The organism is Candidatus Stoquefichus sp. SB1, from assembly GCF_001244545.1.
Lineage (GTDB): Bacteria > Bacillota_I > Bacilli_A > Erysipelotrichales > Coprobacillaceae > Stoquefichus.
Genome location: NZ_LN852692.1, coordinates 1 through 57,671, shown reverse-complemented (window position 1 = coordinate 57,671; position 57,671 = coordinate 1). Strand labels below are relative to the sequence as shown.

Annotated in this window: 55 protein-coding genes, 8 tRNA genes, 3 rRNA genes, 1 riboswitch and 1 other annotated feature (1 of these 68 running past the window's edge); of the genes, 23 read left to right on the top strand and 43 right to left on the bottom strand. The window is 32.5% G+C overall.

The window, feature by feature from the left end; translation table 11 throughout:
* The 4 genes from leuS to BN1865_RS00315 form a co-directional block, all read right to left on the bottom strand.
* A protein-coding gene (leuS, locus tag BN1865_RS00330; RefSeq protein WP_050635281.1) for a leucine--tRNA ligase crosses the window boundary here: on the bottom strand, positions 1 to 1,829 show its 5' portion. Its footprint begins 568 nt before the window's first position; only the first 1,829 of its 2,397 coding nucleotides appear in the window; its start codon is at positions 1,827 to 1,829; its stop codon lies off the left edge, out of view.
* Positions 1,830 to 1,864: 35 nt separating this feature from the next.
* Positions 1,865 to 2,069 (bottom strand) — a binding site (T-box leader).
* Between the two features lie 49 nt (positions 2,070 to 2,118).
* A complete protein-coding gene (locus tag BN1865_RS00325) occupies positions 2,119 to 3,177 on the bottom strand; it encodes a response regulator (protein ID WP_198527208.1) in 1,059 nt (352 codons plus the stop codon).
* A gap of 74 nt (positions 3,178 to 3,251) precedes the next feature.
* Entirely contained in the window at positions 3,252 to 5,117 is a 1,866-nt protein-coding gene (locus tag BN1865_RS00320; protein WP_050635280.1) for an ABC transporter ATP-binding protein/permease, read from the bottom strand.
* 3 nt (positions 5,118 to 5,120) lie between these two features.
* On the bottom strand, positions 5,121 to 6,899 hold the full coding sequence (locus tag BN1865_RS00315; protein ID WP_050635279.1) for an ABC transporter ATP-binding protein/permease: 1,779 nt from the start codon (positions 6,897 to 6,899) through the stop codon (positions 5,121 to 5,123).
* 40 nt (positions 6,900 to 6,939) lie between these two features.
* Between BN1865_RS00315 and BN1865_RS00310 the strand changes: the two genes are divergently transcribed.
* On the top strand, positions 6,940 to 7,872 hold the full coding sequence (locus BN1865_RS00310; RefSeq protein ID WP_050635278.1) for a tRNA modification radical SAM protein MnmL/YtqA: 933 nt from the start codon (positions 6,940 to 6,942) through the stop codon (positions 7,870 to 7,872).
* Between the two features lie 29 nt (positions 7,873 to 7,901).
* On the opposite strand, the gene hpf is transcribed toward BN1865_RS00310, so the two are convergent.
* The 5 genes from hpf to BN1865_RS00290 all read right to left on the bottom strand — a co-directional run bounded on the left by hpf (position 7,902) and on the right by BN1865_RS00290 (position 10,746).
* Positions 7,902 to 8,432: a ribosome hibernation-promoting factor, HPF/YfiA family gene (hpf, locus tag BN1865_RS00305; RefSeq protein ID WP_050635277.1), complete on the bottom strand. Its 531-nt coding sequence runs from the start codon at positions 8,430 to 8,432 to the stop codon at positions 7,902 to 7,904.
* A 92-nt stretch (positions 8,433 to 8,524) separates the two neighbouring features.
* Positions 8,525 to 9,667 (bottom strand): methionine adenosyltransferase, encoded by a 1,143-nt coding sequence (gene metK / locus BN1865_RS00300; protein ID WP_050635276.1) that lies wholly within the window; start codon positions 9,665 to 9,667, stop codon positions 8,525 to 8,527.
* Positions 9,668 to 9,722: 55 nt separating this feature from the next.
* Positions 9,723 to 9,819, bottom strand: a riboswitch (SAM riboswitch).
* Between the two features lie 6 nt (positions 9,820 to 9,825).
* Complete coding sequence (locus BN1865_RS18655) at positions 9,826 to 9,951, bottom strand: flagellar transcriptional regulator FlhC (protein WP_232780283.1); 126 nt, start codon at positions 9,949 to 9,951, stop codon at positions 9,826 to 9,828.
* Between the two features lie 154 nt (positions 9,952 to 10,105).
* Entirely contained in the window at positions 10,106 to 10,522 is a 417-nt protein-coding gene (mscL, locus tag BN1865_RS00295) for a large-conductance mechanosensitive channel protein MscL (protein ID WP_050635275.1), read from the bottom strand.
* A complete protein-coding gene (locus BN1865_RS00290) occupies positions 10,522 to 10,746 on the bottom strand; it encodes a NifU family protein (protein WP_050635274.1) in 225 nt (74 codons plus the stop codon). Before BN1865_RS00290 ends, mscL begins: the two co-directional genes overlap by 1 nt.
* A gap of 125 nt (positions 10,747 to 10,871) precedes the next feature.
* Here BN1865_RS00290 and BN1865_RS00285 point away from each other — a divergent pair, with 125 nt between their 5' ends.
* The gene (locus BN1865_RS00285) at positions 10,872 to 11,246 is read left to right on the top strand and encodes a CvfD/Ygs/GSP13 family RNA-binding post-transcriptional regulator (protein ID WP_050635273.1); all 375 of its coding nucleotides are present in this window, start codon (positions 10,872 to 10,874) and stop codon (positions 11,244 to 11,246) included.
* On the top strand, positions 11,246 to 12,529 hold the full coding sequence (locus BN1865_RS00280) for a glucose-6-phosphate isomerase (RefSeq protein WP_050635272.1): 1,284 nt from the start codon (positions 11,246 to 11,248) through the stop codon (positions 12,527 to 12,529). Before BN1865_RS00285 ends, BN1865_RS00280 begins: the two co-directional genes overlap by 1 nt.
* Before the next feature lie 11 nt (positions 12,530 to 12,540).
* Here the strand turns inward: BN1865_RS00280 and BN1865_RS00275 are convergent, their stop codons facing one another.
* On the bottom strand, positions 12,541 to 12,813 hold the full coding sequence (locus BN1865_RS00275; protein ID WP_050635271.1) for a hypothetical protein: 273 nt from the start codon (positions 12,811 to 12,813) through the stop codon (positions 12,541 to 12,543).
* A gap of 313 nt (positions 12,814 to 13,126) precedes the next feature.
* Between BN1865_RS00275 and BN1865_RS00270 the strand changes: the two genes are divergently transcribed.
* The 8 genes from BN1865_RS00270 (at position 13,127) to BN1865_RS00235 (ending at position 16,532) form a co-directional block, all read left to right on the top strand.
* Positions 13,127 to 14,653 carry a sensor domain-containing diguanylate cyclase gene (locus tag BN1865_RS00270; protein WP_050635270.1) on the top strand — a complete coding sequence of 509 codons (1,527 nt, stop codon included), beginning with the start codon at positions 13,127 to 13,129 and terminating at the stop codon, positions 14,651 to 14,653.
* A gap of 11 nt (positions 14,654 to 14,664) precedes the next feature.
* Positions 14,665 to 15,951, top strand: a complete 1,287-nt coding sequence (locus BN1865_RS00265; protein WP_050635269.1) for a hypothetical protein — start codon at positions 14,665 to 14,667, stop codon at positions 15,949 to 15,951.
* An 85-nt stretch (positions 15,952 to 16,036) separates the two neighbouring features.
* Positions 16,037 to 16,112 (top strand) — tRNA-Val (locus BN1865_RS00260).
* A 2-nt stretch (positions 16,113 to 16,114) separates the two neighbouring features.
* Positions 16,115 to 16,190, top strand: a tRNA-Thr gene (locus BN1865_RS00255).
* Positions 16,191 to 16,196: 6 nt separating this feature from the next.
* Positions 16,197 to 16,280 (top strand) — tRNA-Tyr (locus tag BN1865_RS00250).
* Between the two features lie 9 nt (positions 16,281 to 16,289).
* A tRNA-Gln gene (locus BN1865_RS00245) sits at positions 16,290 to 16,365 on the top strand.
* 10 nt (positions 16,366 to 16,375) lie between these two features.
* Positions 16,376 to 16,451 (top strand) — tRNA-Lys (locus BN1865_RS00240).
* Positions 16,452 to 16,458: 7 nt separating this feature from the next.
* A tRNA-Gly gene (locus tag BN1865_RS00235) sits at positions 16,459 to 16,532 on the top strand.
* A 98-nt stretch (positions 16,533 to 16,630) separates the two neighbouring features.
* Here BN1865_RS00235 and BN1865_RS00230 read toward each other — a convergent pair.
* The 3 genes from BN1865_RS00230 to BN1865_RS00220 are packed head-to-tail and all read right to left on the bottom strand — an operon-like array spanning position 16,631 to position 19,273.
* Complete coding sequence (locus tag BN1865_RS00230) at positions 16,631 to 17,575, bottom strand: ABC transporter permease (protein ID WP_050635268.1); 945 nt, start codon at positions 17,573 to 17,575, stop codon at positions 16,631 to 16,633.
* A gap of 13 nt (positions 17,576 to 17,588) precedes the next feature.
* Positions 17,589 to 18,332: an ABC transporter permease gene (locus BN1865_RS00225; RefSeq protein WP_050635267.1), complete on the bottom strand. Its 744-nt coding sequence runs from the start codon at positions 18,330 to 18,332 to the stop codon at positions 17,589 to 17,591.
* Positions 18,333 to 18,334: 2 nt separating this feature from the next.
* The gene (locus tag BN1865_RS00220; protein WP_050635266.1) at positions 18,335 to 19,273 is read right to left on the bottom strand and encodes an ABC transporter ATP-binding protein; all 939 of its coding nucleotides are present in this window, start codon (positions 19,271 to 19,273) and stop codon (positions 18,335 to 18,337) included.
* A gap of 183 nt (positions 19,274 to 19,456) precedes the next feature.
* Here BN1865_RS00220 and BN1865_RS00215 point away from each other — a divergent pair.
* The 6 genes from BN1865_RS00215 to BN1865_RS00190 all read left to right on the top strand — a co-directional run bounded on the left by BN1865_RS00215 (position 19,457) and on the right by BN1865_RS00190 (position 23,345).
* Positions 19,457 to 19,530, top strand: a tRNA-Gly gene (locus tag BN1865_RS00215).
* Positions 19,531 to 19,641: 111 nt separating this feature from the next.
* A complete protein-coding gene (locus BN1865_RS00210) occupies positions 19,642 to 20,301 on the top strand; it encodes a response regulator transcription factor (RefSeq protein WP_050635265.1) in 660 nt (219 codons plus the stop codon).
* Entirely contained in the window at positions 20,298 to 21,728 is a 1,431-nt protein-coding gene (locus BN1865_RS00205) for a sensor histidine kinase (protein WP_050635264.1), read from the top strand. Before BN1865_RS00210 ends, BN1865_RS00205 begins: the two co-directional genes overlap by 4 nt.
* On the top strand, positions 21,715 to 22,383 hold the full coding sequence (locus BN1865_RS00200) for a hypothetical protein (protein ID WP_050635263.1): 669 nt from the start codon (positions 21,715 to 21,717) through the stop codon (positions 22,381 to 22,383). Before BN1865_RS00205 ends, BN1865_RS00200 begins: the two co-directional genes overlap by 14 nt.
* An 88-nt stretch (positions 22,384 to 22,471) precedes the next feature.
* On the top strand, positions 22,472 to 23,194 hold the full coding sequence (locus tag BN1865_RS00195; RefSeq protein WP_050635262.1) for a M15 family metallopeptidase: 723 nt from the start codon (positions 22,472 to 22,474) through the stop codon (positions 23,192 to 23,194).
* 77 nt (positions 23,195 to 23,271) lie between these two features.
* Positions 23,272 to 23,345, top strand: a tRNA-Gly gene (locus tag BN1865_RS00190).
* Between the two features lie 32 nt (positions 23,346 to 23,377).
* On the opposite strand, the gene BN1865_RS00185 is transcribed toward BN1865_RS00190, so the two are convergent.
* The 5 genes from BN1865_RS00185 to BN1865_RS00165 all read right to left on the bottom strand — a co-directional run bounded on the left by BN1865_RS00185 (position 23,378) and on the right by BN1865_RS00165 (position 27,774).
* Positions 23,378 to 24,325: a reverse transcriptase family protein gene (locus tag BN1865_RS00185; protein ID WP_050635261.1), complete on the bottom strand. Its 948-nt coding sequence runs from the start codon at positions 24,323 to 24,325 to the stop codon at positions 23,378 to 23,380.
* Positions 24,326 to 24,544: 219 nt separating this feature from the next.
* Positions 24,545 to 25,708: a PucR family transcriptional regulator gene (locus BN1865_RS00180; protein WP_050635260.1), complete on the bottom strand. Its 1,164-nt coding sequence runs from the start codon at positions 25,706 to 25,708 to the stop codon at positions 24,545 to 24,547.
* 319 nt (positions 25,709 to 26,027) lie between these two features.
* Positions 26,028 to 26,774, bottom strand: a complete 747-nt coding sequence (locus BN1865_RS18240; protein WP_050635259.1) for a DUF3784 domain-containing protein — start codon at positions 26,772 to 26,774, stop codon at positions 26,028 to 26,030.
* Between the two features lie 24 nt (positions 26,775 to 26,798).
* Positions 26,799 to 27,434, bottom strand: coding sequence for a DUF3887 domain-containing protein (locus tag BN1865_RS00170; RefSeq protein WP_050635258.1), 636 nt, complete (start codon positions 27,432 to 27,434; stop codon positions 26,799 to 26,801).
* Complete coding sequence (locus BN1865_RS00165; protein ID WP_050635257.1) at positions 27,427 to 27,774, bottom strand: PadR family transcriptional regulator; 348 nt, start codon at positions 27,772 to 27,774, stop codon at positions 27,427 to 27,429. The genes BN1865_RS00170 and BN1865_RS00165 overlap by 8 nt, the downstream gene beginning before the upstream one ends.
* Before the next feature lie 135 nt (positions 27,775 to 27,909).
* Here BN1865_RS00165 and BN1865_RS00160 point away from each other — a divergent pair, with 135 nt between their 5' ends.
* Both BN1865_RS00160 and BN1865_RS00155 read left to right on the top strand, forming a co-directional pair.
* Positions 27,910 to 28,527, top strand: coding sequence for a sigma factor regulator N-terminal domain-containing protein (locus BN1865_RS00160; RefSeq protein WP_050635256.1), 618 nt, complete (start codon positions 27,910 to 27,912; stop codon positions 28,525 to 28,527).
* A 172-nt stretch (positions 28,528 to 28,699) separates the two neighbouring features.
* Positions 28,700 to 29,248, top strand: a complete 549-nt coding sequence (locus BN1865_RS00155; protein ID WP_050635255.1) for an MntP/YtaF family protein — start codon at positions 28,700 to 28,702, stop codon at positions 29,246 to 29,248.
* On the opposite strand, the gene BN1865_RS00150 is transcribed toward BN1865_RS00155, so the two are convergent.
* The 19 genes from BN1865_RS00150 to BN1865_RS19040 form a co-directional block, all read right to left on the bottom strand.
* Entirely contained in the window at positions 29,238 to 30,335 is a 1,098-nt protein-coding gene (locus BN1865_RS00150) for a metallophosphoesterase (protein ID WP_050635254.1), read from the bottom strand. The genes BN1865_RS00155 and BN1865_RS00150 overlap by 11 nt on opposite strands.
* 23 nt (positions 30,336 to 30,358) lie before the next feature.
* Positions 30,359 to 31,705: an MATE family efflux transporter gene (locus BN1865_RS00145; protein ID WP_050635253.1), complete on the bottom strand. Its 1,347-nt coding sequence runs from the start codon at positions 31,703 to 31,705 to the stop codon at positions 30,359 to 30,361.
* 11 nt (positions 31,706 to 31,716) lie between these two features.
* Complete coding sequence (locus tag BN1865_RS00140) at positions 31,717 to 32,139, bottom strand: DUF1893 domain-containing protein (protein ID WP_050635252.1); 423 nt, start codon at positions 32,137 to 32,139, stop codon at positions 31,717 to 31,719.
* Positions 32,108 to 32,662, bottom strand: coding sequence for an ECF transporter S component (locus tag BN1865_RS00135; RefSeq protein WP_050635251.1), 555 nt, complete (start codon positions 32,660 to 32,662; stop codon positions 32,108 to 32,110). Before BN1865_RS00135 ends, BN1865_RS00140 begins: the two co-directional genes overlap by 32 nt.
* 9 nt (positions 32,663 to 32,671) lie before the next feature.
* Positions 32,672 to 33,034 carry a MerR family transcriptional regulator gene (locus tag BN1865_RS00130; RefSeq protein WP_050635250.1) on the bottom strand — a complete coding sequence of 121 codons (363 nt, stop codon included), beginning with the start codon at positions 33,032 to 33,034 and terminating at the stop codon, positions 32,672 to 32,674.
* Positions 33,035 to 33,133: 99 nt separating this feature from the next.
* A complete protein-coding gene (locus BN1865_RS00125) occupies positions 33,134 to 34,282 on the bottom strand; it encodes an aldo/keto reductase (RefSeq protein WP_050635249.1) in 1,149 nt (382 codons plus the stop codon).
* A gap of 9 nt (positions 34,283 to 34,291) precedes the next feature.
* Positions 34,292 to 35,302 carry an aldo/keto reductase gene (locus BN1865_RS00120; RefSeq protein ID WP_050635248.1) on the bottom strand — a complete coding sequence of 337 codons (1,011 nt, stop codon included), beginning with the start codon at positions 35,300 to 35,302 and terminating at the stop codon, positions 34,292 to 34,294.
* 137 nt (positions 35,303 to 35,439) lie between these two features.
* The gene (locus BN1865_RS00115) at positions 35,440 to 35,805 is read right to left on the bottom strand and encodes a MerR family transcriptional regulator (RefSeq protein WP_050635247.1); all 366 of its coding nucleotides are present in this window, start codon (positions 35,803 to 35,805) and stop codon (positions 35,440 to 35,442) included.
* Complete coding sequence (locus BN1865_RS00110; protein ID WP_050635246.1) at positions 35,783 to 36,160, bottom strand: GIY-YIG nuclease family protein; 378 nt, start codon at positions 36,158 to 36,160, stop codon at positions 35,783 to 35,785. The genes BN1865_RS00115 and BN1865_RS00110 overlap by 23 nt, the downstream gene beginning before the upstream one ends.
* Positions 36,161 to 36,188: 28 nt before the next feature.
* Entirely contained in the window at positions 36,189 to 37,640 is a 1,452-nt protein-coding gene (locus BN1865_RS00105; RefSeq protein WP_050635245.1) for a methyltransferase domain-containing protein, read from the bottom strand.
* 31 nt (positions 37,641 to 37,671) lie between these two features.
* The gene (locus tag BN1865_RS00100) at positions 37,672 to 38,544 is read right to left on the bottom strand and encodes a hypothetical protein (protein ID WP_232780281.1); all 873 of its coding nucleotides are present in this window, start codon (positions 38,542 to 38,544) and stop codon (positions 37,672 to 37,674) included.
* A gap of 14 nt (positions 38,545 to 38,558) precedes the next feature.
* A complete protein-coding gene (locus BN1865_RS00095) occupies positions 38,559 to 39,215 on the bottom strand; it encodes a sporulation protein YunB (protein ID WP_050635243.1) in 657 nt (218 codons plus the stop codon).
* Positions 39,216 to 39,270: 55 nt separating this feature from the next.
* A complete protein-coding gene (locus tag BN1865_RS00090; protein WP_255351741.1) occupies positions 39,271 to 39,828 on the bottom strand; it encodes a 5-formyltetrahydrofolate cyclo-ligase in 558 nt (185 codons plus the stop codon).
* Complete coding sequence (sufB, locus tag BN1865_RS00085; RefSeq protein WP_050635241.1) at positions 39,809 to 41,215, bottom strand: Fe-S cluster assembly protein SufB; 1,407 nt, start codon at positions 41,213 to 41,215, stop codon at positions 39,809 to 39,811. Before sufB ends, BN1865_RS00090 begins: the two co-directional genes overlap by 20 nt.
* A 4-nt stretch (positions 41,216 to 41,219) precedes the next feature.
* Positions 41,220 to 41,657 carry a Fe-S cluster assembly sulfur transfer protein SufU gene (gene sufU, locus BN1865_RS00080; protein WP_050635240.1) on the bottom strand — a complete coding sequence of 146 codons (438 nt, stop codon included), beginning with the start codon at positions 41,655 to 41,657 and terminating at the stop codon, positions 41,220 to 41,222.
* Positions 41,641 to 42,870: an aminotransferase class V-fold PLP-dependent enzyme gene (locus tag BN1865_RS00075; protein WP_050635239.1), complete on the bottom strand. Its 1,230-nt coding sequence runs from the start codon at positions 42,868 to 42,870 to the stop codon at positions 41,641 to 41,643. The genes sufU and BN1865_RS00075 overlap by 17 nt, the downstream gene beginning before the upstream one ends.
* A 1-nt stretch (position 42,871) precedes the next feature.
* Positions 42,872 to 43,768 (bottom strand): SufB/SufD family protein, encoded by an 897-nt coding sequence (locus tag BN1865_RS00070; protein WP_050635238.1) that lies wholly within the window; start codon positions 43,766 to 43,768, stop codon positions 42,872 to 42,874.
* Positions 43,758 to 44,579, bottom strand: coding sequence for a Fe-S cluster assembly ATPase SufC (sufC, locus tag BN1865_RS00065; RefSeq protein WP_050635237.1), 822 nt, complete (start codon positions 44,577 to 44,579; stop codon positions 43,758 to 43,760). Before sufC ends, BN1865_RS00070 begins: the two co-directional genes overlap by 11 nt.
* A 171-nt stretch (positions 44,580 to 44,750) precedes the next feature.
* A complete protein-coding gene (locus BN1865_RS19040) occupies positions 44,751 to 44,828 on the bottom strand; it encodes a YjcZ family sporulation protein (protein WP_081652836.1) in 78 nt (25 codons plus the stop codon).
* Between the two features lie 235 nt (positions 44,829 to 45,063).
* Here BN1865_RS19040 and BN1865_RS00060 point away from each other — a divergent pair, with 235 nt between their 5' ends.
* The 4 genes from BN1865_RS00060 to BN1865_RS00045 all read left to right on the top strand — a co-directional run bounded on the left by BN1865_RS00060 (position 45,064) and on the right by BN1865_RS00045 (position 48,458).
* Positions 45,064 to 46,035, top strand: coding sequence for a peptidylprolyl isomerase (locus BN1865_RS00060; protein WP_050635236.1), 972 nt, complete (start codon positions 45,064 to 45,066; stop codon positions 46,033 to 46,035).
* Complete coding sequence (locus BN1865_RS00055; protein ID WP_050635235.1) at positions 46,035 to 46,889, top strand: peptidylprolyl isomerase; 855 nt, start codon at positions 46,035 to 46,037, stop codon at positions 46,887 to 46,889. Before BN1865_RS00060 ends, BN1865_RS00055 begins: the two co-directional genes overlap by 1 nt.
* Before the next feature lie 54 nt (positions 46,890 to 46,943).
* Positions 46,944 to 47,366 carry an HIT family protein gene (locus tag BN1865_RS00050; protein WP_050635234.1) on the top strand — a complete coding sequence of 141 codons (423 nt, stop codon included), beginning with the start codon at positions 46,944 to 46,946 and terminating at the stop codon, positions 47,364 to 47,366.
* A 69-nt stretch (positions 47,367 to 47,435) separates the two neighbouring features.
* Entirely contained in the window at positions 47,436 to 48,458 is a 1,023-nt protein-coding gene (locus BN1865_RS00045) for a glycosyltransferase family 4 protein (protein WP_050635233.1), read from the top strand.
* Between the two features lie 43 nt (positions 48,459 to 48,501).
* Here the strand turns inward: BN1865_RS00045 and BN1865_RS00040 are convergent, their stop codons facing one another.
* From BN1865_RS00040 to BN1865_RS00015, 6 genes are all read right to left on the bottom strand, one after another.
* Positions 48,502 to 49,449 carry an HD domain-containing protein gene (locus BN1865_RS00040; RefSeq protein WP_050635232.1) on the bottom strand — a complete coding sequence of 316 codons (948 nt, stop codon included), beginning with the start codon at positions 49,447 to 49,449 and terminating at the stop codon, positions 48,502 to 48,504.
* The gene (locus tag BN1865_RS00035; RefSeq protein ID WP_050635231.1) at positions 49,436 to 51,427 is read right to left on the bottom strand and encodes a glycosyltransferase; all 1,992 of its coding nucleotides are present in this window, start codon (positions 51,425 to 51,427) and stop codon (positions 49,436 to 49,438) included. The genes BN1865_RS00040 and BN1865_RS00035 overlap by 14 nt, the downstream gene beginning before the upstream one ends.
* Before the next feature lie 5 nt (positions 51,428 to 51,432).
* Positions 51,433 to 52,455: a lysylphosphatidylglycerol synthase transmembrane domain-containing protein gene (locus BN1865_RS00030; RefSeq protein ID WP_050635230.1), complete on the bottom strand. Its 1,023-nt coding sequence runs from the start codon at positions 52,453 to 52,455 to the stop codon at positions 51,433 to 51,435.
* A gap of 319 nt (positions 52,456 to 52,774) precedes the next feature.
* A 5S ribosomal RNA gene (gene rrf / locus BN1865_RS00025) occupies positions 52,775 to 52,883 on the bottom strand.
* Between the two features lie 77 nt (positions 52,884 to 52,960).
* Positions 52,961 to 55,872, bottom strand: a 23S ribosomal RNA gene (locus BN1865_RS00020).
* Between the two features lie 231 nt (positions 55,873 to 56,103).
* Positions 56,104 to 57,627: ribosomal RNA gene (locus BN1865_RS00015) — 16S ribosomal RNA — on the bottom strand.
* Together the 16S, 23S and 5S rRNA genes form the textbook arrangement of a ribosomal RNA operon.
* Positions 57,628 to 57,671 lie beyond the last annotated feature (44 nt).

Below are 57,671 nucleotides of genomic sequence, written 5' to 3'. Positions count from 1 at the left end.
GCTTCTAAAGGTCCCATAAACATTTCATAAACACGTAATGTATCTGCTCCATAAGCTTCAATAATATCATCAGGATTAATAACATTTCCTTTAGACTTACTCATTTTTTCACCATTACCACCTAAAATCATACCTTGATGATATAATTTTTGGAAAGGCTCAGGATGTGATAAATATCCTTTATCATATAAATAACGATTCCACATACGTGAATATAATAAATGTCCAACTGCATGTTCTGGTCCACCGACATATAAATCAACTGGTAACCAGTGATCTAACAATTTTTTATCAGCAATTTCTTTATCATTATGTGGATCTAAATATCGCATATAATACCAACTACTTCCAGCACTTCCAGGCATTGTACTTGTTTCACGCTTACCTGGTTGTCCATTGACTGCAACATTCACCCAGTCAGTTGCTTTATCTAATGGTGAAGCACCTGTTTTAGAAGGCGAATAATCTTCTAAAGGTGGTAAAATAAGTGGTAATTGATCATCACTTAAAGCAACAGATGATCCATCTTCAAAATTGATGATTGGAATAGGTTCACCCCAATATCTTTGACGTGCAAAAATCCATTCTCTTAAACGATAATTGATTTTTTGTTGACCACAATGATGTTCTTCTAACCATTTTGTCATTGTTGCAATGGCATCTTCTTTATTCATACCATCTAAAAAATCAGAATTGATATGAACACCATCTTGTGTCCATGCTTCTTTTGTAACATCGCCACCTTCAAGTACAGGAATAATATCAATATCAAATTTCTTTGCAAATTCATAATCTCTTTCATCATGAGCTGGAACTGCCATAATCGCACCTGTTCCATATCCAGCTAAAACATAATCTGAAATCCAAATTGGAATCTCTTTTTGATTCACTGGATTTATTGCATAGGCTCCTGTAAATACACCTGTTTTTTCTTTATTTAATTCTGTACGTTCTAATTCAGATTTTGTAGCACATGCTTTTACATAAGCATCTACAGCATCTTTTTGTGGAGCTGTTGTTATTTTAGCAACCAATTCATGTTCTGGTGCTAAAACACAGTAAGTTGCACCAAACAATGTATCACAACGTGTTGTAAAAACAGTAAACTTATCATCATGTCCTGAAACTTGAAAATCAACATGTGCCCCTATTGATTTCCCAATCCAGTTTCTTTGAATTTCTTTTGTTGATTCTGGCCAATCAATATCTTCTAATCCTGCTAATAACTTTTCAGCATATGAAGGAATATCAATCACCCATTGTTTCATATTTTTTCTAACAACTGGATATCCTCCACGTTCACTCTTACCATCAATAATTTCATCATTAGCTAAAACAGTTCCAAGTTCTTCACACCAGTTAACCGGAATATCTACATTCTTTGCTAATCCATCATTATATAATTGTTTAAAAATCCACTGTGTCCATTTATAATAATCAGGATCACATGTTGAAATACATTTATCCCAATCAAATGAAAAACCTAACATTTTTAATTGTTTTGTAAAAGTCGCAATATTCTCTAAAGTAAAACCTTCAGGATGATTTCCTGTCTTAATCGCATATTGCTCAGCAGGCAATCCAAATGCATCAAATCCCATTGGATGTAATACATTAAACCCTTGCATTCTTTTCATTCTTGACATAATATCTGTTGCAGTATATCCTTCTGGATGTCCAACATGCAAACCTTGACCTGATGGATATGGGAACATATCCAAAGCATAATATTTTGGTTTTGAAAAATCCCATACATCAGTATAGAAAACTTTATTTTCATCCCAATATTGCTGCCACTTCTTTTCAATTTGTTTGTGATCAAACGGCATAATTCATTCCTCCTTAAAATATAAAAAGTCGTCCATCTAAGGACGACTTTAATCGCGTTACCACCTTAGTTCATATCCTTTAGATATGCCCTCAACACTTTAACGCAGTGATACGGTCAAAACTACTCATTTCATTTTGACATCTCCAAGGCGAGTTCATTGCATCCTCTACTTGTTTTCACCAACCACAAGTTCTCTACAAGATTACTGACAATTACTATTCCTTTTCATTGATTTTCACATATTCAACATTATATCATATGTTTTTTGAATTTCAACCGATTTCTTGTTAATCTTTATATAAAGTTTCATAAATTTTAAGACTAATTGCATTAAAATCCAATAATAATCGAGGCTGAAAAACGCCACATTCACCATTATTAATCATCATCATAGCTTCTTGATAACTATATGCCTTTTTATACACACGTTCACTTACCAACGCATCAAAAACATCCGCTAACGAAACCACTTGTGCCCATAAAGAAATATCATTTCCTTTCAGTCCATCTGGATACCCATGACCATCCCAGCGTTCATGATGATGACGACAAATATCATAACAATAATTATATAATTCACTCTTTTTTAATTGTTCTATATTTTCTAATAATTCACAGCCTTTAATCGTATGCATTTTCATGATTTCATATTCTTCAGCCGTTAATTTCCCAGGTTTATTTAAAATACTATCAGGAATCGAAATTTTTCCTACATCATGCATAACAGCAGCGTCACCAATCAACTCTATTTCAATATCAGATAATTCACAATAATGATTTTTTCGCAATTCATATAATAACATTCTTGTCATACTTCTTATTCTAGAAACATGAGCACCTGATTCACAATCACGAAATTCAATCGCCGTACTCAATGTATCAATAACTGATCGATTAGCTTCACGCAACTGCTTTTCCTGAATTCTTAATGTTTTCATTTGTTCATCTACAATTTGCTGTAAATGTAAACGATGCGAATATAACTCTATAATATTTTCTATTCGTCTACGAATAAAAGAAGGATTAAATGGTTTTGTAATAACGTCTACAGCACCTAATTGATATCCTTTTTCTAAGTATTGGTTTGTTGTTTCAGCCGTAATCAAAAAGACTGGAATCTTATCAATCATATTATTTTTTTTCATTTCTGCTAAGACTTGGAAACCATCCATAATTGGCATCACAATATCTAATAAAACAACATCAATACTTTGATTCATAAGGATTTCTAAAGCAACTGCGCCATTTTCTGCCTCCATCACAATATAACGATCATGAAAAGCATCACTTAAGATCATTCTATTTATATCCACATCATCAACAATCAGGACTTTCTTCTTGTTCACTCAACTCACCACTCTTATCATAGTCTACCTTTATTCTATCATCTTCAATTTCAAAAGTCGAATATATTTCATTGCTATGATGAATCTTTTAAATGTTTGACAGTATTCATTTTAAAAACATAAACAAGTGGTGGTAATTGACTAATGATAACGAGTCCATAAGATATTCCAAAAACAAGTAATAACAATTGATAATCAAAAGCAAAAAAGAAGGTATTATTCAATAACATATTTTGAATAAACTGATTAACAAAATTTAATAATTGCCAATATAAGAATACACATATCAATTGAGCTATCAGGACAATTTCAATTGATTCATAAAAAACAATTCTTAATAAATCAAATGAACTTGCTCCAAAACATTTCATAATAGCTAAATCTTTCTTTTTTTGAACAACATTTAAAAACATGACTTCCCCAATAAGAAATAATGAAGAAATAATGGCAAGCACAGAAAAAATAGATAAAACAATTCTTACCTGTGACATGGTCTGTGTTACATTTTTAGAAGTTGTTGCCCCGACTTCTAAAAACTGATATTCAGGATAATCTTTTTTTAACTGTGCAATAATTTGACTTCTTTGATATTGAGGATTCACATAAATTAATCCTAATGTTTTTTTAACAGATAATTCATCATCATAGTAGACCCCTTTTAATAAATGAATATAGGCATTTTCTTTTTGATAAAGAGTATCTAATGTTGTTGACTGATCTGTGATTCCAACAATCCGATATGAAATAGCCTTAACCTGATTTTGATATTGATACCAGGCATAAATTTTTTGATTGATTAAAGAAGATAAATCATCTTGTTCTTTTAATAAATGTTTTGCTGTTGAAAGTGATAACAAAATATCTTGATCTTCTTTTGGATAATGACCTAATTTTAATTGGAGATGCAAATAAGGTGATGCATCATCACCAATAAAAAGCGTCTGTGATTCCTGATATCGTTCTGAATGAAAACCAATGCCTAGACATTCATAATCATCTAAAAAAAGTTGAACCCTTGTGATGGCATCATGTGAGGAAAGTTGTTGAACAAATGATTGATCAATTGATAAATGCTGTTGATTTTGAAAACTAATGCTGGAAGCAGGAACAAGTGAATAAATGTAATCCTGGATTTGTTTTTCCAGACCATGACTCATTGTTAAAGTTAAAACAATACACAAAAAAGATAAAGTTAATCCAAAAATCAATTGAAGTGAACGTGACTTATGTGATAAAAATGACATTAGTGAAAGACGCATTTTGCTAAAATATTGTCTATATAATGGATGAATAGCTAAACTTTTCTTAGCAACAATTCGCTTTATTCGATGACTTTGAATATGTCCGTCATTCATTTCATAAATCTCATCACAATATTTTTCTACCAATGGCATATTATGAGATACCAAAATGACCAGACGCTCCTGAGATTCTTCTTTTAAACATTCCATCACATGCTTGGCATGTGTAGGATCTAATGACCCTGTTGGCTCATCACATAATAAAATATCCGCCTTTTGATAGTGTGCTCTTAAATAAGCAATGCGTTGTTTTTGACCTTGTGAAAGAGATGGTATTTTTAAATCCTCAAAAGTTTTGATATCGAGATTCTGTTGACTTTTGGCTTGTGGATAGAAAAAATGAGAAAGCTTTATATTTTGATGAACAGAAAGCCATTTTATCAAATAAAAATCTTGAAAAATAAAACTCATATGTTGACGACGATATCGTGATAAATGATGTTTGACTGCTTTTCCATTATATTCTAAACACCCCTGAAAATCTTTATCAATTCCTCCCATAATATGTAGCAATGTACTTTTTCCACAACCAGAAGGCCCAACAATAGCAACTAAGCCACAATCTGGCAATTCCATGCAAATATCATCTAACACTTTTTGATAATGATAGCGTTTTGTGATATGTATTAACTTTAACATCTACTATTCCTCCCTTAAAACATCTATCACTGAAGTCTGCATCATTTTCTTCATAGGAATCAAACTTCCTAACATTGTCATCAACATATAACTCAAAATAATAATGCCATATAAATCATAAACATGAAACACCACTTTTTTTAAAACCAAATGCATATGAAAATATTGTGATATCTGATAAACATCATTGAGATAATAATAAGTGAATATAGATAACAGACAGCCACCAACGCCCATTATCATCCCCATAAATAATGCTTCCATAAAAGAAAGTGAAAACAATCGCTTTTGACTCATACCTAGTGATAATAAGTAAGCAACATCATGTTGACGTTCTAAATAAATAATGGATTCAACAATAGCAATTAAAAGCAATGAAATAAAAAAACTCACCCCTATAAAAAGAGAAGCAATCCATTGGGCTAAAGAAAGTAAAGACTGATAATTATCGACTCTTTCAATCACATCACTATAAACATGATAATCCTTAACAAGCTTTTGATAAAGTTCTCTTGCATGTGTTGATTTCGCTTCAATTGATAAAGAAGCCTTGTTGGTAAGTTCCCATTCTTCCCCTAAAGATGACGCACAATAAATTTCTTCAACCGCAAAAAAATCATTTCTTAAAACACCTACAACTTTCATATCCATCATTTGTTGCTGATAAGTCAACTGTAAAGATTTATTCTGATGAATAGTCTGATATAAGGGATAAGAGATAATAATTTCATCTTTTGATTGTGGCAAGCGTCCTTCTTGTAATTGAATATGCTGAGTCTGTAATGGTAAATAATGAACAAGACATGATAATGATTGTTGCTTAAAATAAACAGATACTTGTTCTAAACGTGATTCATAATCTGCATGATAAATCAAAGGATCATTTAGCAGTTCATCAAAGAATTGACCATCACGTTTTTCCACACTCATCATATTGACTCCAACAGACTGCCATTCGCTTTCACTAATTGCATCAAATACACCATTCATTGCGGTCACAATAAGAAAAAAAGCCACAATAACAATCCATTGAAATAAAAAAAGAAACACTAATTTGTTTCTTTGGTGAAGCAGTTGTTGAATTGGATAATATAGGAGGGAATAGTAACGAGTTTGAATAGGCTGAAAGGCTAATGGAGGCATTTTGACAATACGCCCTTTTAGTTTTCCGTCTTTTAAAGTCAATATTGAATCACAATAAGTTTTTAACAATTGGGGATCATGGGAAACCACAATAACGAGTGAAGAGTGTGATAATTTCTGTAATTGGTGCATGACTTCATGCGATTGCTGTAAGTGCAGTGAACCTGTTGGTTCGTCTGCTAATACCAGTGATGATTGCTTTAATAAAGCTTTCGCAATAGAGGCACGTTTTAATTGTCCACCTGATAGCTGTGATGGATATCTTGATAATAAAGTATCAATTTCTAATTGTTTTGTTATTTTCTCAAAACGACTGGCATCATATCCTTTATAACTCACTTGACAGGGCAAAAGAATATTTTCTTTTAATGTTAAAGATTCTATCATATCATTATTTTGCATCATATAAGAAACATGATGACGAATAAAATCATCATAGTGAGTTATAATCTCCCCATTAAAAAAGATCTCTCCTTCATAATCTCTATCTAGCATTCCTAAAATGTAAAGCAACGTACTTTTCCCACAGCCACTTTCTCCAACAATCCCAATCATTCCTGTATCTGGTAAAATTATTGAAAGATCATCTAAAATCACACGATCTTCAAATTTTTTGAAAATATGCTTTAATTCTAACATTGTTTTCTCCTTTATGTTATAATCACTCATGGTGATAAAAATGAATCAATTTCCATATTCTTTTGATAACAAGCGTTATCATACTTATAACTACTTTTTAAAAAATAAATATCAGCAAAAAATTGCCAAAGTTTCCCTCAATGCTGGCTTTACTTGTCCCAATCGTGATGGAACAAGTGGCAAAGGTGGATGTATTTTTTGTTCTGATAAAGGTTCTGGTGATTTTGCTGGAAACATTTATGATTCCCTGCAAAAACAATTTTTAGATGTTTCATCAATCATGCGACAAAAATGGCCGCAATGCCAATTTATTGCCTATTTTCAAGCCAATACCAATACCTATGCTGATATTGAACGTTTAAGAAAAACTTTTGAACCTTTTATTAACTATCCTGAGGTTGTAGGGATTGCTATTGCAACCCGTCCTGACTGTTTAAGTGAAGAGGTTTGTGATTACCTTTATGAACTCTCTTTAAAATGTGATCTTTATATAGAACTAGGACTTCAAACAATCCATGATACGACTGCTCAATTGATTAATCGTGGTCACAATTATCAAACATTTCTTGACGGATTATCACGCTTAAGAAAACGTAATATAGATGTCTGTGTTCATATTATTAATGGTTTACCCTACGAAACTTATGATATGATGTTAGAGACAGCAAAAGCTGTTGGACAATTAGATATACAAGGTCTAAAGATACATAATCTCTTTATGTTAAAGAATACAGCTCTTCATCAGATGTATCTTCAAAAACCTTTTCCTTTGATGAGTAGAGAAACTTATATTTCTTTGGTTGTGGAACAATTATCCTATATTCCATCTCATGTTGTCATTGAACGCTTAACTGGTGATGCTCCTATCAATGATTTAGTTGAACCACTCTGGTCTATAAAAAAGGTAACAATATTAAATGATATTGATAAATTAATGAAAGAAAAAGACATCTATCAAGGATGTCTTTTATAAGAAAAAAGGCTCCATTTGGAGTCTTTTCACTATTCAGTTTCAATTAAACCATAATCTCCAGCATGTCTCTTATAGACAACACTAATAAGATTTGTTTCTGTATCCTTATAAACAAAGAATGAATGTCCAATTAATTCCATTTGCATGATAGCTTCTTCCATATCCATAGGTTTTGGACTAATTGTCTTTGTTTTCACGATAACATCTTCTTCTTCATTTTCTAATGGTTCAATAGAAGATACGTTCAATGCGAGTTTATTATCTTTAGATTTTCTACTTAATCTCGTCTTATACTTTCTAATTTGTCCTTCTAATTTGTCAATGACTAGGTCAATTGCATTATAAAGATCTTCATCAATAACTTCTGCTCTTAATAATACATATTCTGTTGGAATAGTCACTTCGATTTTTTGACCAACTGGATAAGTTCTGATTAAAACTTTGGCTTCAACATTATCACTCATGATAAAATACTTATCTAACATATTTAACTTTTTGTTGACTTTTGTTTCAATCCCTTCAGTTAGTTCAATATTTTTTCCTCTAATAATGACTTTCATAAATATTCCTCCTTTGATAATTATATTATACATTAAATTTGTGTAAATTACACTCATTTGATGTAAAAAAGTCAAAAAGCTCCGATGGGAGCTTATAAATATTTTTTTAAATTTTCTACTTTATCTAATTTCTCCCAAGGAAGATCTAAATCCCCTCTTCCAAAATGTCCATAGACAGCTGTTTTAGAATAGATTGGTCTTAACAATTGAAGAGTATCAATGATACCTTGTGGTGTTAAATTAAACTCAGCTTGAATAGCCTGTAAAATCATATCTTTAGAAATTTTTTCAGTTCCATATGTTTCAATATAGATACTTGTTGGTTCTTTAACTCCAATTGCATAAGACAATTGAATTTCAATACGCTCACAAAGCCCAGCAGCAACAATATTCTTAGCCATATATCTTGCCATATAAGCAGCACTTCTATCAACCTTTGATGGATCTTTACCAGAAAAGGCACCTCCACCATGTCGTGCTGTACCACCATATGTATCAACAATAATCTTACGTCCAGTTAATCCAGTATCTCCATGAGGTCCACCAATAACAAAGCGTCCTGTAGGATTAATATAAACTTTATAATCAGTATTCATATTATACTTTTTCACAACATCTTTCATAATCACGTTTTGAATGTAATCTTTAAATTGCAATTCATCAAAATCATCATCATGTTGGATTGACATAAGAATTGTTTCTATCTTTGGATTTTGTAAATCACTATAATCCACAGTTACTTGTGATTTCATATCAGGACGTGCCCATTTGAACTCACCAGCATGTCTTTTTTCTGTTGCATAACGAACAAGATGATGAGCAATCGAAACTGGTAAAGGCATATATCCTTCTGTTTCGTTACAAGCATAACCAAACATAATGCCCTGATCACCTGCGCCACCAACTTCCACATTCGTTCCTAAAGCAATATCAGCTGATTGTGTATCCATGACAACTTCAACACGGCAATTTTTGGCATCAATACCTACATCATTACTTGTATAACCGATGTTTTTTAAAACATCTCTTGCTATTTTTTCATAATCAACTTTTGCATGTGTTGTAATTTCCCCACCAATGACTAACAAATTGGTTGTTGTAAAACATTCACAGGCAACTCTTGAATAAGGGTCCTGAGCTAAACATGCATCCAAAATAGCATCACTAATTTGATCACAGACTTTGTCTGGATGTCCTTCTGAAACAGATTCAGATGTAAATAAAATCTTTTCCATTTTTCTTTCCTCCCGCATTCAATAAAAAAAGCTTTCAAGAGGAAAGCTTTCTTTCCTCTTATTGTTCAAGTAAACTTGCTAGGTAAGGGCACCTTCTTTGAAAAGGGTTGCCACCACATCATCGATCCTCATCTCGTGGTTCTGAATAAGAGCTTCTATTATTGATATAATTTTGTAAGTTCTTCATGACTCAATGAAGTCATTGCTTCAATAAGTTCCATTTCTAAACCTAAGTCATAAAGAATGGCAGCAATTTTAAACTGCTCCTGCTTTCTTGTATTCATAATATCACCTTTATTAGTTTAACCTAATTAAGAAGACATTATTCTACAAATAAAGACTTTTCATATTATATGTGAAACACACCTATAAATCAAGGGATATTTTCACATATAAATATTATAGCACATATTTCTTAATATTTTTCTCAAATTTGTCTCAATTTTTATTTTCTTTTAATAAATCCCTAATTTCTACGAGAAGTTCCTCAGTTGTTGGACCTTTTTCTTCCATCTTTTCTTCTTCCTGTTTTTGACGTAAAGAAGAAAGTTTTAACATCAACTTCAACATCATAAAAATAACAAAAGCAATAATGAAAAAATCAATGACATTTTGTAAAAATTGCCCATACATTAAAGAAATTCCTTCACTTCCATTCACAGGTTCTTTTAATACAAGTGATAGATTTTTAAAATCTGTAGCTCCAACTAATAATGTAATCACTGGCATAATAATATCATTAACTAAAGAAGTAACAATTTTTCCAAAAGCACCACCGATAATGACACCTACAGCCATATCTAAAACATTTCCCTTAATAGCAAATTCTTTAAATTCAGCAATAAACTTCTTCATTAGATAGCCTGTACCTCTAAAACCCCTGGAACTTCTTCAATTAAAATCTGTTCTACACCATCTTTAAGCGTTGCATCTAACATCGTACACCCTGCACAGGCACCATGCATTTGAACATAAACAATTCCATCTTCAAATTTAATAAATTCAATATCGCCACCATCTCTTTGTAAATATGGTCTTAATTTATGGATAACCTTTTTGATTTCTTCTTCTAAATTCATCCTTCATTCCTCCTTGCATTTTTCATATTATACCATATTTTTTAAAATATAAAAGTATCGTGACCTTTTTTCGCTTTATTGTGAATTCATAATGTGATATAATCTCATTGATTGGAGGGCTGTTAATGGAATATCGCGTCAAAACCGGTGATATAATTGATGTGACCATTACTGGAATTCAACCTTATGGTGCATTTGCATCTTTACCTGATCATTCTTCTGGATTGATACATATTTCAGAAATTTCTGATAAGTTTGTCAGAAGTGTTGAAAGTTTTGTCCATGTGGGCGAAGTCATCCGAGTGAAGGTCATTGATATAGATGAAAAAAGTCATCAAGCTAAACTTTCTTTAAAAGCTGTACATAGTGCTAAAAGAAAGTATAAAAGAGCTTATAAAAATCAAAGGGAAAAGATACAGGAAACACCTTTAGGATTTAATCCGTTAAAAGAAAAATTGCCTGAGTGGATTGCTCAAGGCATTACAGAGGAGGAAGAATGATGATTAAAGTTGATTTATCACAAGCAAAATTAACTGAAAGTATGGATTCATACAAGGAACAAGTAGCAACTATTCATGATATGATCCATAACAAAACTGGTAAAGGAAATGATTTTTTAGGATGGGTAGATCTCCCTGTTGCATATGACAAAGATGAAGTCAAAGCAATTTTAAAAAAAGCTGAAGAACTTAAAGATGAAATTGACGTTTTATTAGTTTGTGGTATTGGTGGTTCTTATTTAGGTGCAAGAGCTGCAATTGAAGCATTAAATGGTTTATTCCCTACAAATAGTGTTCAAATTATTTATGTTGGAAATACATTCTCATCTCATTATTTATCTCAAGTGAAAGAGTATGTGAAAGATAAAGAATTTGCTATTAATGTCATTTCTAAATCTGGAACAACAACTGAAACATCAATTGCATTTAGAATCTTTAAAGATTTACTTGAAACAACAAAAGGAAAAGAAGTTGCTAGAAAAAGAATTGTTGCAACAACTGATAAAGCAAAAGGTGCTTTAAAAACATTAGCAACAAATGAAGGATATACAACATTTGTTGTTCCTGATGATGTTGGAGGACGTTATTCAGTTTTAACAGCAGTTGGTTTATTCCCAATTGCAATGGCTGGAATTGATATTGAAGCTATGTTAAAAGGAGCAGCTGATGCAAGAGATGCTTATAACAATCCTAACTTAGATGAAAATGCTGCTTATCAATATGGTGTTGCAAGACAAATGTTATCAAAACAAGGATATCCTGCTGAAATGTTTGTCACTTATGAATTACAACTTGCAATGACTGCTGAATGGTGGAAACAATTATTTGGTGAATCTGAAGGAAAAGAAGGAAAAGGTATTTTACCAACAAGTGCAACTTTCTCAACTGATTTACATTCATTAGGACAATTTATCCAAGAAGGAACAAAAGTCTTATATGAAACAGTTTTAAAAATCCAAAAACCAATGTCTGATCTAGAAATTCCTAGTGATAAAGATAATTTAGATAATTTAAATTATTTAGCTGGAAAAACTGTTGATTATGTTAATAAAAAAGCATGTGAAGGAACAATTGATGCACATGTCAATACAGGTGGAGTTCCAAATATTCAAATTACATTAGATGAATTAACTCCATATTCATTTGGTTATATGGTTTATTTCTTTGAAAAAGCTTGTGCAATGTCAGTATACTTATTGGATGTCAATCCATTTAATCAACCAGGTGTTGAAGTTTATAAAAAGAATATGTTTAAATTATTAGGAAAACCTGGGGTTGAATAAATAAAAAAGCATTATCTTGAAAAAGATGATGCTTTTTGATTGAGCTTTTCTAATATATCCTGCTTAATATCTTGTGCAGTTTTTAAACTGCATTTTTTCTTTAATAAATAATTATACAATTCATTCCATTGTTCAAAAGAATAGGCTTCGACTGATAATCCATGAACAACTTTGATAATTTCATCGATGTATTGTTGAGATTCAACCATATGACGCAAATCAGAAATATATTGGCATTCATTTAATTGATGAATTATATCTTCAAACATATCATTATTTAACATTTTTCTGACTCTCCTTTGCTACTAATATGTACGCTAAAGTAAACGTTAAAAAACTTGTGTTTATATGGGAAAAAGTGTAAAATATTATATATAAATATACCTAAAAAGAGTTAACATAAGAGGTTTTAAATTGTTTACTTTAACAGACTTTCTATCATATCAAAGACTCCTATAAATTCGTATAATGATATCATTTCAAGAGTCATCATCATTTTTTTACATTATAAACAAAATTTCGTCATTATCCTTTTCGCATTGACGAAGTATTAAATAAATAATAAAATAATAGTAATAGATATAGGAGATAAAGAAAATGAAAAATCAACTCAATCCATTGTTCAAAATAAAATTGTATTACCGTATTTTCCTTGTCATTACCCTACTTACCTGTTTATTTGGAAATATGTATCATTCATTAGATAGTGTCTATGTAGATTCAGTTTCGCAATTGCATGATATTACAAATCATATAGAAAATAGAATTCAGTCAACCATTCATTTGTTAGAATCTATCCGTGATGATGAGATCATTGGCAATACAAATCTTTCTTTAAAAGAACGCGCTGAGAAATTAAAATTATATAGTGATAATTTTGATTATAAGATTATGGGAGTAACGGATGAAGATATTAATGTTTATTCATCTAACGGCAAAGCAGGTAATCTTGCAAGAAGAACTTTCATGCAAGATTTATATTCATCTGGTAAGGTTCAAATTACTGATATTTATAGTGCTGGAGAAAATGGTTCGTTACTCATATATACAGTTGCTGTACCTATTTTTAAAGATGATAAAGTGGTTGGAAGTGTTTGGGCTTCGCTTGCTCAAGATGAATTAGAACAAACAATTGAAGAATATGTAGGTGAACATGCACTTAAAGATTTTGTTATTTTTGGTAGTCAAAATACAGTTTTGGCTTCATCAGAAGAAGGAACATATGATATTGGACTTGATGAATTAAATCAAGGTTCTACTTTATTTGGTGAAAATATTAAGGTTGTTGGTCAAAATTTAAAAAACGGGACTGCCGGTCACTATTATGGATTGAAAAGTGGTACACTTTGGTATGTAAATTATAAACCAATTGCTAATACATCATGGTCTATTATGTATCGTGGTAATATTTTTGCACAAATGATGACACATTTTAGTAGTTTAATTGTTCAGTTATTTATTCTTGGTATTGGTGGTGTCATTGTTGATATATTAATAAAGAAAATTTTACAAAAAAATCTTTCTTCATGGGAAAATACAATTGCTTCTATTCAGGCAATGAATTCTAAAATTCATGGTGATGAAACTGAAATAGATACTCAAAATATTTTGGATATTACTAGTCAGGGATTAATTGATTCATTAACTGGTACAGCAACGAGAACGGTATTTGCAAATTCAATTGCAGGAAAAATTTCAGCAATTGATTCAAACAAATATTCTATCTTATGTTTTATTGATTTAGATAATTTAAAATATTTAAATGATACTTTTGGACATGAATATGGGGATACTGCTCTATCAAATATTGGTTTTTGTTTACGTAAATTTGAAAAAATATATGATGGTATTGCAACACGTTATGGTGGTGATGAATTCTTATTATTTATTCCAAACTTAAAAACAAGAGAAGAAATAGAGAAAATTCTACAAGCACTTATTTCTCAATTAAATACAGAATTAACTATCGACAATCAGCCATATCAAGTTCATTGTAGTATTGGTGCTTCTCTTTGTGTAAAAGAAGTAGATACTGTTAAAGACTTAATTGCTAAAGCTGATAAAGCTTTATATAAAGCAAAACATCGTGGAAAAAATACTTATTGTATTTTTGATGAAATGTAGAGGTACAAGAGATGATAAACAGATTAGAAAAATACTTTTTTGTTGGATTGATTATTGTTTGTTTTCTTTTGTCTTTGCTAGTTGGTTTTCAATTAGATAGTCATTACACAAAAGTACAAAAAAATAATGCGAAAGCCTTATTAACAAGTTATTGTGAACTTATTGAAGATAAGTTAAAGAGTGTCTATAATTATACAGATCAATTTAGTGGTTATATTCAATCAAACCCTCAAGCTGATATCAAATCAACACCAATATATAAAGAAATTATGGCAAAAGAGGAAGTGATGGATATCATTATCAAAACAAAAGAACAAGTCAAACTGTCTGGTTCTTCTGCTAAGGCTGGAAATTTAGATAAAGATTATCCCTATCGATTAGCTGTTTTAAGAAAAGAACTTATTACTTATGGTCCTATTAAACATGATAGCTATGATAAAGATATTTTAATTTCTATTTTACCTATTTATCATAATAATGAATTAATCTGTTGTGTCGCTATTATATTAGATGCACAGCAAATTATTGATCAACTAGATATTGATATCCTATCTCAAAATTTAGATTATGATTATCAGTTATGGACTGTGTCAGCAGAAACAGGACATAAATTAGTTTTAGCAACATCAAATGAAAAAGCAGATTATTTAAATGTTGTTGAGGAAAGTTTTGAAATGCCTGCAAAATGGTCATTGCTTGTAAAACCTAAAACAAATTGGGGAATTTCTATTTGGCCTATTGTTTTTGTTGGTACACTTATGGGAATCTTTATAGCAAGACTTCTCTATCTGCATTTAATAAGCAAAAAGGAAAAGGAAGAACTTGCGTATTTTGAAAGAATTGATAGAGAGACACAGTTTTTGAATTTATATGGTCTTTTAGAACATCTTCAAAAAAATCTTTCTCAAAATACTGAGATGACAATATTTATAGTTGAAACAATTCATGCACATAAAATATACAATATGTTAGATGTTAATTTACGTGATGAATGGACAAACAATTTTATATTAACTTTGAAAAAATATGCTAAAAATAAAACTGTTGTAGCAAGAATTCAAGAGTCTATGTTTGCTATTGTCTATGAGGAATATTTTGATGAAAAACAAATTCTTGATATCCAAAGAGAATTAGAAATCGATATTATACAGTCTGTCATCATTGATGATACAAGAATGACATTACAGCCAGTTATCAAATATTTTCATTGCACTCAAGTAACAAATATTGAGAAAAAATTGCTGAGATACAAAAAGAGATTTGGCAACAATTATAAACAAGTCTATTTAAACATTTAAAGAAGCATTTTTGCTTCTTTTTTTGTCATTTTTTTCTTGACTGAAAATATGTCCTATGGTATTATAAGTAAGCACTAAGAAAAATGGAGGTTTAGCTCAGTTGGGAGAGCATCTGCCTTACAAGCAGAGGGTCAGCGGTTCGAGCCCGTTAACCTCCACCATTGCCGGCTTAGCTCAATTGGTAGAGCAACTGACTTGTAATCAGTAGGTTGAGGGTTCAAGTCCTTTAGCCGGCACCATGTTTTGGGGAGGTAGCGAAGTGGCTAAACGCGGCTGACTGTAACTCAGTTCCTTTCGGTTCGGTGGTTCGAATCCGCCCCTCCCCACCATTTTTTTATTGGGATATAGCCAAGCGGTAAGGCAACAGACTTTGACTCTGTCATCTCCCTGGTTCGAATCCAGGTATCCCAGCCAATTTATATTTGACCCGCTAGCTCAGTCGGTAGAGCATCTGACTTTTAATCAGAGGGTCAGGCGTTCGAGTCGCCTGCGGGTCACCATTCATATGCGGGTGTAGTTCAATGGTAGAACTTCAGCCTTCCAAGCTGACTACGTGGGTTCGATTCCCATCACCCGCTCCAATATGAGACAAACTTCCTCAAAACGAGGAAGTTTTTTTACATATAAAAGTATTTTATTTTTGAAATAAAATACTGATGTTATACAACGAATATTATCTTTATGACATTCTTCTTTTTTCAACAACTACCCCTATCCATATCATAATAAGTGATAAGACAATCACATAGACAATTCCTAATATTGGTATAGCTGTTCCATTTTCTAAAGCATTCAATAACAACATCATTTGTCTTTGAGGTAATATTTGAATAATATGATTAAATATTTCATTATGAGTCACTTCAACAAATCCACCAGATACCACAGTCGCCACTATAGCAAACATATTTCCAAACATCATGCTTTCTTCTAAAGTCTGTGATAAAGCATTAATCCACAATCCAAACGAAGCAGCAAAGAAACATAACAGAAAAAGAATCAATGAAAATTCCCATAATGCTATTGAAAGTGTGATATGCAATAAGATCATAGCGCCCAAAAGAATTATAAATGCTGGTAAAAATAGAAAACATAAAACCACAATAAGATGACTTAGCATATATTGATGATAGCGAATTGATGTCGCAAGTATTCGTTTATCAATGCTATTTCTTTCATCAAAATAGTAAACATAAATTTGAACCCCCAATAGTGAAACAACCATCATTAAAAAGCCAATAATTTGTGTTGCATTTCCTCGTTCGTCAGTTTTTAAAGAAGTGGATGTGGCTTCACCATTGATTATTGATGAAACCATTTGATTAAACTCTTCTCCTTTGGTAGATATAACTTTTATATCTTGATTTTCCCAAACTACAATAGCATCATATTGATTAAGAACCATTTGAGATGTTTTTGGTATTTCATCTAAATACGTATATTGAATATATTCATTTTCTATCATATGCATATTTCCAACAATACCAATACGCATATTCTCAGAAACATGATTTGTAAAATATATAGCCATTCCCATAACAAGGGGTATTAAAATAAGGTAAACTGTTAAATTTGCTTTATTATGAATAATTCGATATAAAACAAAACGAGTATGTTTAAACATGTTTCTTTCCCTCCTAAATATAATTTTCTGGTTGATAATTCTTATGAACAATCCCAAGTAAAAGTAATGATAGAATCAATAAACCAGCCATAATCCACCAATAATAGGCACTACCACCGTCATATATCAATTGAAATAAACAATCAATAGTCCATTTAATTGGTGAAAATTCTGCAATTCTTTCAAAGAAAACACCTAAACTTGCAATGGGAAAGAATATTCCTGATAGTAAACCTAATACAGACATAGAATTTGATAAAATAATATTTGTTATTTCTTCACTACGAATACTGACACAAATAGCACTACTCAATAAAACCAAAAACAAAATAAAAATAATCATTAATAAAATAACATAACCTATATTTTCTCCACCAAAATTCACAAAAGAAGTCATTTCAAACACAATAATATTCAAAGAAAAACAAACACTCATCACAAAAAAACAAACAATAATTTTAGAACCATAAATAGCCTCGCGTGAAACAGGACTATAAAAAATTCTTGTATTCCCACTTTTAATTTTCTTTTCTAAAAAAACATTTGCTGGAACAGTGGAAGACATCATTGCAATATAAAATAACATTGTTACACCATAAAAATCATATGAACTCAGCAATGATGTATGATAAAGATCTTCAAATAAAAAACCCATTAAGGAAATAAGAACAAAGGGAAAAATCAAGAAAATAGATAACGTACTTGGACTCGCAATTAAGCGAAAAAACTCATGTTTTAATAAAATCCAAATTTTCATAATCAATCCCTTAACTTCTTTCCAGTTAATGTTAAAAAGACCATTTCTAAATTTCCCTCTTCTGTTTCCATTTTCTGAATATGATATCCCTCTTCTACAAAAAATAAAATAATTTTATCTAAAACATCCCATTTTTTTGATACAGTTATTTTTAATGAATTTTTCTGTATTTCGACTTGTTGCACTCCTTTTATAGATAAAAGTTTTTCAACAATATCTTCCTGTGTCTTTTCAACAAAGAAAGTATATATCAAAGTATCTTTATAGATATCCAACAATTCTTTCAATGTCCCTTCTGCAATCTTTACCCCCTTATCCATAATCACAATCCGATCGGCAATTTCTTCAACCTCTTCCATATAATGAGTTGTATAAATAATAGTCGTTCCTTGATCTCTCAATATCTTTAATGAAGATAGAATATGATTTCTTGATTGTGGATCAATGCCTACTGTAGGTTCATCCAAAATCAGCAATTGAGGTTGATGAGCGATAGCACAAGCAATATTCAATCTCCTTTTCATACCTCCACTAAAGGTTTTTGGTAACTCATCCTTTTTATCTAACAAACCAACAAATGATAATGCTTTTAAAACCTGTTCTTTTAATTCTTTCTTTTTCACACCATATAATGATGCAAAGAAGGCAACATTTCGATAAGCTGATACATCTTCATATATAGCTATCTCTTGGGGTACAATACCAAGTTGACTTTTAATTTGTTGAATATTTGATGCTAGCGATAAACCAAACATATCAATATTTCCTCCATCACTCTTTAAAAGTGTTGATAAGATACCAATCATCGTACTTTTCCCAGCACCATTTGGACCTAATAAACCAAGAATTTCTCCTTCATAAACACAAAAAGATAAATCATCAATTGCCTTATTGTCATGGTAACTTTTTTCTATATGACGTACTTCTAATATTTTTTTCATTTTCTTTTCCTCCTCACCCATACTATAAAGAAATCATCAATGATTGACTACAAACTCTACTTTCCTTTTTAGAAACTATCGGTTGCAAAGGTCAGTTGCGTTTCAATAATTTGATATTTATTTGTAAAAAAAGTATTGAAATTTATTTAAAAAAATGATAGACTAATGAAGTCTAATTGAGTTGCGGGTGTAGTTCAATGGTAGAACTTCAGCCTTCCAAGCTGACTACGTGGGTTCGATTCCCATCACCCGCTCCAATGATTACTAACACATTTACTTCATGTAAGTGTGTTTTTTGTTTATGCTTTCAAATAAGATGCAGTTATGATGCAACTTTGATATATAATAGAAACAAAGGAGAATTCTTTATGAATAAAATATTAGTTGTTGAAGATGAAAAAACAATTTCTGAACTTATAAGAATTAATTTAGTTGATAGTGGTTATGCATGTCAATGTGTATATGATGGCAAACAAGCAGCAGATTTGATAGAAAACGAAAGCTTTGATTTAATTCTGCTTGATATTATGTTACCAGTTATAGATGGCTATGAACTCATTGAATATATCAAACCTTTTGAAATTCCTGTCATTTTCTTAACAGCCAAATCAGATGTTAAAGATCGTGTTAAAGGATTGAAATTGGGTGCTGAGGACTATATTATTAAACCTTTTGAAATCATTGAACTTTTAGCTCGAGTTGAAGCGGTCCTAAGAAGATTTCATAAAACTTCTCAATTTTTAAGTGTGTATGATGTTACAATTGATACATTATCAAGAATCGTGAAAAAGAATAACCAAGTGATTAATCTCACTGTTAAAGAATATGATCTTCTTATTCTTTTTGTCCAGAATAAAAATATTGCGCTTTTTAGAGATCGTATCTATGAAAGTGTTTGGAATGAAAGTTATATGGGGGATAGTCGCACAGTTGATTTACATGTTCAAAGAATGCGAAAAAAATTAGGTCTTGAAGATAAAATCGTTCCTGTTTATAAAATCGGTTATCGTCTGGAGGAAGAATCATGAAATTCTTTTGGAAACTCTATCTCAGTATTATGTTGATAACTGTTAGTGTTTTTAGCATTGGCAGTTATTTTCTTATCCAATCAAGTTTTCATACTTCATTAGAACGAGAAATTGAAAGTGTTTATAAAGAAAATGATATTTATATTTCTTCTTTACAAAGAGAGTTTGATATTCCAATGACAGATACTCTTGATCCTTCACTTGCAATTAAAGTTATTCAAAATTCTATTGGAACAATAACTATTCAAACTTTAAGTGGTAATCTTTCATTTTGTTTAAGAGACACACAAGGTCAAATTATTTATCAAAATGGAGGTTTTAGTGATAAAAATAATTTTATAGATAAAATCAATGATCATCAAAGGGCATATAAAATTTTCAAAGAGAAAGATCAATATTCTCTCCATGCATTAAGTTCTCTTCACTTTGGTAACACGAATATATACATTCAAAATTCACATAATATCTCCTCAATTTTTCAAGCGCGTAATGACCAATATCAAACATTCCTTACTTATACCATTCTCTTATCCTGTATAAGTGCTATCGTTATTTTTTGGATTGCTAGATGGCTGACAAATCCTCTCCATAAACTTTCAATCGCAACCAAAGAAATTGCTAATGGTGATTTTATCGAAGATATTCCCATATCTAGTGAAGATGAAATAGGTCAATTTACAAAAGACTTTAATACAATGTCTAAGCGTTTAAAAGCCTCTATTGCCTCTTTACAAGATTCAGTAGAGCGCCAAGAAATCTTTGTCAGTAATTTTGCTCACGAACTCAAAACACCCTTAACATCTATGATTGGATATGGTGATATGATTCGTTCCAAAGAACTCACTCATGAACAAGTTATTACCTACGCACACGCTATTGTCCAAGAAGGAAAACGATTAGAATCTATGTCAATGAAATTAATGGATTTAATTATTTTAAAGAAAAAAGACTTTACAATGCATTCCATTTCTTCCCAAGTTTTTTTTGAAACAATAAAAGACACATTTATACCTATTACAAATCAAAAAAATATTCAGCTGATTATGAACATTGAAGAATGTAACTTATGGATTGAACCTGATTTAATGCAAACAGTTTTTTTAAATCTTTTAGATAATGCCCGTAAAGCTGTTACAGAAAATGGGCAGATTTCTATTGTTGGAAGAAAGACACCTCAGGACTATGAAATTAAAATCATTGATAATGGGTGTGGGATTGATGCAACACATCTTGATAAAGTGAGAGAAGCTTTTTATATGGTGGATAAATCTCGTTCTCGTAATGCAGGAAGTGCTGGTCTAGGATTAGCTATTACTGATCAAATCATTCAAATTCATCATGCAACAATGACAATTGATAGTGTTCTTCATCAAGGAACAATCATAACTATTCATTTAAAGAAAGGTGAAAATAATGAAAACATATAAACATATCTTTTATTTTTTCATTCCAATCTGTTTACTTATTCTCATTCCACTCACCCCTTTCGCACTTTCAAAATGGGATGATGAAAAAATACTATCATCAATTGGTATAGAAGATATAAATGAAACTTCAACGCAAACTTATCAAACAAGCCGATTAAACACTTCCCAAAAAATCAAATTATTATCCTCTTTTTATGGAGAAAATGAAGACAATATTATTCTTGTGAGTCAAAAAGAAACAAAACTTAATGCTCATATGCAAAATATCACATCACATGTTCAAGCTGAGATTAGCAAACTACAAAAACTCAATATCATTCCAAACATTGATTTTCAAAACGACTTTAATTCTTATAGTTATATAACAAGAGTTTTCAGTCATCCAACTGATCCAAAGAAATCTGTTACCATTGATATTATCACTTATTCTAGCAAAACAAGTTTTATTGACATTTGGATAGATGCACAAACACAAACTATCTATCAATATTTATTTTATACAGATGAATCTTTTATTGTTCCAAGTCAAGAAAGTGATTTCCTATTTGGACTTGAATACTTGCATATCTCTAAAGAAGATATTCAAAAATATTATTACACAATTTCAAATGAAAACAATTTTCATATAGGTATTAAAAGTTTAAAAAACAATTAATGATGCAAAGATGATGCGAAAACTTTGTAACTCTGATGTCTCCTTTTTATAAGATATTATAAAGAAAAAAGACAAAGGAGAGACAAAGATGAAATACAAACTCAAAAAATGGTGTGTTTTATTATTAACAAGTATCGGAATACTTATTTTCTGTTTTATAATTTTCCTATATATGACAAACCAAAACAAATCAACTGTACCTGCCAACAATCAAACAACTCAGCAAACGCAACTGCCTAAGCCCAAAAAAGATGAATTGTTAACACTCGTCAATTATCAGAATCAAATTCCAGATAACTGGCAAGTGGATTTAGTTCAACTCAACAATGGACAATCTATAGATAAACGTGCATATCCAGATCTTCAACAAATGATGGATGATGCAAGAGCACAGGGTCTCAGTCCTTTCATCTGTTCATCATATCGTACTCAAGCTAAACAACAAAAACTTTTTAATAATGAAGTTATGAGCTATCAGAAACAATCTTCTAGTCAGGAAGAAGCAGAAGAAAAAGCCTCTTTTTGGGTGGCAAGACCTGGTACTAGTGAACATCAAATGGGATTAGCAGTTGATATTGTCGCAACAAGTCATCAACTATTAGATGAAAGCCAAGAAAAAACTGCTGAGCAGCAATGGCTTATTGAAAATTGTTATAAATATGGTTTTATCTTACGATATCCTAATGATAAAAATCAAATCACTAAGGTTGGATATGAACCTTGGCATTATCGTTATGTTGGTAAAGAACATGCTAAAACAATAATGCAGGAAGGGATTTGTTTAGAAGAATATTTAGATAAATATTTTTAAAAAATATGTAAAAACTCTTGCATAATTTTGTTTATAATGGTATTATATACAAGCAGTAGTTGAGATGCTCTGTATATGCGGGTGTAGTTCAATGGTAGAACTTCAGCCTTCCAAGCTGACTACGTGGGTTCGATTCCCATCACCCGCTCCAATAAACAAATAACTCACACAATGTGTGAGTTTTTATTTTATCTTTTTTAAGTATTCTTGATAGGATTGAAATTCTTGATCAAGTGGATTGATTTGTAGAATATATTGGACTTGTCCATAAAGATGATGTAAATAATTTTGTGGTGATTGCTGATATTGAATAGCGGATAAATGTGATTCCAGTCCATATTTTTTCATATAATAAATCGCTTGTCTTACTTTTTTTCGATAACGACTTGATGTTTGAACTTTTTGATTCACAACTAGCCCTGTCACATTTTGTTGCTGTCCATTCCCAATAACATGAATCTTCTGATTGTTTATTTCAAGTCCTAGAGGGTAAAGAGCTTTTCTAACTCTTTGAATCACTTCACGGGGATTGAAATCACCTGAGAATGTCATATCATCAGAATATCTTGTATAACAAATATGCTTGTTTTCACACCATTCACCTATCTGTTCATCAAATTCTTTCATTACCAAATTAGATATATAAGCAGATGTAGGTGCCCCTTGTGGCAAATATCCATGATAAGTACACAGTTGTGTTAATAAATGACCAATAGATTGAGGAAAGTATGCTAATGAAAAACATGCATTATAAACATCTATAAATTGAATATGTTCAAAAAAATCTTTAATATCTAATTTAAGGATTCTTTTTTGATGAACATGTGGATATGCATTATCTTTTAATCCAATATTTTTATGATATGCTTTTGCATAAGTAGAAACACTTCTATTATTAAGAATAGTTTTTAAAATCTGTCTTTGAATTAATTTCAAATTCGTATGTGGTTGATAAATAGTTCTTAATGATCCATTTCTCTTTTTTATTTTAATTATATTATAATTTTCTTCTATTGAATTACTGATGGAATAAAGCATTTTTACTTTCTCTTTATCGGATAATTGATTATGCAGCAAATGAAGGGATAATAAAAATTCTTGAGATTGATTCTGATCCATATATTTCCACATTTTTATTTCCCTCCATTTATAAGAACAATACTTACGATATTGTTATATGGAAATGGGCCGAAGCGTTAGCGTCTACATGTTAGTGTAGTTAAGTCCATTGAAATATAACAATTCCATATCATAATTCTTCTTGACCTTTAACGACTCGCTAAAGGAGGTATATTCCTTTCACTATTGTTCTTATATATATCATATCACTTTTTGTATGTGTTATGAATATTATTTCATCATTCCCATTTTCTTAATATAAAAAGCCATCATGTATGGAAATAAATCTTCATAAGAAGATAATTGATTATGCAAAAGTTCTTTAATTTTATTCAAACGATAATTAATAGTATTACGGTGTGTATAAAGATGTTTAGCCATTGCCTGTGGACTTCCATTATACTCCAAATAATAATAAAGTGTTTTCTCTAATTCTCCATGATGTTTTTGATCATATTGAATCAAAGGATCAAGGAGACGATGATACATATCATATAAAATCTCTTGGTCTTCAATGGAACAGATGATTTGATAGATACCCATATCACGGAAATATAAAATTGGTTGATGAAACTGAGTTGCCAAACGAACAGCACTTAAAGCGCGTTTATAAGCCAATATGACATTTCTAAAATCTTTAAGTGGTGTTCCAACTCCAACATGAATAAAATATTTATTCATTCTTTTTTGAGCACGCTCATACATATTTCTTATCGTTTTATCAAATTCATTTTCATCCAGATTATTGACAATCAATACAAAATAACCATCATACCAAAAGAAGCTATAAGCACAGTCTATTTTTTCAAAATAGAGTTCTATCTGAAATAACATTCTTCTTCTCTCAATTGTATCCCATTGATCTGAATTTTCAATATGAACAAGTAATACCTGAAATGTTCCATCAACATCAAAAGCAGTTGTTAAACCTGCTCTTGAATCTTCAATCAATAGCGGATTCATGAAAACATTTTTAAAATACTTTGATATCTGTCTATCTTCTTTCTCTGAATATAGACATCTCATACTAAAATCCTTAATTAAATCAGCCAAATGAACTTTCCATGGTGTTGTTAATAATGGAAAATCATGTTCATTACAATAATCAATAACATCAGTTGGAATATCAAAAATATATTTCCCAACATTAATAATTAATCCTACACTATGATATTGAATTAATTTTTGTACCAAATTAAGCAATGCCCCATCATCTTGAAAACCCAAACCTGTTGTCACTGCTAATTCTTTTCCCCACAATTGTCTTATAATGGTCGTATCTTCAATCAAATGAACCCAGCTAATGGCATTAGCACAACCTAATTGTCCTGCCAATAGTTTTAAATGATACTGGTTTTCAGTTTGAGCTAAAGCATCTTCAATTGTAAATCCCACGTTTTATCATCCTCTCTTTTCTTTATTATAACACTTTTTGTGCATTGAGCACAAAAAAAGCTTTTATCTTTATATTGATAGACCATTTTATTCTGAAATATATGTTATATAATGGAATTGTATTAAAAAGGGAACAATCAAACAAAGGGAGGTCATATTATGAATGGAACTTATCATTACTATTGTTTAACTCACAACTATAACACTTATCCATCTTGGATACAGAGTGAACGTTATTTTAATTGTGATAGTTTTTCAAAACTTTTCTCTTTCCTATGGAATAAATAATATAATCTATTCAAAAAAAGCAATGTAACTATTAAGAAGTTATATTGCTTTTTTCTATATATGAGTGAATTTGATCATAAATCTTTTTTGTTTCATTTACTGTTTTTTGATTAACAACAACAATCGTTTCATTCACATGGATAACTACATATGTGTGACATTGTTTATATGCATAAAGACGATATGAACCAAATTGACTATTTTTAAACTTACCTGCTTCAATAACAGCATTGCCAATTCCAAATGTTCTTTGACCCGTATCTAGTTTATCAACATATTCAACTGATTTGATATCTTGATATTCAATATCCATTGATTTTGTCATTGTCGCTCCTATTTGAATCATTTGTTCTTGATAATCAATATGAATATCTCCAACAAACATAAGTATGCCAACAACAATAACAACGACAATTCCTATCATTGAACCCCATGTTTCTTTTCTTTTATACCAAGCATGATGAGATTGCTGACTCATTTCAACGATATAATCTTCACTATAGCAAAAGTTCGTCGCAAATGTCATAATAAGAATCCCACTAAGCAGCCCTATCATCATAAACAAAATTCCCTTATCTTCATTCAAAGCAACAGCAAGCATTCCTAATGCAATAAACCCCATTCCTATGCCCATTACACGACATAATTTCTTTTCATTATATTTTGCTTTTTCACTCGCACTCGCGCTATTATATCCAGCAATTAAAAAGCTTCCTTTTCCTAACAAAAAGAGAATTGACATAACAGCAAATAAACCACATAATCCCCATACTAACATATTGATTTTCCTTTCATTCAATCATTATTTCATATAAACACCTGCTATATGACCCGTTTTATCAAAAGTCAATGTATACGTTACACTTCTCTTATCATATAACGCAACAACTTCACCAACAGCCAGGATTTCTTTGTTTTGTGAAACTTCTGCATAATATTGGCTAGTTATTATTTTAAAAGAGCCTAATTCACCTAATTGATTTAATGCATCTTGCCATTTTTCTTTGGTTAATGCTTTTTTCATTTGAGGAACAGACATATCATAGATGTATTGATAGTCATCCATCTTTTGAATTGTTTGAATACTCCACTCTTCTAATTGACTTTCTTGAAATATTCCAGATGTCCCAATTGGATTGGTCTTAGGAATTTGTGAACGTATATAGAAAAAGCCAGCAATCAATACACATACTACACCTATGAATACACTTAAAATAAGTTTTTTATGTGATTTCTTTTTAGTCACACCAAGATTATCATTGAATTCCCAAGCAAGTTCCTGAGGTTCACCCATTCTATGCATAATATCCTCTAAAGATTCTCCCATCTTAAGAGCTGTTTCAAAATCACTTTCTAAATCAGCTTTAATTTTCAGTTTCTGCTGTTTTGAGCATCCTAAATTTTTCATGACTATCTTTATATACTTCTCTTTATTCATAACAATCATCCCCTAACATATCATTTACTGTTTTTGAAAAATTTCCCCACAATAATTTCAATTCTTTTAACACTTCATTTCCCTGCTTTGTAATAACATAGTATTTTCTAGAGACTTCCTTATCTTTAGGTTCACTCCATTCACTTTTTACAAGTTCATCATCTTCTAAACGATAAAGAATAGGATAAAGTGTTCCTTCTTTCATTTCAAACAAACCTTGACTCTTTTCTTTCATCTCTACAATCAGCTGATATCCATACATTCTTTTTTGAGATAGCAGCTGCAATACCAAAATCTCTAAAACCCCTTTTTTCAATTGCCGTTCATATTTCACATTCATTTTTTCACTTCATTTCTATTTAGTATTACTAAGTATATTCTAATACTAATATAACAAATAATCAATAGTCATATGAAAATAATTATTTCATACTCAAGACACAAAAACGTGGAATAATAAAAAAGGGTGATATATATGAGTCAAAAAAGATTTACATTTGATGATGACAATGAAGAAACCATTCAAAGAGATTATACTCAATCTCAAATAGAACAGTATGAATCTATTAAAAATGCAAAAGAAGAAACTATTAAACAACAAAAATCAAAAATGATGAATAAACAAAATTTATCTAAAAAGAATTTAGAACCTTCAACTGATCAACCAGAAACAATTTCAAGTCCATCTCCACAAAAACAACGTCAAAAAACAAAGACGAAAACAAAAATTAAGAAAAAAGTCAAAAAGAAAGTCAAAACAAAACGTCCTCAAAAAATAGTGAAAGAAAAGAAAAAACGTTCTTGGTTTTCAACTCTTCTTTTATTGATAATCAGTCTTTTTATAATGATTGGAATCTGTGTAGGTGGATACATTGCATATGATTATTATACAAAACAACAAAATGAAATTAATGATCTTAAACAACAAATTCAAGAAAACCAATCAGAAACACAAACGCCTCAATCAAGCACTCCAGCGCAATCTGAAAGTGATTCTCCTAAGACTGAGCAACCTGAAAATGACAATACCAATCAGGATGAATCTCCATCCAATACAACCCCTCCTGTACAGGAAAATAATCCTGATCAATAAACAATACCATTATTATAACTCATAATGAGTTTATATAGACAAAAAACAAAGATACATATCACATGCATCTTTATTTTTTTAGTAATAAGATATTTATCCTGATGCTATTAAAATATAAGAGCAATTGATAGCACAATTTATTTTTTGTCATATCATAAAGAGAGGTGACTTTATGCATTTTTTCTCTGTTATTTTTTTAACCTTTTCTGCTAATATTGATTGCTTATTACTAGGTTTATCTTATAGTATGAAAAATATTCGTATATCTTTTTATCAAAATCTATTCATTGCATTGTTAACAACCCTAGGAACATTTTTATCTATGAAATTAGGACATTATATTCTCTCTTTTATTTCTGTAGATACAGCTAATCATATCGGTGCTCTGTTTATGATCCTGATAGGAATGATTATGTTATTTCAAAAACCAAATAGTTCTGAATCATTATTCATAATCAAAACTCATAATCTATCTTGGAAAGAAACTGGTTTATTAGGTATGACTCTTTCTATTAATAACATTGGTTTAAGTCTAGGCGCAAGTATAACAGGCCTTCCTTATGCATCAACATGTTTACTTACCTTTTTTATTTCATTATTTTTTATCGCAATATCTCAAGCCTTAAGACAATCATTGTTATTAAATAAAATTCAATCATTTGCTCCATTATTATCAAGTCTTATGATTCTTTTGTTAGGACTCTATGAATTTATTGTTTAACCACATCAACAATCACATATTCAGAATGTGACCCTGTTCGTAATGGATAACCCCATCCAGCAATACCAGATGAAACAATGACTTGCATATAATCCATTTGACGATAACCATAGTTCATTTCACCAAATCCTAAAATATCACTTATCAATCCAACTGGAAACATTTGACCACCATGAGTATGTCCAGATAACTGAAGAGCACATTTCAATTGATCATTAATTTTTAAATCAACTGGCTGATGATCAAGCATCACTACAAAATCATCATGATGAACATCACTTAAAAGTATTTGAGAACTCTGTCTTTGTCCTAATCCACGATCATTTCTTCCAACAATTGTCAAATCATCTTGAATTCGCAACGATGTATCTAAAAGAATTTGAATATCATTATCTTCAATTGCCTGTTGAAGTTGTTCTAAAGAAAAAGGTGGTTGGTCTAAATATCGTGCCTGATCATGATTACCATAAACATAATAGATGCCAAATTGATTATCGATCTGACTAAGACAAGAAAAAGCATCTAACATTTCCTGATAAGTTGAGCGCTCATCAACAATATCACCACCCAATAAAACAATATCAGGTTTTAAATCAGATATTTTTTGACAATACTCCTGAAGTTCTTTTTTATTCATAGTATTACCAAAATGAAGATCAGTGATGAGTGCCAAACGATAATCTTGTTTTATGTTTTTATGTGTTGTCACAGTATAATCAACCTGATGAACATTCTTCATATTCCAATAACCGTATCCTAAAACAATAAATAAACATAATAAAGGAATCAATCCTAACTGATAAATAGCCATTAAGATCTTTTGATGAACAATATATTTTCCACATGCCCATACAACAAAATCAGTCATGAGTCCAAATGCAAAGAGATGTAAAACAATCACCGCCCAAAATCCAAAAATATGGGTTGCTGGAGTGACAAATAAAATAGTAACAATCACAAGTATAACTTTTATCCATAGTGATAAATCAGTTATAAAGAAAAGTAATATATGTTTAAAGAAAAAATAGAAATAAAAACCTAATGGAAATATAAGGAACAGGGGTAAAACAAAAAATAATCGATTCATTTTTTTCCTCCTTGTCTTATTATTTATTGAGGATCATCAGATTTTATATAAGGATTATGATAAAATGACCATGCCAATTGTAAAGTCATGCAACACCAAATCACTGGCTCACATATAATAACACCCAAATATCCTAATATCGGAATAAATAAAATGACAAATATAATCTTTCCAAAACATTCAATAACACTCGATACCAAAGGAATAATCTTCATTCCTAATCCTTGAAGTGAATTTCTTAAATTCAGTAAAATACCTAAAACTGCATAGAACGGCGCATTGATTCTCAAATACAATGTTCCATTATCAATAACGGTTGGTTCACTAGAACCAGATAATAACTTCACTAAGAATGGGGCTGCAAACCACAAAATCACAGTAATAATGACACCCCATCCAATCGCAATCAAATGTCCATATTTAACACCTTCACGTATACGTGAAATCTGATTTGCACCTTTATTTTGTGATACAAATGTTGCTAATGCTAAACCAATTGTTCCAGAAGGCATCATACAAAAAGAATTTAATTTACGGGCAGTTGTATGTCCAGCAATAACCAAATAGCCTAATTTATTAATTGAACTTTGGAGTATAACTGTTCCAGCAGAAACAATACACATCATAAAGCCCATTGAAAAACCTTGACCTGCCAATTCTTTATAGAGTGCTATATCAATTTGGAAATGCTGACGTTTAGGAATCAAAATTGGACATTTTTTATAAATATAAAAGATACATAATAATGATGAAATTCCTTGTGCAATAACAGTTGCAACTGCTGCACCTTGAATTCCCATTTGATAACGAGTAATAAATAATAAATCTAATATAATATTAATGAGAGATGATATAATTAAAAAAACTAATGGCATAACACTATTACCAATTGCTCTTAATAATCCTGCACAAAGATTATAAGCAAACATAACCCCAACAAACATTGTAATAATGATAATATAAGAATAAGATTCATCTATAATTTCAACTGGTGTCTTTAACAGTTCTAATAACGGATATAAAAACACAAATGATATCAACATAATCATCAGTGTTAATATCACTCCAATAACCAGTGAACCTGCGACAGATTTTTTTAATAAATCTTCATCATGTGCACCATAACTTCTGGCAGTGACAATAGATAAACCATTCCCAACACCTAATGCAAAACCTATAAGCAGCTCATACACAGCAGCGCAGGCTCCAATTGCTGCTAAAGATGTATCACCTAACACATTACCAACAATCATTGTATCCATTGTATTATAAAGTTGTTGAAAAATATTTGAAATTAATATTGGTATAGCAAAAATAAGTAATGACTTTAAGATATGATCTTTCAATAAATCTGTTTTGAAATGAAACATAGACTTCTCCTTTACTGATTGAATAAAGCTTGTTGTTTAGCAACTAAAGCAATAAAGGCCTCATGAAGATCTGATAACTGGGCAACAGTCATTTCCATTGGACACATTCCTGTATGGTCTCTATTTTCAATATAATCAACTATTTTTTCATAATCATAATCAATATGATATTGATCTAAAATATCTTTTGCTTTTTGACTTAATATATACGCATAAATATATCTCACTTCTGATAAAACTAATAACATGGCTGTTGCTTTTCCGATTACTTTATCAACCACTATTGCATCTTTAAAGAAATTCTGCTGTTCTTTCATTGGATTAAGTATTGGCGCAATCCCACGCTGATAAGAAACATAAAGTTCCCCATTCCTATCTGCAATTAATGTGTAATCTTCTGATTTAAGCTTTTTTTGCAATTCTTTCAGGTTCATGAAAATATCCTCCTTTATCAATCATTGTCACAATCAATGGTACAAAAATAAATTGGAGAATCATTCCAGGAACACCTGTCATTGTAGCCATTATAACAGCCTCAATTCCGCCAAGTGGCATTTGAAATAAATAAGTTGCTATTGCAATAACAATACCATAGACAACTCTTCCAGCTAACATCGCTATTAATAAAGCTAACAGTGACCCCCATCTTTTTTTAGAAAAATGAAATTGATGGAATAATAAACCACTTATCATTCCATATGTTGCCAATTCACACATCATAAAAAGAACTCTTTGTGCTGTTGGCATACCTGTTACTACAAAACTTGTTAAAGGTGCGAAGATACCTAAAAATAACCCATAAATAGGTCCTAACAACATTCCTCCAATAAAAATAGGAATATGCATTGGTAAAAATATTGAGCCTGCCTGCTGCATACCAATCAGGTGAAAAACTTGTGGTAAAAGCAATGATATAGCTAGGCACATTGCACCAAATGTTATCTTTCTTGTTTTCATATAGCCTCCTTAAATATGTTTATTTAATAATTCTTCATCATTTTCAATTTTATGATTTAATTGTTCAATAGACTTTTGTATACATGCTTTTTTCTCAATAAAATGATCTCTTTGTGAAATTAAAAGATTTCTTCTTTCTTCTCTTGTTTTATCACCTTGATTATATAAGGCAATATATTCTTGTAAAACATGAATACTTAATCCTGCCTCACGCATGCATTTGAGAAACTTCAAGCGTTGAATGTCCTTATCCCGATAATCTCGATTGCCACATTTATCTTTAAGTATGGGACCCAATAATCCGATTTTTTCATAATAGCGTAAGGTATCTTGGCTAATCTTGAACTGCAAACTCACTTCATTAATTTTCATTCCATTCACCTTCTCTGATTGTTTCTTATCTATCAGCATCATTTTGAATTATAACCATCAAAAGCAAGAATATTATCTTGCTTTTGTCAATATTCTATCTTATTTTCCAAATATTTCAACTGCTTTTTTAAGTTTAGAAATAATCTCTACCTGAAAAGGACAATTACGCATACACATACCACATTCAATACACTCACTGGCATGATGTGATAATGCCTCATAATGTTCTCTCACTGTTTCTGGGACGCTCTTTTGAGCAATACATAAATCAGTAAATTTATTAACACTTGCAACATCAATACCTTTTACACAAGGTGCACAATGTCCACAATAGACACAATTACCAATAAAGCTATGTTTTGGTATACAAGATAAAACAGGAGCATAATCCCTTTCTTGAGGAGACGCTGTACAATAACTCACAGAAGCCTTTAATTCGGCAATATTATGTGCTCCAGCCATAACTGAAACAACTCCTGGACGCGTTAAACAATAATGAATACACTGTTGTGGCGTCATCGCAACCCCAAATGGTGAAAGATTAGCATCCAACAAATCACCACCACCAAATGCTTTCATAACAGTAATAGCAATATTATCTTTTTCACAGAGTTCATAAAGGGCCTGACGATCTGGATCAATATTGGTTAATGGTTTTTCATAATTTTCATCAGCCCATAAATCATCTACATTTTCACTTGCTGGCTGCATGTCATAACAAGGATTAATAGAAAACAACAAAACATCAATCAAACCTGTTTGAATAGCTTTCATCGCAATCACTGGATTATGTGAACTGAGTCCAATGAAATGAATTTTTCCCTGTTTTTTTAATTCTTGTGCATAGGCTATCACTTCACCTTGAAAAACCTCTTGAAAATCTTTTTCACCATCAACATAATGAATCATCCCTATATCAATATAATCAGTTTGTAAACGTGTCAATAAATCCTCAAATCCAGCCTTGACTTCACTCATTTTACGAGTACGTAAATACTGATCATTTTTCCATACTGAACATAAATGTCCTTCAATAATCCAATCCTTACGTTGTCCTTTGATTGCTTTTCCAAAAGCACTTCTTGCAGTGGGATTAGAAGAATAAAAATCAATAAAATTGACTCCTAGCTGATGAGCCTCATCAACAAAACGTTTAACCTCTTCATCACTTTTTTCCATCAATCCTTCACAACCAATAGAAACTTCACTCACTTCTATGTTGCTTCGACCTAATTTTCTATATTTCATTTTTTTCTCCTATTTTAAAAATGTTTGATAATCTTCATAATTTTTTTGTAATAATTCTGGTGTATTCAATTCATATGGACAATGTCGCATACATTGACCACAATGTATACAATTTTCTATCTTTTTCATTTCAGCCTGCCATTTTTCAGATAACCATCCGGCTGCTGGTGCTCTTCTTAACATTAAAGACATACGTGCACATTGATTAATAATAATCCCTTGAGGACAAGGCATACAATAACCACAGCCACGACAGAAATGACCTGCCAACTCTTTTTGGTCATGTGCAATAATAGCCTTGATTTCATCATTCATTACAGGTGGTTGATCCTGATAGCTAATAAATTCATCCAATTCACTTTCTTTTTGAATTCCCCAAATAGGCAATGCATTCGCATATTCATTGATATATGCATAAGCTGCATCACTACGTGAAATCAATCCTCCTGATAAAGCTTTCATACAAATAAAACCAATATCCTTTTCCTCGCATAAGCGAACCAATGCTTCTTCCTTTTCACTTGCCAAGTAACTAAATGGGAACTGCAAAGTATCATAGAGTCCTGACTCTAATGCTTCTTTTGCAACATTGATTCCATGATTGGTAATCCCAATAAAATGAATCTTCCCTTGTTGTTTAGCATCTAACATGGCTTCATACAAACCTGTTCCATCATTAGGTTTTGGACAAAAAGAGGGATTATGGAACTGATAAATATCAATATAATCCGTTTTCAGCATTTTTAAACTCATATCAAGATCTTTCCAAAAATCTTCAACAGTCGTTGCCATTGTCTTTGTTGAAATATAAATATTCTCCCTAACATCACTCAATGCATGACCAATCTTTTCTTCACTATCGCTATATGCTCTTGCAGAATCAAAAAAGCGAATACCATGTGCATAGGCTTTTTTTAAAATAATATCTGCTTCTTCCATTGAAACACGCTGGACTGGTAAAGCCCCAAAACCATTCTTATTCACAACAATACCAGTTCTTCCTAACCTGACTTCATTCATATCTATTCATCTCCTATATGTCATTATCATAGCACTTAGAGTTAACTCCATGTCAAGAACTATCTTTTTTCATATTATTTTAAAGTATCTATTTAAGCAGAAACAAAAACTCTTATCTATTGATAAGAGCCCCCTATTTATGATATCTTTTTTCCAATTTTTTCATCATATGTATCAATTTTATGATTTAAATGATCAAGTGTATCTTGCAGTTCCTGCATCTTTGCTAAAATTTCAGCACGCTGCTGAAGTAGAATTTCTTTACGTTGTCCTATCGTTTCATCCCCCTGATCAGATAATTCTAAATATTTTGTTAACATACCAATACTTAGCCCAGACAATCGCATACAACGTAAAAATTCAATTCTTTTCAAATCTGCTTCCTGATAATCCCTGACTCCACTCGCATTCCGTTTGACTGGATCTATTAAGCCAATTTTTTCATAGTAACGGAGTGTATCTGCTGTCATATGAAATTTTTCACTTACTTCTTTTATCGTCATCTTTCTCATCTCCTATTCTCATATTATCATAATCATTATCAAATGCATATATATCTCGACAATAATCTTCAATTCTCAATTGTTTATTCAAATATTTTTTTAGGTTAATATTGTTTTCAATAATCATTTCTTTTTGTTTTTTAGACAACTTTTTTAGCCAGTATTCTAATTGTGAAGCTTGTTTACGATTGTTGCATACCCAAAATGCTTCTAGTTGCTTAATCGGATGACTTCTTGTATATTTTGCAGCTTTTGGACTTTGATTAAGATGTTCTTGTAATCTTCTTTTTAAATTGGTTGTTATTCCTGTATACAAACTTTCATCTGAACATCTTATCATATAAACATAGTACATTGAGCTAAAAATAACCTACATGTGTAGGTTATTTGACTTTCATAATAAAGAAATAAAACATATTTTTACCTCTTGGTATTTCATAATGTTCTATTAGATTAAGATAACCTTCTTGTAATCTTAAATTCTTTCTCACTAAAGAAATTTCACTTGTATACAAGAAAACATATCCACCAGGCTTGACAAGACGTTTAATTCTGTCAAAAAAACGATCATAGACATCTCGCAATTGAATTTCATCATTCATTTGTGCAAAAGTAGGCATATCTGTAATAATTTCATCAAACATTTCATTATTGACAAAACGCAATGCATCTTTATGCACATAATAAATAGTTTGTCCTGCTAATTTGGTATTTTTTCTCGCTGCTTCAATACCATCACCATAAATATCAATCCCCATTGAGAATTTAGATGGCTTCACAAAGTTTTTTTCAATCAATAAAGTTCCTGTTCCTACAAAAGGATCCAAAACTTTTCCATCATCTTTCATATAAGGTTTTGCTAATTGAACAAGTGTAGCAGCTACATATGGCTGCATAGATGTGGCAATGACTTCTCTTCGATAATGAAAACGTGGACTTTGTAAATGAGTCAGTTTTAAATACGCATTGACTTGATCTTTACGCACTTCTTTTAAAACAATCTCAATATCATAATTTTCTGTAGTATTTAATAATTTATGTGGATACATCTGGAAAATCTGTTCTGATACCTTTTTAATTAAACCAGGATCCTTATGCCTTAATGAATCAACAACTCGGAAATAAAACAATGACTGATCATCATAAAGAATATCAAGAATTTCACAGATATTACAATTTTTTAATCCCTCACTCATACTCTCTAATGAAATACTCATTTTGGTTGCCCTACGTAATGGAATAAGTATTTCCTTATAAGTTCTGATATTTAATAAATCATAAATAGAATCTGTTCGAACAAGCACACCTTGTGTAACAGGTTTATATTTCAAATGCAAAACAGATTCAAATAAAACAAACTGATAATAAGGAAGAGAGGTAAGAATAACATCAACTGGTTCATGTTTTAATTTAATGATTTTCTTCTTATGCACTTGATTTTTCAAAATTAAAGGATTCAGTATTTTTAATTGTGCCTGAATATGTTTGACTTCTGTATCCTCAAAATTCAATAATTGTTTTTGAATATCCTTTAAATCATCAAGATAATGATGACAATCCTGCATACTTATCCCTTTTAAATAAGCATCTTTGACATATTCTGTTTTTTCCTGTTGATAAGCATTTAATAAAATATCTATAGTATTATCATAATGACCCAATAAAATAGCACTGTTTTTACGTACTTTTGGATCCTCATGATTCAATAAAGCAATTAATTTTTCTTTGAGTTCGTGATCACTTTTCAAAAGCAACTCTTCATCAGATAAAGTTTTCAATCCAATTAAAGATTCTCTAATTCTTTCATTATTTTTAATATTACTTACAAAATCCATACATACTTCCCTTTCAACTAATTACTTATCATTATACCATATTTTCGTCATTTATCCAACTTATTTTGGGAAGTGTCACATAAAACGATAAAATTCTTAACATTTCCTGATACATGAGTCTTTCTTCATGAAGATGAAAATAAAAATTTTGAATCATTTCTGGAGTCACTTTATCATTTAATATCAGATCAAAGAAATGAGACGGATATAAAATTCTTGCATATAAATAAATAATTTCATAAACATCATAATACTGACTCTCTAACAGTTCTGAAATATTTTCATATGTCAACAATTGGCTCCTGAGTAGACAGACAATCTGACGTGCTCTGGTTGAAACTGTATAATAACAGGGATTAACAATTTCATGAACATAGTTTTGAATAGGGTGTGATAAAGAAAGTGACATAGAGAGTGCTGCATTTTGGTCAATTCTTAAAATTTCATTTAAGACATTAATACTATTTTCTCCAATACCACAATAATAGTAAATCAAAGAAATTGTATCTTGATCATGTTTAAAACTATATGCATAATCTTTCACTTTCTCTCTTACACAATCAATCTTATGAATCCATTGTTCTTTAATATCAATGACTTTCATCTTAGGGATAGGAAATGGCTGTAAGCAGTTTTGTAGATAATTAGAAAAATCAAAAGGACTTGTATGATATATCAAAAGAATATAATTTTGTGAAACAATATCCTGATTATGATTCTTCACCAATGTAAAACCTTGAGTGCCACATTGATGCATCATATAACGATAATAACGATAGACAGTCATAAAGCTTGCGATATCATAAATATAACAAAAATAATACAATTCACCTTGATAACGAAAATAACCTGTCTCTTCAATAGAGACATTAATGCCATAATACATCTTTAAAATATGAGACATAAACATTCTTCTTTCTAATGTGAATAAACGAGAGGAACTTGTCCTTGGAATATTTCTAATAAAACAGGAATTTTTATGGAATGCGTATGATATTGTAAAAAGAATGGGTATATCATCGTTAAATCCATTTTAACTTCAATAGATAATTCAACCATGACATGATTAACCCCATAATTTTCAATATTTTTGATAATGGAACTTCCAACACTGGATAAATGCTTATAGCGCACAGGGATAGATGGTGAAAGAAATGAAAAGGCTGGTAGATTTAATAATGTTGCTATTGGGATCTGTGAAATAATACCACTACGACTAACAGCTTGAAGCCTTCTTTGATAATAGCTATCATCACTTGCCAGATATGTGCCTTCTTCTAAAGCTGCATATGTTTGTTCAATATCCATCACTATAGCTGTTGCTAATTCATTAACTTTAACCATATCAAAATCAAGCAGTTCTATTTCATTATCTTCGCCTCGCTCTATAATGACCAAATTCTTATACTGAGAATCACTTGTAAAATAACAATGCGAGATAATCAATTGATTAAATCTTTCTACTTCCATTTTTCCATATTCTTTTAAAGTTGGAATCAACTTTAGATAAACCCCTGTCATAGAAGCCATGATAATGATTAAAAGTACTAATGTTGTTATAATCCATTTTTTCATCCTATTTCACCAAAACATTATATGTCTCGACAAAAGAAAAAATGCCTCTTGGCATTTATTTCAATATATCTCTTTCAGTTATAATTTCATCTAAAGCATAATCATATTCATCAACAGCAATCTCATTGACATATTGCATGGCATAAGCGAGGCCCAATTTATAGCCCTGATATCCGCTCGCAAAATATTTATCATAATACCCTTTGCCATACCCGACTCGATATTTACGCCCGTCAAAAGCCATCATTGGGACCAGCATGATATCAATATCTTGTGATAGCACCTTGCGACTGGTCGTAGGCTCTAAAACATGAAAATGTCCAACTTGCAATTCATCTAAAGAATCAATTTGATAAAAATGCATGATTGTTCCTTCAACCCGTGGAACACATACAGATTTTGTTTTTAAAAAAGTTTCAATTAAAGCTAATGTATCGACTTCATTTGGTAAAGAAACATAGCAGGCAATCATTTTGGAATTTTGAACATAAGGATGCTGCAAAACCAAATTGTATATATTTTGATCATATAAAGAAAACGTCTTACGATCCATTTGAAGACGTTTTTCTTTCATCATTTGTCTAATGAGATGTTTATCCAATACTCTCTTCACCCATATCTAATTTAATCAATTGATTTAATTCAACTGCATATTCCATTGGCAATTCTCTAGAGAATGGTTCAATAAATCCCATAACAATCATTTCAGTTGCCTGTTGTTTCGTGAGTCCTCGACTCATTAAATAAAACAATTGATCTTCAGAAACTTTAGATACTGTTGCCTCATGTTCAATAATTGAATCATTATTCATCATGATATTGGTAGGAACAGTATCACTTGTTGATTTTTCATCTAAAATAAGTGTATCACATTCAACCTTGCTTTTGGCATTAAAAGCATTCTTTGAATGACGCACCAATCCACGATAATTGACCTTTCCTCCTGTTCGAGAAATAGATTTAGAAATAATCTGACTTGATGTATTTGGCGCAAGATGAATCATTTTAGAACCTGAATCTAAAATTTGGCAATCTTCGGCTACCGCAATTGTTATGCATGTTCCTTTTGCTCCTTCTTGAGCCAGAATACAAGTTGGATATTTCATCGTGACTAAAGAACCAATATTTCCATCAACCCATTCCATTGAACCATTTTTATAAACTTTTGCTCGTTGAGTTACTAAGTTATAAATATTTTTAGACCAGTTTTGAATTGTTGTATAACGACATTTGGCATCTTCTAAAACAACAATTTCAACAACTCCAGCATGTAATGAATCTTTAGAATAAGAAGGTGCTGTACAGCCTTCCACATAATGAATATCAGATCCTTTATCAACAATAATTAAAGTTCTTTCAAATTGGGCCATTCTTTCACTATTAATTCTAAAATAAGATTGTAATGGTTTATCTAATTTCACTCCTGGTGGTACATAAATAAATGATCCACCAGACCAAACAGCACCATTTAAAGCAGAAAACTTATTATCATTATAAGGAATGACCGTATCAAAATACTTTTTAAAGATTTCTGGATATTCTCTTAGTCCACTATCAATATCTAGGAAAATAACTCCTTTTTCTTTAACTTCTTCTAACATATTATGATAAACAACTTCTGATTCATATTGAGCCGTTGCTCCAGCAAGAAAATGCTGTTCAGCTTCAGGAATTCCTAATTTATTAAAAGTGTTTTTAATTGTTTCAGGAACTTCTTCCCATTTATCAGTTAAGTTATCACTTGGACGATTATAATATGTATATTCATCAAAATCCATTTGACTTAAATCGACGCCCCAAGTTGGCATTGGCTTTTCTAAAAAACATTTTAATGCTTTTAAACGATATTCTAACATCCATTCAGGTTCTTTTTTGATTGCTGAAATTTCTCTGACAATCTCTTCATTTAACCCCTTAGGTGTTTTAAAAACAGATACATCTTCATCAATAAAATCGTATTCTGAATGATTTGTAGGAATATCAAGATTATCAATAGCCACTATTCTATTCCTCACTTTCTTCAATTAATTTAATCAAACCATTCCAGCCTAATGTTGCACATTTAATACGATTAGCCTGTTTGTGTGTATTTTTAAAAGCAATTGCTTCATCAAGTAATTCTTCATCATAATCTTTTTCATAAATCATATTCATATAATTTTCAATGATTTTCTTTGCTTCAGCTTTGCTTTTTCCTTTCACTAATTGACTCATAATAGATGTTGAAGATGTACAAATGGCACATGCTTCACCATCATATCTCACATCGACAATTTGATCTCCATCAAATTTCACCTGAATATCTAAATCATCAATACAAGTATCAGAATTCATATTGACTTTTTTGTATTCATCATCATCAACCAATCCACGATTACGTGGATGTTCATAATGATCCATAATAATTTCTCTCAATAATTGAGGATCATCCAAAGAACGCATCTAAAAAGTCATCTCCTTTCTTACATACTTCAATAAACTGATCAATTTCTTCTTTTGTGTTATAAAAGTAAAAAGAGGCACGTAATGTTGTTGATACATTTAAAAACTCATCAAGAATCTTAGCACAATGCTGACCCGCCCTTACAGCGATGCCATATGTATTAAAAAGACTTGCAGCATCTTGTGAAAAGACCCCTTTAATATTAAAAGCAATAGCACCATGTGATTGTGCATTATAAATCTCTACATTATCCAATTGCTGCATTTTTTTAAGACAGTAATCACGCAATTCTTTTTCATAAGCATGAATATTTTCCATCCCAATAGCCTTGAGATACTCTACTGCTTTACCAAGTCCAATAGCCCCTTCAATATTTGGTGTTCCAGCTTCAAATTTATAAGGTGGATTTTTTAAAGTCACAACGCCACAACTATTATAGCGTGAATTCGATCCCCCACCTAAACGGGTTGGTTTGGTTTCGCATAATAAATCATACTTTCCATACATCACACCAATCCCTGTTGGTCCACACATTTTATGACCTGAAAAAGCTAAAAAATCAATATCACTTTCTTGTACATCAGTAACCTGATGAGGAACACTTTGAGCCCCATCAACAACGACAATAATGCCACGTTCATGAACATATTGACAAATATCTTTCATAGGCGCATGAAAGCCTAAAACATTTGTCACCTCAGCTACAGCAATAACTTTTGTTTGATCAGTTATTGCTTTTTGAACATTTTCTAAAGTCAAACGTCCCATAGCATCTAACTCGATATAATTGACAACTGCCCCAACTTCTTGTGCCACATCAAACCATGGCAACGTATTAGAAGCATGTTCAGCAACCGTCAATAAAATTTCATCGCCTTCTTTTAAATGCGTTCTACCATAACCATATGCAATCATATTAAGCGAATCTGTTGATCCCGATGTAAAAACAATTTCTTCAGGACGTTTAGCATGAATAAATTCAGCAATGGTTTTTCGTGCCGCCTCAAACTGTTCATCGACCTCATGTGATAAATCATAATCACCACGATGAGCATTACCAGAATAACTGCTTAAATAACGACATACTGCATCTATAACAGATTGCGGTTTTAAAGTTGTTGCGCCATTATCAAGATATATCAAAGGATGCTCATGCATCATTCTTCCATTTAACATTGGAAAATCTTTTCTTATTTGTTCAACATCGAACATTTTAAGCACCTACCTTTGATAAAGCTTTTTCAAAACGTTCCTTTAACATTTCATTATCAACAACTTCAATAACTGGTTTTAAATATCCATATGTTATTAAATGCATTGCCTGTTTCTTAGAAAGACCACGACTTTGTAAATAATAAAGATGTTCTTCATCCATCTTTCCGACTCCAGCTGCATGTGATGCTTTTACATCAAAATCATCAATATATAAATATGGATTTGCTCCAGCAATACAATTGGAATCAAAAACCATTATTTTATTTGTCTGGTGACTAGCTGAACCATGTTGACCTTTTGTAATAGAACCAATACCATCAATAATTAATTTTCCAGCATCTTTAACCACACCATAATTATCCATCTGACCAAATGTATGAGGTTGATTATGTTTAATCAAAACTTCATAATATTTATTTTCTTTAGCTTTTGCAAGAATTGCCATACGAACTTTGGCATCAGCTCCAACGCCATCTAAATAGTAATGATAATAACCACTAAAATCACCATCAGATAATTCAGCAAAACCATACTGACAAATCGCATTTTCCTGTAAATAAACATTTTCATAACTTTTTGCAGACCCTGAATTATTTTCACTAAAAATATGCAGATGAGCATCTTGAGCCAAATACATATTCTTATTCAAAGTTGCACCATTTGCTAAAAACTTACTTTCAATCATATTAATTTCACAACGTTCTAAAACACGAATATCAATATCGAAAGTCTGTTTTTCATCTAAAATATAGACAATTTGAATTTCTACAGGATTAACATTCATAAAATTCAAAAGTCCCGCTTGATAAGAGACATGATCAGGGAGATGAGATTGAAAACAATCACCATTTTTAATAACAAGATAAAATTCACTACTTAAAATATCATTTATCATGTTTCAACTGTTCCTTTTTCCCACAAGATTCCAAAAGAATTGGTTGTTTTTCTTCCTCTTGCTGAATCTCAATACCTAATTCTCTTACCCATTCATATCCTTCATGATCAATTTTTTCAATCACTTCATAACCACCACTCATCACAATTTGTCCTTGTACAAGAACATGAACATGAGTAGGTTTAACCAATTCAAATAATCTTTCATAATGTGAAACCATAACACATCCAAAATGATCACTACGCATAGAATTAATCGCTTCACTGACAACTCTTAATGCATCAACATCCAAACCAGAATCAATCTCATCTAATAAAGCAAAACGTGGCTGTAATAATTTCATCTGTAATATTTCATTACGTTTCTTTTCACCACCTGAAAAACCTTCATTTAAATAACGATGAGCTAAATTTTCATCCATATCCAACTCTTCAATATTTTTATCAAGTGTACGAATAAATTTAAATAAAGAAATAGGTTCTTCTCTTCTTGCATTGATTGCTGCTTTCAAGAAATCTGAGTTTGTCACTCCTGGTATTTCCTGAGGATACTGCATTCCTAAAAACAAACCTGCACGTGCACGTTCATCGACTTCCATACTTAAAACATCCTGATCATCAAGTGTAATTGACCCTTGTGTCACTGTATATTTAGGATGACCCATAATTGCTGACAGTAACGTTGATTTTCCGTTACCATTAGGCCCCATAATAGCGTGTACTTCTCCTGTTTTAACTTCTAAATGAATACCTCTTAAAATTTCTTTTTCTCCGACTTTAACATGTAAATTTTCAATCTTTAAAGTTGACATAAAATACGCCCCTTTCGAACATATATTTTACGTAAAATTGCTGTTTCATTCAAGCAATACGATAATAAATTTATTATACCCAAGATATGTATTCATTTACATCTATAAACACCTCATATTCGAGGACAAAAAGCAAAAAAACTCTATAGATGGAATCTATAGAGTCAAATCTTAACAAATACCACAAATAATAACTAACAAGATAAACAAAACAAGAATTAAAGTAAATGATCCTTGATGTGCTAACATAGAAATCCCTCCCTTATTTTAAATCATAAAACAACATAATAAAATCAATAATATAAACAAAACAATTGTGATTTCCTGACCTTTTTCATGGCTTCTTTTTTCCAACTGACGTCCCTCCTCCTATGCACAATATATAATATGGTAAAATGTCAGGAAATTTTGTGTTATAGCCTACAAAAGTTGAAAAAATATTGATATCGTGTATAATGGAAGTGTTTAAGTCAAGGAGGTTTATATGAAACAAAAACGACTTGTAGGGCTAGCATTAGCCAGTATGATAGTCTTGAGCGGATGTTCAGGAACAGTGAAAGATAATGGGAAAGATGTTGTAGCCTCTATCGATGGAAAGAATATTCTGGCTGATGACATTTATACAAATCTTTCTACCAGTGCGTCTGGAAAACAAGCTTTATTTACCTATGTATTAGATCAGTTAATAAGGGAAAATTTTCCAGTTACTGATGATATGAAAGAAAATGCTTCTGAAATTGTCACAAATATTGAAACGAATTATAAAAATCAATATGGTGATGAAGCTGATACACAATTAGAAAGTGCTCTTGCTTCTAGTGGGTATGAAGATATGAGTGCTTATAAAGATTCTTTAATTCAATCTTTACAATATTCAGAGTTCCTAAAAAAATATGTGAAGGCTAACTTTGATGAGGTTTTTGAAGATTATTACAAACAAGAATCACCTCGTTTTATGAGTTTAATTAAGATTTCAATGACTGATCCAGACAGTCCTACAGATGATGAAAAAGAAAAATTAGAAGAAGTGAAATCATTATTAAAAACAAATAAAAGTTTTGCAGATATTGCCTCAGAATATTCTGATGATGATTCAAAGAGTGCCAAAGGAAATATTGGTGTCATTGATTCAACTTCTGGACTAAAGAATCTTTATGGAAGTGATGTTGAAAAAACGGCTTTATCTTTATCACAAGGAAAAGTGAGTGAAGCGATTAAGGGAAGTGATGGATACTATTTCTTATATTGTACAAGTACAGATAAAGAAAAAGTGAAAAGTGAATTAAAAACTGTTGATGTTGATTCTCCATTACTTGTTTATGATGATTATATGGTCTATTTAGCATTTAAGACTTATGAATTAAAATATAGTGATGAAGAAATTCAAAATACAATTCAAAAAATTGTTAAAGAATCCTTAGAGGCTCGAGATGATCTTAGAAAGGAGAAAGCATAATGAAAAAACTATTAATGTTATTGTTATGTGGTGGTTTATTAGTTGGCTGTTCTTCTCAATATTCAGTAAAAGTCAGTGACGCTGATAAAGAACTTGTCAGTGGAAGTCAATTAAAAATTACAAAACAAGATTTCTTTGAATATCTTTTAGATAATGGTGGCACTACAGAAATCGTAAAAGAAGTATTAACAACTATCGCTGATAAAGAAGTCACAGATCAATCAGAACTTGATGCATTAGTGAAACAGCGTGAAGAAGATTATGCCAAATACGCTGATGGTAATCTTGAAAAATACGCAAAAAAACTAGGCTATGATTCAAAAGATGCTTATATTAAAACTGTATTAATACCTGATGCAAAGCAAGAACTATTAAGAAAGAAATATATTTCTGAAAACTTAGAAACGCTTATTAAAAATTATCAAGTCAGCAGTTTTAAGAAAATTATTGTTGATAAAGAATCAACTGCCTTATCACTGATTGAACAAGCAAAAGATGAAGCAGCATTTGATAAACTTATGAAAGATAATGGTAGTAAAGCAGAAGATCATGGTATTGTTACTAAAAATTCTTCTTTAGATGATAATCTTAAGAAAATACTTGATAAACTTTCTGCCGTTACAAAAGATGGTGTTTATAATGAAGCTATTAAATTGAGTGATAATACTTATGCAGTTCTTTATTTATATAATACCGATCATAAAAACACTGATGCATTAGTAACTGCACTTTCTAATGATGATGATGTGAAAGAAGAAATTGAAGGAACTTATTTGAAAAAATATAATTTTACTGTCAATGATGATAAAATTAAAGAAGCAATTAAGAAGATTTCTAGCAATTATATAGAATAAGGGTTTCCCTTATTCTATTTTTGATGTAAAATGAAAGTAATGGAGGTTGTTATTATGGAAAGTTGTATTTTTTGTGAAATTGGAAAACATAATATTCCTGGAAAGATTATTTATGAAGATGATGTATGTATGGCATTTTTAGATTTGAGTCAAACAACTAATGGACATACATTAGTGATTCCTAAACAGCATTTTGATAATGTTTTGGATGTTGATGAACAAACATTAGCACATATGATGAAAATTGTACAAATAGTCGCAAAAAAATTGATGAAAACGCTAGATGCACAAGGATTTAATATTATAACAAATATGAATGAGGTCGCTGGTCAATCTGTTCATCATTTTCATATTCATATTATTCCTCGTTATACTCAACAAGATAGTTTCCAGGTTATTTATACTGATCACAGTGAAGATGTTCATTTAAATGACATTTATGATAGAATTATGGATGAAACATCAGAAGAGTTCTGATGAACTCTTTTTTTATGCTTTTTTCAATTATTTGGACATATGATATAATAAGAGAAGAAGGAGAAAAATATGGCTAAAATAAGAATAAATATGTTATCTAATGCTGATAAAGTTGATGGTCAGGGGGTTGGTAGTGCTTATCTTGAACAAGTTTCTTTAATCAAGGATGAATTAAGTGATGAATTTGAAGTGGTTATCAATGACTCAAAACCTGCTGATATTATTCATTGTCACACGATACTTCCTGAATATCTCATCAAAATGAAAAGAAATAAAGGGGTCAATGTTGCCTATGTTCATTTTTTACCTGATACCCTTGATGGCAGTATCCGTTTACCTAGTTCAGCCTTAAAAGTTTTTAAGAAATATATTACTTACTTTTATAATACAGCAGATTATTTAATTGTTGTAAATCCTATTTTTATTGAAGATCTTGTTCAATTTGGGATCCCTAGAGAAAAAATACGATATATTCCTAATTATGTATCAAAAGAAGCTTTCTATCAGGAAAGTCAAGATGTTGTTGTTTCAACAAAAAAGAAGTATCACATAGATACTGATACTTTTGTTGTTTTGGGGGTTGGACAAGTTCAGACAAGAAAAGGTGTGAAAGATTTTATTGAAGTCGCAAAAATGTTACCTGATGTAACATTTGTATGGGCGGGAGGATTTTCTTTTGGAAAGATTACTGATGGATATGATGAATTAAAAGATATTTATAATCATCCTCCACAAAATGTTAAATTTATAGGGATTGTTCCTAGAGAAGAAATGAATCATATTTATAATATCGCTGATGTGCTTTTTATGCCCTCATATAACGAATTATTCCCTATGTCCATATTAGAAGCCATCAATAGTCAAAAACCTCTTCTATTAAGAGATTTAGACCTTTATAAAGATATCTTATTCCAGAAATACTTATCTGATACAACAAACGTTGGATTTGTTCAAAAACTGAGTGATTTAAAAACAAATCAAGAATTATATAATCAATATAGTCAATATTCTCATGACATTAGTCAATATTATACAAAAGAACATGTCAGAGATATGTGGAAAGAATTTTATCAAAGCATTGTGGCTAAATAGCCACTTTTTTTATATAAAAATAACGAAATAGCTATCTATTTCGTTATTCATACATTTTAGGTTTATAAATTGTTCTATTTTCTAATGCAAAAATACGTTTTGAATATTCTCCTGCATTCACTTGATCTAAAGCTTTATCAAACATATTCATTCTTGCATCTATATTATCAATCAAATAGATCATTTCTGCTTCTCTAATTTGTGGAAGAACAGGAGAACCAAATTCATTTTTGCCATGATGAGCTAAAATCATATGTTGCAATAAAACTACCTCTTCACCCTCAATATTTAATTCCTGGGCAGCCTGATAAACCATTGCCTGAGCAATTGATATATGCCCTAACATCTTGCCTTCCATTGTATAAGTTGGCACAACAGGTCCACTTAACTCAACAGTTTTTCCAATATCATGCAATAAAATACCAGCATACATTAAATCGGCATTTAATTGAGGATAAATAGTTAACATACTTTCAGCAACTTTTAACATTGACAAAGTATGAAAAGCCAATCCAGATACACAATCATGATGATTTTTACTGGCTGCTGGATAAATTTTCAATGCTTCCATTTGCTTTTCAAAAAGATGTTTTGTTAAGACATAAAGTTTACTATTAGAGATTTGTTTGACATACCTCATTAACTCATTCATCATTGTTTCACTATCAAGAGGAGCTTTCGTTAAAAATTCTACTTGCTGTGATTGTTGATAAGATACATCATCAATACTAATGATTTTCATTTGACGATCATCACTATATTTAATAATATCACCTTTCCCTCTCACAACAGCTCCATTTTTTAAAGACTGAATATGCTCATCACTTGCATTCCAAAGTTTAGCATCAATTGTTCCTGTATCATCTTGAAAAACAATACTTAAATAATTACTTTTATTTGCACCATTTGTCTTACCTGTTGTTACATGATTAATCATTGCAGTAAATTCCACATTGTCATTACCACACTTCATATCTTTAATCTTTATCATTATTTTCCTCCCATAACTCTCTAATAATTTCTACAACATCATCATATTCATACCCTTTTTGAACTAAAAATGTTATGACTTTGCTTTTTAGAATTTGTGGTTCATAACGATTCTTATATCGATTATATACACGATAATACTCTTTTGTTAAAAGTTTCTGAGTATGTTCTTTAGGAAATACAAAATCAAAATCATTAATTGCTCTTTCAACAACATCTTGTGAAAATCCTTTATTAAATAATTTATTCTTGATATTTTGAATTAATGCATATTGTGGTTTCGTTGTATTTTCATTATATAATTTCTTAACAATCTCAACAGCCTTATCATATTCAAGATCTGGTGAATAATCTGCTAAATATTCATCAATCACAAAAGGTGAGATTCCTTCTCTTTTCAGATTATAGACAATCTTGTTAACACCTACACCCATTCGTTTAGCCTTTTGAAAATAATTTTTTGTATACTCTACATCATCAATGAGATTCTTTTGAACTAACAACTCCATTGTCATTTCTATTTGAATATCATCAAAATCACCTTTATCAGCTAATTTCTTTTGCATTTTAGCATAACTATAATCTTTATACGTTAAATATTTTAATGCCAAATGATAAGCTCGAGAAACCTGTTCCTGATCTTTTAAGGCATCCAGTTCTTCTCTATCAACAACTTGTCCAACACTTAATCCATAACGCTCAACCACTTGCGAAGACAAATGAATAATCACTTGATGATTATCAAATTGAAATGCCACATTATAAGTATGTCCCTTATCCGGTGTCAATGCCACCACTTCATAACAATAATGATGTTTGGCTAAAGCTTTATGATAAGTTTTCATAATTTTTTGATAGAAATTCTCACTACTATACTGCTTAGCATCCTCTAATGCATTTTTGGTTAATTGTTTCAATGACTGTTTAGACAACTGGATAATTTTTTGAACCAAATCTACTTTATCATTAAAGAAATAGCCATTACGTCCATCAATAATAACCCCTTCTAAATTCTTATCATATCTGGCTAACACTGGAATCCCACTCGCCATAGCTTCAATAAAAGTTAATCCTTGCGTTTCAGTAATGGAAGCTGAAACAAACAAATCAGAAACATGATAAAACGAAGGAACAAATTCACTTTCTTTTGGACCAGTAAAATAAATATATTGGTCTAATCCATACTGATGAACCATTTCTTCTAATTCTTCAATTTGTGGACCGCCACCAACTATCATCATACAAATATTCTTTTTGTATTGAACAATTTCATACATAGCTTCTATTAACAAATCAATACTTTTTTCAGGAGCAACTCTCCCTAAAAAAGTGACTACAAATTTATTTTGAAGATGATATTGATGAATGATATCATTCATCATTTCCTGATTCTTATTTGCAATTGAAAATTTGTCTAACTCTAAACCAGTAGGTATAACATTAATAGAATTTGAAATGCCATATTCTCTTAATGCATCTGCTGTTTTTTGAGAAGGAACAATCAGTTCAGAACAGCTATCACCATATATCTTTGATATTTTTTCAATAATCTTTTTAGCTGCCTGATCAACTGCTTTAATATTCCCAGGAGCAATATAATGAGAATAATCAGCCCACATTGTATGATAAGTATAACATACTGGAATATTTAATATTTCACCAGCAATTTTACCAAAAATACCAATTCCAAATTCAGTTTGAATATGAATAATATCTGGCTGAAAATCTTTCAGTTCTTTCATACCTTTAAAAGAATAAATATTAGAAGCACGATATCCATAAAGACTTTTTAAATCTAAACCTGGTAAACGCAAAACATGAGTATCATCATCCTGATAATCACTATCATGCGGTAGCATTGTTGTGACTACCAAAACGTGATGCCCATGTTTTTTTAATTCTTTTTTTAAAATATGTGTAGACGTTGCTACTCCATTAATATCTGGTAAATACGTATCACTAAATAAAGCAATATTCACATCAATCACTCCAATCTCGAATTATTAATTTCCTTATTTAAAGAGAAAATCAGTCCTCCAATAATCAAACCTAAATAATAAGACATAAAACGCCATAAAAACAGTGATGAAGATGTCCCTACTGGACCTAAAAAACTAAATAACAAAACATAAATTCCTTCACTACCACCACTTGCGCCAGGAATTGGTAAAAAAGCATTAATCAAATAAATAAATGAACAAAGACCTAAAAAATCCAGAAATGAACTCCATGATACATTTAAATTCAATGCTTTAGCAGCAAAAAAAGGCATACTATAAATAATGGTTAACTTTATAAAATTACATATACAAGAACGAACCAAAACTTGCCGATTTTTTTGTAAAAAGCGTAACTGTTCACGGAAATCTGAAAGATATTGTTCAATTTTTATACAAGTTAATTCATAATCTTTAACAATATGAATACGACTTAAAAACTTCAAAACTGTATGTGTTAAAAAGTTTTGTAATTTCTTTGATTTTGCACCACCAAACAAACCTAAAATAACTGCAAAATTAATAAAGAAACCTAAAATTGCCAAACTAAAAACACCAGCTTGTTCATTTACAAAATAACTATATTTTAAAAGCAAAACAATTCCAGTATAAACAACAAGTACACTTTGATAACAAATAAAGCACATTAAGAGAATACTTGCAGAATTGGTTGGTGGAATTCCTTGCTTATTAAAAATATAAACTTGAGCAAATTGTCCACCACTTGCAAAAGGCGTGATACCATTAAAGAAAGTTCCACTAATTGCATTAATAAAAGATTGTTTGAAAGTATAATCCTTTTTATAGGCTTTCCCAAAATACAGTAATGATAAAGCATCAAAAAGGTAATAACTAAACATAATAATCCCCATAACAATAATCCAACTGACTTTTGCTTCCTGAAAAGAACGAATAATCTGGTCAAATTGCTTCCCAATTGATAAATAGATAGAAACGCCACCAATAATTAAAATAATTGCAATATTCAAAAAATATTTTTTATTTTTCATAGATAATCCTATTAAAGATTTATCTTAATTCATAAATCTTTAATGCTCCTTTCTAATGATTTTTTGAACAAATTCCATCTATTATCGCTCGTTCATAAATCATTCATTATTGTATTTATCAAAGCAATTTGTTTCATAAATAAAGAATATACTCTAATTCATTTCTCTTCATCAACATAATTTTACTACATTTTTTCATATAAAGGAAGAGAAAGGAAAAGAATTCTCAATTTGATGTACTCCTTAAAAAGTATTCATTTGTTTCTATAAGCTTTTTCTGCAAAGAAAAAAGGGAGAGACGTCAGTCCCTCCCGGATTGAACCGGCAGCCTGCTATTGTCGCACTTGCGCACTATCTTCGCCGCTGTGATGCTTAACTTCTGTGTTCGGTATGGGTACAGGTGTCTCCATCACCCTATCGCCACCGGATCTCTTTCCTTCTCCTGAATGCACGAGCACTCAAAACTGAACAGCTCTCTAGCTTCTTTCTCCTTGAACCCTTCTTCTAGGCTAAGCCCTCGACCGATTAGTATCATTCAGCTCAGCATATCGCTATGCTTGCACCTATGACCTATCTACCTCTTCGTCTTAGAGGGGTCTTACTTCGCTTTGAATGGGAAGTCTCATCTTGGAGGGGGCTTCACACTTAGATGCCTTCAGCGTTTATCCCTTCCAGACTTAGCTACCCAGCTGTGCCACTGGCGTGACAACTGGTGCACCATTGGTCTGTCCACCCCGGTCCTCTCGTACTGAGGGCAGCTCTCCTCAAACTTCCTACGCCCACGACAGATAGGGACCGAACTGTCTCACGACGTTCTGAACCCAGCTCGCGTACCGCTTTAATGGGCGAACAGCCCAACCCTTGGAACCGACTTCAGCTCCAGGATGCGATGAGCCGACATCGAGGTGCCAAACCTCCCCGTCGATGTGAACTCTTGGGGGAGATCAGCCTGTTATCCCCAGGGTAGCTTTTATCCGTTGAGCGACGGCCCTTCCATTCGGCACCGCCGGATCACTAAGCCCGACTTTCGTCCCTGCTCGACTTGTTGGTCTCGCAGTCAAACACCCTTTTGCCTTTGCACTCTGCGCATGGTTTCCATCCATGCTGAGGGTATCTTTGGGCGCCTCCGTTACTCTTTGGGAGGCGACCGCCCCAGTCAAACTGCCCACCTGACACTGTCCCGTCATCGGCTTCACGATGTCCGGTTAGAACCTCAATGCATCAAGGGTAGTATCCCAACGGCGACTCCTCGAATACTGGCGTATCCGTCTCTCAGTCTCCTACCTATCCTGTACATCATGCATCAAGATCCAATATCAAGCTACAGTAAAGCTCCATGGGGTCTTTCCGTCTAGTCGCGGGTAACCTGCATCTTCACAGGTACTAAGACTTCACCGAGTCTACAGCTGAGACAGCGCCCAAATCGTTACGCCTTTCGTGCGGGTCAGAACTTACCTGACAAGGAATTTCGCTACCTTAGGACCGTTATAGTTACGGCCGCCGTTTACTGGGGCTTCAATTCATTGCTTCTCCTTGCGGATGACAACTCCTCTTAACCTTCCAGCACCGGGCAGGCGTCACCCCCTATACTTCGACTTGCGTCTTGGCAGAGAGCTGTGTTTTTGGTAAACAGTCGCTTGGGCCGTTTTACTGCGGCTCAGCTTTCACTGAGCACTCCTTATCCCGAAGTTACGGAGTCATTTTGCAGAGTTCCTTAGCTATAGTTCTCTCGCTCACCTTAGGATTCTCTCCTCACCCATGTGTGTCCATTTTCGGTACGGGCTGACAAAGAGTTTATTGCTAGAAGCTTTTCTTGGAAGCTTGCTTTGGCGACTTCTGTACTTATCGTAATGTTCCATACGCTTCACGCCTTCGGGTTTCAACATCCGGATTTGCCTGGATGTCCCCTACCTCGCTTGCACCAGCTATTCCAGCAGCTGGATCGCCTAGCCTTCTCCGTCACTCCATTGCCTCTTCGCCAGGTACGGGAATCTCCACCCGTTATCCATCGACTACGCCTCTCGGCCTCGCCTTAGGCCCCGACTTACCCAGAGCGGACGAACCTTCCTCTGGAAACCTTGGGTTTTCGGTGCGTGGGATTCTCACCCACGTTCCGCTACTCACACCGGCATTCTCTCTTCCTGACGCTCCACATGTCCTTGCGATCATGCTTCCTCGCTGTCAGGAACGCTCCCCTACCACTTATACTTCGTATAAATCCATAGCTTCGGTATTATGCTTAGCCCCGGTAAATTTTCGGCGCAGAGTCATTCGACTAGTGAGCTGTTACGCACTCTTTAAAGGATGGCTGCTTCTGAGCCAACCTCCTAGTTGTCTGGACATCTCCACATCCTTTTCCACTTAGCATATATTTTGGGACCTTAGCTGATGGTCTGGGCTGTTTCCCTCTTGACTACGGACCTTATCACCCGCAGTCTGACTGCCGCATATGTCTTCATGACATTCGGAGTTTGATTATGCTCAGTACCTCGGGATGAGGCCATCACATATTCAGTGCTCTACCTTCATGACACTTCCTGCGACGCTAGCCCTAAAGCTATTTCGGGGAGAACCAGCTATCTCCGAGTTCGTTTGGAATTTCACCCCTAGCCACAATTCATCCGCCAACGTTTCAACGGGGGTCGGTTCGGTCCTCCATCGGGTTTTACCCCAACTTCAACCTGATCATGGCTAGATCACTCGGTTTCGGGTCTATGACATGCAACTTCCGCCCTTTTCAGACTCGCTTTCGCTTCGGCTCCGCATCTCCTGCTTAACCTCGCTCCATATCATAACTCGCCGGCTCATTCTACAAAAGGCACGCCATCACCCTTTAACGGGCTCTGACTTCTTGTAAGCATATGGTTTCAGGTTCTCTTTCACTCCCCTCCCGGGGTTCTTTTCACCTTTCCCTCACGGTACTGGTTCACTATCGGTCACTAGGGAGTATTTAGCCTTTCGAGATGGTCCTCGATAATTCCGTCAGGATTCCACGTGCCCCGACGTACTCAGGGTCTGTCTCGTCTCACTCCCACAATTTCGGATACGGGAGTTTCACCCTCTTCGCTGCGCCTTCCCCTGCGCTTCTCCTATCATGCTCGCTCAACTTTGCTGACACCCCTATAACCCCATCGCTATGATGGTTTGGGCTCCTCCGCTTTCGCTCGCCGCTACTTACGGAATCGTTCTTACTTTCTTCTCCTGCAGGTACTGAGATGTTTCAGTTCCCTGCGTCTTGCCTCATGCATCTATATATTCAATGCATGATGACACACCTCTCGATGTGCCGGGTTCCCCCATTCGGACATCAGCGGGTCTTAGCCTGCTTACTGCTCGCCGCCGCGTTTCGCCGTTTGCTGCGTCCTTCTTCGCCTCCTAGTGCCTAGGCATCCGCCATACGCTCTTTCTTGCTTAACCTAAAGTGTTCAAGTTCTTTTTCTTGTTTTCTCTTTTGTTTATCTTAGTTTTTTGCAACTAGATGAATCGACCTTCAATCTCTTTCCTGATCTCGTTTCTTCTTCATCTATCTTCTTTTCTGTTGTAAAAAGTTTTTGCTAGTTTGCTATTCAGTTTTCAATGTTCCTGCCTTGAATGCACGCAACGCACATTCAAAACTAAACAGATCTCCACGTCTTCTCTTCTCCCTAGAAAGGAGGTGATCCATCCCCACGTTCCCGTAGGGATACCTTGTTACGACTTCACCCCAATCATCAGTCCCACCTTAGACAGCTCCTTCCTTGCGGTTAGGCCACCGGCTTCGGGTGTTACCAACTCTCATGGTGTGACGGGCGGTGTGTACAAGGCCCGAGAACGTATTCACCGCGACATTCTGATTCGCGATTACTAGCGATTCCAGCTTCGTGCAGTCGAGTTGCAGACTGCAGTCCGAACTGAGAACGGGTTTATGGGTTTCGCTCCACCTCGCGGTCTCGCTTCCCTCTGATCCGTCCATTGTAGCACGTGTGTAGCCCAGGTCATAAGGGGCATGATGATTTGACGTCATCCCCGCCTTCCTCCTCCTTGCAGAGGCAGTCTCGCCAGAGTCCCCAACTTAATGATGGTAACTGGCAACAGGGGTTGCGCTCGTTGCGGGACTTAACCCAACATCTCACGACACGAGCTGACGACAACCATGCACCACCTGTATCCGATATAGCTATTTCCTCATCTCTGAGGCTTTTATCGGTATGTCAAGACCTGGTAAGGTTCTTCGCGTTGCTTCGAATTAAACCACATGCTCCACCGCTTGTGCGGGCCCCCGTCAATTCCTTTGAGTTTCATTCTTGCGAACGTACTACTCAGGCGGAGTACTTATTGCGTTAACTGCAGCACTGAGGTCTGACCCCCAACACTTAGTACTCATCGTTTACGGCGTGGACTACTAGGGTATCTAATCCTATTTGCTCCCCACGCTTTCGGGACTGAGCGTCAGTTGCAGCCCAGATCGTCGCCTTCGCCACTGGTGTTCCTCCATATATCTACGCATTTCACCGCTACACATGGAATTCCACGATCCTCTGCTGCTCTCTAGCTATTTGGTTTCCACGGCTTACCGAAGTTTAGCTTCGGGCTTTCACCGCAGACCTCTATTGCCGCCTGCTCCCTCTTTACGCCCAATGATTCCGGATAACGCTCGCCACCTACGTATTACCGCGGCTGCTGGCACGTAGTTAGCCGTGGCTTCCTCATAAAGTACCGTCACTCATATGTCATTCCCTACATATGCCGTTCTTCCTTTATAACAGAGGTTTACATACCGAAGTACTTCCTCCCTCACGCGGCGTTGCTCGGTCAGGCTTTCGCCCATTGCCGAAAATTCCCTACTGCTGCCTCCCGTAGGAGTCTGGGCCGTGTCTCAGTCCCAGTGTGGCCGTCCACCCTCTCAGGTCGGCTACGCATCGTCGCCTTGGTGAGCCTCTACCTCACCAACTAGCTAATGCGCCATAAGTCCATCCTTCTGCTATCCCGTGGGATATTTAACAGTGAGGTCATGCGACCCCTCTGCCTATGCGGTCTTAGCTGCCGTTTCCAGCAGTTATCCCCCTCACAAGGCCAGGTTACTTATGTATTACTCACCCGTTCGCCACTCACTGATTAATCAGTGCGTTCGACTTGCATGTATTAGGCACGCCGCCAGCGTTCATCCTGAGCCAGGATCAAACTCTCCATTGTCTATCTCCTAAACAATTTCTTGTTCTCTTGACTCTCTTTGTTTC

Bases quoted from the DNA above. Each gene is read 5' to 3' on its own strand.
- BN1865_RS00110 (WP_050635246.1), bottom strand. From the start codon at position 36,160: ATGTACTATGTTTATATGATAAGATGTTCAGATGAAAGTTTGTATACA.
- BN1865_RS00100 (WP_232780281.1), bottom strand. From the start codon at position 38,544: ATGTCTCATATTTTAAAGATGTATTATGGCATTAATGTCTCTATTGAA.
- hpf (WP_050635277.1), bottom strand. From the start codon at position 8,432: ATGAAAGTCATTATTAGAGGAAAAAATATTGAACTAACTGAAGGGATT.
- BN1865_RS00170 (WP_050635258.1), bottom strand. From the start codon at position 27,434: ATGAATAAAGAGAAGTATATAAAGATAGTCATGAAAAATTTAGGATGC.
- BN1865_RS00320 (WP_050635280.1), bottom strand. From the start codon at position 5,117: ATGTTAAAGTTAATACATATCACAAAACGCTATCATTATCAAAAAGTG.
- BN1865_RS00050 (WP_050635234.1), top strand. From the start codon at position 46,944: ATGGAAAGTTGTATTTTTTGTGAAATTGGAAAACATAATATTCCTGGA.
- BN1865_RS00200 (WP_050635263.1), top strand. From the start codon at position 21,715: ATGAAAACATATAAACATATCTTTTATTTTTTCATTCCAATCTGTTTA.
- BN1865_RS00160 (WP_050635256.1), top strand. From the start codon at position 27,910: ATGAGTCAAAAAAGATTTACATTTGATGATGACAATGAAGAAACCATT.
- BN1865_RS00315 (WP_050635279.1), bottom strand. From the start codon at position 6,899: ATGTTAGAATTAAAGCATATTTTCAAAAAATTTGAAGATCGTGTGATT.
- BN1865_RS00040 (WP_050635232.1), bottom strand. From the start codon at position 49,449: ATGATAAAGATTAAAGATATGAAGTGTGGTAATGACAATGTGGAATTT.
- BN1865_RS00280 (WP_050635272.1), top strand. From the start codon at position 11,246: ATGATTAAAGTTGATTTATCACAAGCAAAATTAACTGAAAGTATGGAT.
- BN1865_RS00210 (WP_050635265.1), top strand. From the start codon at position 19,642: ATGAATAAAATATTAGTTGTTGAAGATGAAAAAACAATTTCTGAACTT.
- BN1865_RS00135 (WP_050635251.1), bottom strand. From the start codon at position 32,662: ATGAAAACAAGAAAGATAACATTTGGTGCAATGTGCCTAGCTATATCA.
- BN1865_RS00060 (WP_050635236.1), top strand. From the start codon at position 45,064: ATGAAACAAAAACGACTTGTAGGGCTAGCATTAGCCAGTATGATAGTC.
- BN1865_RS00150 (WP_050635254.1), bottom strand. From the start codon at position 30,335: ATGAATCGATTATTTTTTGTTTTACCCCTGTTCCTTATATTTCCATTA.
- BN1865_RS00185 (WP_050635261.1), bottom strand. From the start codon at position 24,325: ATGTGGAAATATATGGATCAGAATCAATCTCAAGAATTTTTATTATCC.
- mscL (WP_050635275.1), bottom strand. From the start codon at position 10,522: ATGAAGAAGTTTATTGCTGAATTTAAAGAATTTGCTATTAAGGGAAAT.
- BN1865_RS00075 (WP_050635239.1), bottom strand. From the start codon at position 42,870: ATGTTCGATGTTGAACAAATAAGAAAAGATTTTCCAATGTTAAATGGA.
- BN1865_RS00125 (WP_050635249.1), bottom strand. From the start codon at position 34,282: ATGAAATATAGAAAATTAGGTCGAAGCAACATAGAAGTGAGTGAAGTT.
- BN1865_RS19040 (WP_081652836.1), bottom strand. From the start codon at position 44,828: ATGTTAGCACATCAAGGATCATTTACTTTAATTCTTGTTTTGTTTATC.
- BN1865_RS00290 (WP_050635274.1), bottom strand. From the start codon at position 10,746: ATGAATTTAGAAGAAGAAATCAAAAAGGTTATCCATAAATTAAGACCA.
- BN1865_RS00220 (WP_050635266.1), bottom strand. From the start codon at position 19,273: ATGAAAAAAATATTAGAAGTACGTCATATAGAAAAAAGTTACCATGAC.
- metK (WP_050635276.1), bottom strand. From the start codon at position 9,667: ATGGAAAAGATTTTATTTACATCTGAATCTGTTTCAGAAGGACATCCA.
- BN1865_RS00055 (WP_050635235.1), top strand. From the start codon at position 46,035: ATGAAAAAACTATTAATGTTATTGTTATGTGGTGGTTTATTAGTTGGC.
- BN1865_RS00140 (WP_050635252.1), bottom strand. From the start codon at position 32,139: ATGAACCTGAAAGAATTGCAAAAAAAGCTTAAATCAGAAGATTACACA.
- BN1865_RS00270 (WP_050635270.1), top strand. From the start codon at position 13,127: ATGAAAAATCAACTCAATCCATTGTTCAAAATAAAATTGTATTACCGT.
- BN1865_RS00130 (WP_050635250.1), bottom strand. From the start codon at position 33,034: ATGAAAATTAATGAAGTGAGTTTGCAGTTCAAGATTAGCCAAGATACC.
- BN1865_RS00195 (WP_050635262.1), top strand. From the start codon at position 22,472: ATGAAATACAAACTCAAAAAATGGTGTGTTTTATTATTAACAAGTATC.
- BN1865_RS00225 (WP_050635267.1), bottom strand. From the start codon at position 18,332: ATGAAAATTTGGATTTTATTAAAACATGAGTTTTTTCGCTTAATTGCG.
- sufC (WP_050635237.1), bottom strand. From the start codon at position 44,579: ATGTCAACTTTAAAGATTGAAAATTTACATGTTAAAGTCGGAGAAAAA.
- BN1865_RS18240 (WP_050635259.1), bottom strand. From the start codon at position 26,774: ATGTTAGTATGGGGATTATGTGGTTTATTTGCTGTTATGTCAATTCTC.
- BN1865_RS00310 (WP_050635278.1), top strand. From the start codon at position 6,940: ATGAATCAATTTCCATATTCTTTTGATAACAAGCGTTATCATACTTAT.
- BN1865_RS00030 (WP_050635230.1), bottom strand. From the start codon at position 52,455: ATGAAAAATAAAAAATATTTTTTGAATATTGCAATTATTTTAATTATT.
- BN1865_RS00205 (WP_050635264.1), top strand. From the start codon at position 20,298: ATGAAATTCTTTTGGAAACTCTATCTCAGTATTATGTTGATAACTGTT.
- BN1865_RS00115 (WP_050635247.1), bottom strand. From the start codon at position 35,805: ATGACGATAAAAGAAGTAAGTGAAAAATTTCATATGACAGCAGATACA.
- BN1865_RS18655 (WP_232780283.1), bottom strand. From the start codon at position 9,951: ATGAATACAAGAAAGCAGGAGCAGTTTAAAATTGCTGCCATTCTTTAT.
- BN1865_RS00155 (WP_050635255.1), top strand. From the start codon at position 28,700: ATGCATTTTTTCTCTGTTATTTTTTTAACCTTTTCTGCTAATATTGAT.
- sufU (WP_050635240.1), bottom strand. From the start codon at position 41,657: ATGCGTTCTTTGGATGATCCTCAATTATTGAGAGAAATTATTATGGAT.
- BN1865_RS00105 (WP_050635245.1), bottom strand. From the start codon at position 37,640: ATGGATTTTGTAAGTAATATTAAAAATAATGAAAGAATTAGAGAATCT.
- BN1865_RS00145 (WP_050635253.1), bottom strand. From the start codon at position 31,705: ATGTTTCATTTCAAAACAGATTTATTGAAAGATCATATCTTAAAGTCA.
- BN1865_RS00275 (WP_050635271.1), bottom strand. From the start codon at position 12,813: ATGTTAAATAATGATATGTTTGAAGATATAATTCATCAATTAAATGAA.
- BN1865_RS00070 (WP_050635238.1), bottom strand. From the start codon at position 43,768: ATGATAAATGATATTTTAAGTAGTGAATTTTATCTTGTTATTAAAAAT.
- BN1865_RS00285 (WP_050635273.1), top strand. From the start codon at position 10,872: ATGGAATATCGCGTCAAAACCGGTGATATAATTGATGTGACCATTACT.
- BN1865_RS00095 (WP_050635243.1), bottom strand. From the start codon at position 39,215: ATGAAAAAATGGATTATAACAACATTAGTACTTTTAATCATTATCATG.
- BN1865_RS00120 (WP_050635248.1), bottom strand. From the start codon at position 35,302: ATGAATGAAGTCAGGTTAGGAAGAACTGGTATTGTTGTGAATAAGAAT.
- BN1865_RS00165 (WP_050635257.1), bottom strand. From the start codon at position 27,774: ATGAATGTGAAATATGAACGGCAATTGAAAAAAGGGGTTTTAGAGATT.
- BN1865_RS00265 (WP_050635269.1), top strand. From the start codon at position 14,665: ATGATAAACAGATTAGAAAAATACTTTTTTGTTGGATTGATTATTGTT.
- BN1865_RS00230 (WP_050635268.1), bottom strand. From the start codon at position 17,575: ATGTTTAAACATACTCGTTTTGTTTTATATCGAATTATTCATAATAAA.
- BN1865_RS00045 (WP_050635233.1), top strand. From the start codon at position 47,436: ATGGCTAAAATAAGAATAAATATGTTATCTAATGCTGATAAAGTTGAT.